Here is a 54830-nt window from a genome sequence, read left to right on the forward strand (position 1 = left end):
CGCCTGGTACACCGAGTCGATTGCGGTCAGGCCCATGGACACCGTGGGGAACTCCCAGAAGTCCGGCATGAGCCGCGGGTGCGGGTAGGACGACAGGCCGCCGCCCGGGTGCGAGTGCTCCTGCCGGAACCCGTCCAGCCTGCTCTCCGGCAGGCGCCCCTCCAGGAAGGCGCGGGCGTAGATGCCGGGCGCCGCGTGCCCCTGGAAGAACACCTGGTCGCCGGACTCGCCGTGGTCCTTGCCGCGGAAGAAGTGGTTGAAGCCCACCTCGTACAGCGATGCCGCGGACGCGTAGGTGGCGATGTGCCCGCCCACGCCCAGTTCGGGACGGTTCGCGCGCGACACCATGATCGCGGCGTTCCAGCGGATGTAGGCGCGGATGCGCCGCTCCACGTGCTCGTCGCCGGGGAACCACGGTTCGTGCTCCGGCGGGATGGTGTTGATGAAATCGGTGCTGCGCAGGCCGGGCACGCCGACCTGCAGTTCTCGCGCCCGCTCCAGGAGTCGGAGCATGACGTACCGCGCCCTGCCGCGGCCCTCGGTCTTGATGACCGTGTCCAGCGACTCCAGCCACTCCCGGGTCTCGTCCGGGTTGATGTCGGGCAGCTGGCTCGGCAGGCCGTCGCTGATGATCGAGAAGCGTTGACGTCCGGAAGCCACGGGGTCCCCTCTGTCCTTGCCGTCTTTGCTGGTGAGACCCGTGGCCGCCGCGCGGGAGGCCACCGGTCCCCGGCAGACTGTTCGGTCGCTCGTCTGGTGATCCCATCGTCGCCGTTCAGGACGGCTAACGCATCTCTACCTGCGGGTAACCATGCCCCGTGCGCAGTCGTCTTTTTCCGGTCCCGACGGGATTGCCCCGGAGGGGGTGCGGGGAACGTATGAACCTGAGGAGAAGGACCGCAACATGCCCGGCACGGTCCGTCCCGGGGGCGGACGAACGAGCTTGGGAGAACGCCATGAAGGCACGCATCGGAGACCGGCTGCACGTCCACGGCAGGAACGTGGGGAACCCCGACCAGCTCGGCGAGATCGTCGAGGTGCGGGGCGAGGACGGCGGCCCGCCGTACGTGGTCAGGTTCCCCGACGGCCGCGAGAGCCTCGTCTTCCCGGGGCCGGACGCGGTGGTCGAGACCCGGGAGCGGATCACGCACTGACGCCGCCGCCCTCCCGGTGGGAACCGCCGGTGGGAACCGCCCGGTGAGATCGGTGCGGGCGCGGGCGCGTCCAGGGCCACGGATCGGGTAGACACGGTGCCATGGAGAGCACCGTGGTCCGGGTGGCCACCGGTACGAGCGAGGCCGTGCACGACATCACGGCCGAATGCGAGCGGTTCGCCGCGTCGGCGGGCGGCGACGGGCTGCTGCACGTCTTCATCCCGCACGCCACCGCCGGCGTGGCGATCCTCGAACTCGGGTCCGGCAGCGACGACGACCTGCTCGCCGCGCTGCGCGACCTGCTGCCGGCGGACGACCGCTGGCGGCACGCGCACGGGTCCCGGGGGCACGGGCGGTCGCACGTGATGCCCGCCCTCGTCCCGCCGTACGCCACCCTGCCCGTCGTGGACGGGCGGCTCGCCCTCGGGACGTGGCAGTCGGTCGCCCTCGTCGACCTCAACGTGGACAACCCCGACCGGCAGGTGCGGCTGTCCTTCCTCCGGGGATGAGGGCGGTCACCGGGTGGCGAGGGTGACGCTGCGTGGAGCTCCGGTCACGCCGATCTGCGCAAGTGGTCCAATGAGGGCGGCAAAAAGGCCGGAAGACACTTGCGCTAGGGCCCCTCACTTGTGTGGACTGTCCCGCAAACACCGCACAGGTGCGGGCGGGCCACCCGTCCCGGGGGGCTGGGAACAGAGCACGGCACCGTGCGGACTGACGACAATGGGAGGACTTTCGTGAGCGCGACCGCGGGTCAGGCGCAGTCTGAGCGCAGCCTGGCCGAACGGCTCGGCCTCAAGGCCGGCCAGGTGGTGCAGGAGATCGGCTACGACGACGACGTCGACGAGGAGCTTCGGCACTCCGTCGAGGAACTCACGGGGAACGAGCTGGTCGACGAGGACTACGAGGACGTGGTCGACATCGTGCTGCTGTGGTGGCGCGAGGAGGACGGCGACCTGTTCGAGGGCCTCACCGACGCGATGATCCCGCTCACCGGCGGCGGCAACATCTGGCTGCTGACGCCGAAGGCGGGCCGGGACGGGCACGTGGAGCCCAGCGACATCGGCGAGGCCGCGCAGACGGCCGGGCTCTCGCAGACCAGCAGCGTCAGCGCCGCCAAGGAGTGGTCAGGCACGCGGCTGGTCGCGCCCAAGGTCCGCAAGTAGCCGGGGGCGGTAGAGACTTGGCCGGTAACGCGGGCGGTGTCGACGCGGACGCCGTCGAGGTGGGCGACGAGGCGCCGGACTTCGAGCTGAAGGACCAGCACGGCACTCCGGTGCGCCTGTCGGACTTCCGCGGTGAGCGGAAGGTCGTCCTCGTGTTCTACCCGCTGGCGTTCAGCGGCGTGTGCACGGGGGAGCTGTCCCGGCTGCGGGACGAGTTCCGGGACGTGGCCGGTGACGCGGGCGACGTGCAGGTGCTCGCGGTCTCGGTCGACTCGATGTTCGCGCTGCGGGCCTGGTCCGATCAGGAGAAGTTCTGGTTCCCGCTGCTGGCCGACTTCTGGCCGCACGGCGGGACGGCGCGGCGCTACGGCGTCTTCGACGAGGCGAAGGGGCTCGCGCTGCGCGGCACGTTCGTCATCGACACCGAGGGCGTGGTCCGGTGGAAGGTCGTGAACGCGATCCCGGACGCACGCGACATCGACGAGTACCGCGAGGCGCTCGCCGGGCTCTGAGCGAAACGGACCGGTTCCGGCGCGCCCGCGAGGGATGGCCGGAACCGGCCCCCGCACCCCTGGAGGTGTGATGCCCTGCTTCCGCTGCGGGGCGCGGCAGACCGATCCCGCGCGTGGCGCGAGCCCGTGGAGGCGCGGGGTCCGGGCGGACCACCAGGTGCTGATCTGCCCCGGCTGCCAGGCCGCCCGCGACTGGGCGGACGACCTGGACCGCTGCTCGGCCTGCGGATCGGCCGCCCTGGTGTGCCGGCTCGGCGAGGTCGAGTGCCGCGACTGCGGGCACACCCGCGCCGCCGTCCGGGAGGAGCCGGGTCCCGGCGACCTGGTGCACTCCGGCGCCGAACGTCCGGCGGGGGCGGACCGTCCGTCCGACGGCGGCCTGTCGGAGGAGGTCGCGGCGGCCCTGTCGCGCGTGCTGAGGCGCGGCCCCGCCCGCTGAGCGGCGGTGGCCCTGGCCGTGTCCGGCCAGGGGTCGTCACCCGGCGTGATCGCGTGTCCGGGATTTCCCGGCTTGACGTGGCGATTTGTCCGCTGCCACGCTGCGCGAATGCCGATCGTGCTGTTGCGCCTGGTGAACCGGATCACCGGGCGGTCCTGGCGGATGCCCGCGCTCGTGCTCGCCGGGGCCTTCCTGGTGGGCTGGCTGCTGATCGCCGTGTTCGAGGAGCCCGGCGCCGAGCTCAAGAACCCGGTCGACTACGTCTGGTACTTCGTCGTCAGCGGCACCACCACCGGCTACGGGGACCTGTCCCCGACCACGCTCGGCGGCCGGATCGGCGGCGTGATCATCATCGTGGCGGGGCTCACCGCGGGCCTGGTGATGTTCGCCGAGCTGACGCTGTGGATGGGGAAGGGCAGGACGATGAAGGCCAACGGCCAGGCGCAGTTGCACAAGCGGGACCACGTCGTGGTCGTCGGCTACGAGCGCGAGGCGCTGCGGGCCATCATCGGGCAGCTGCGCGCCGACCCCGACTTCCGGAAGACGCCCGTCGTCGCGCTGTTCTGGCCGGGGGAGCTGTCCGGCGAGAACCCCGACCCCGACCTCTACGACGTGGTCGCCAACGACGACACCGCCTACGAGCGGGCGTGCCTGGAGCGTGCCCGGACGGTCCTCGTCGTGGGGCGCTCCGACGACGAGACGGTCCGCGTGATGCTCGGCGTGTCCGCCTACCTGCGGCGCGGCGGGGAGCCGTCCGTCCACCTGCTGGCGGGGCTGCGCGACGGCGGCCGCCGCGCCGAGATCACCGAGGCGCTGACCCTGGTCAGCGCCGACATCGAGCCGGTCGACATCGACGACCCGGCGGTGGTGGCGGTCGCGATCCGCAATCCGGGCGTCGCCGCGATCTACCACAACCTCGCGAGCACGCTCGACACCGACGGCACCCTCTACCGGGTGGACGTCCCCGAGGGCGCCGGCGAGTGGTCCCGCATCGACGTGGCCGTCCACCTGCTCCGGCGGGGCAGCACGCTGCTCGCGGTCGGCGACTCGCACCGCCCGAACGCCAACTTCCGGCTCACGTCCGCCCCGGACGAGAAGGTCCGGGGCGGCCAGTCGCTGGCGGTGGTGGCCCCAGACCGTCCGACGATCCCGTGGGACGAGCTCTGAGCAGTTGCCGGGAGGGCGCCGGCGCGCCCGCTGGACGCCCTCCCGGCGGCCGCCTGCGCGCGGCCCGGGGCACAGGTCCGAAACCCCGGGGCCTCCCCGCGCGCACGCGGAGCCTCTCGTTGACCTGCGGCGTGTTGTTGTTATGAGGCCGCCCATAACAACGACACGCCGCAGGTGAACGTGTTCAGGCGGCTTGGCGGTGGTCTGCCTCCAGCATGTGGTAGAGGAGGAGTAGCTGGGTGATCGCCAACGGGTCGCTGGTGCCGGCTTCGCCCAGCCTGCCCAGCGCGTCGGGGTCGGGGAGGGACGCGCCGGCGCGCGGGCCGAGCCGCTCCCAGATGGCCTTCTTGACGACCTGCGACTCCTCGGGCGAGACGTACCCGTGGACGTGCAGGGCGTCGACGGGCCGGCCGTCGGTGTCGCGGTGCAGCCGCAGGTGCAGGGCGGTCTCGGTCTGGTTCGCCGAGAGGTCGCCGGCGCCGCCGTCCAGGACGTCCGCCAGCTCGGGGTGGTCGATCGTCGGGCGCAGCAGCAGCTCGGCCGACAGCGGCGTCCCGGGCGGGTCGAGCCGCCCGGCGACCGGGGCGAACCGGACGACGATGTCGGCGTGCTTGCGCTGCGGCCGGATGTAGGCGGCGCTCTCCGGCTCGCGGCGGGCCAGCTCCGCCATGACCTGCTCGGGGGTGTAGCCGCGCTTCTCGCAGTCGCGGCGGACCTTCCACGAGTGCCGCAGCGGCTCGGGCGGGTCGAGGTAGACGGTGATGTCGAAGCAGGCCCGCGCCATCCGGGTGTGCAGCGGCAGCAGGCCCTCGACGATCACGAAGTCGCGGGGCTCGACCAGTTCCGGCCGCACCAGCTCGCCGGTCGAGTGGTCGTAGACGGGCTTGAGGATCGGCTCGCCCATCGACAGCAGCTGCAGGTGCTGCTCCATGATGTCGACGTAGTTGCCGTCGGGGTGCAGCGCCGTGAACGGCTTGCCGGCCCGTTCGGCGCGGTCGTAGCGGTGGTAGTCGTCCACGCAGACCGCGGTCATCCGGTCGGCCCCAAGGCACTGCGCAAGCCCCCGTGTCAGCGTGGTCTTGCCCGCGGCGCTGTCGCCCGCGATCGCGAGCATGACGGGGCGGCGGCCCGCGCCGCGCGCGCGGAGCATATGCACGATCCGATGGGGCACCTTGCTCCTCCGTCCTGCGGAATTCTGTTTTCGTGCAGGAGAATACGGGGAGGCGCGGGCGGGATCGTCCCCCAATCGGGGGAGAGCGGGAGTGAAACGCCGGAGGGTCCCTCCGCACCGGGGCTACTGGGGAGTAGCTTCCGGTTGTTATCGTGCCGGAATGAGTGTCCCCGTACGCGTCGTCCTGGTCGACGACCACGAGATGATCCTCGCCGGGCTGCAGGCGATGCTGGCCGGTTTCGCCGGGCGGGTGCGCGTCGTCGGGCAGGCGGGGACGGGGGACGAGGCGGCCCGGCTGGTGACGGCGCTGCGCCCGGACGTCGTCCTGCTGGACGTGCGGCTCGGCCCCGAGAGCGGCCTCGACCTGTGCCGGCTGATCACCGGTCGCGTCCCGGAGGCGCGGGTGGTGTTCCTGTCGGTCTACGACGACGAGCAGTACGTCTTCGAGGCGCTGCGGGCCGGGGCCGGCGGCTACCTCCTCAAGCGGGTGGACGGCCCCGAGCTCGTCCGGCGGCTGGAGGAGGTCGCGCGGGGCGAGACGGTCGTCGACCCGACGCTCGCCGGGCGGATGGCGGTCACCGCGGCCCGGCTGACCCGCGGCGAGTTCTGGCCCGGCGCCAACCGGGGCCTCACCCAGCGCGAGAGCGAGGTGCTGTCGCTGCTGGTCGGCGGTCTGTCGAACAAGGCGATCGCGGCGCGCCTGGTGCTGAGCGAGGAGACCGTGAAGAGCCACCTGCGCGCCCTCTACCGCAAGCTGGAGGTGACCGACCGGTCGGCGGCGATCGCGGTCGCGCTGCGCGAGGGGCTGTTCCGGTGACGTCCCCGCTGGAGCTGCTCGCGGACCGGGGGAGCGACCTGCTCGTCCGGATCGCGGCCGTCGCCTGCTCCGACCGGGAGCTGCCGCGGATGGCGCAGGAGCTGGCCTGCCTGGTCGTCCGGTCCGCGCGGGCGCTGACGTTCTGCGACGTGTACGTCCTGGACGAGGAGGAGCGGGCCCTCGAATGGTCCGGCCCGCCCGTCCCGCTCGGGGAGGGCGACGCCGGCTGGGTCGCCGCCCACGGCCGGACCCGCCCGCACGCCGACGGGCGCGGCGCCGCCGTCCCCGTGCACGGCGACGGCGGCGTGATCGCGGTCGTGGACGTCCGGTCCGCCGGCCCGGCGCCGCCCGAGGACCTCGCGCTCGTCACCGCGCTCGCCGGGCTGTTCGCGCCGGTGCTGTCGTCGTGCCGCCGGCTGCGCACCGCGCGGGAGCGCGAGCACGCGGCCGAGCGGTTCGCCGAGCGGGCCGTCGAGGCGCAGGAGGCGGAGCGGTCCCGGCTCAGCCGGGAGATCCACGACGGCATCGCGCAGCGGCTCGCCAGCCTCGGCTTCCACCTGTCGGCCGCCGAGCGGGCGCTGCCCGAGCACCATCCGGAGGCCCTCGCGCAGATCATGATGGCGCGGCGGCTGTGCGAGCTGTCGGCGGCCGAGACGCGCGCGGCGATCGGGGGGCTGCGCCCGCCCGTCCTGGACGACCTGGGCCTGTCGGCGGCCCTCGCCACCCTCGCGCGCGAGGCCGGGGACGGGCCGGGGCCGTCCGGCGTGATCGACGTGACCGTCACCATCGAGGGCGAGCTGGAGGACGAGCTCCCCGACCACGTGCAGACCGCGCTGTACCGGATCGCGCAGGAGGCGGTCGGCAACAGCCTGCGGCACGCGTCCGCGTCGTGCGTCGACCTGCTGCTGGAGCACTCCCCGGACCGGGTCAGGCTGCGGGTCGCCGACGACGGGACCGGGTTCTCCGTCCGCGACGTCCTCGCGCAGGGCGGCACCGGGGCGCGCCCCGACTGCTACGGCCTGCGCGGCATGCGGGAGCGCGCCGAACTGCTCGGCGGCCGGGTCGCGGTGAAGAGCAGGCCGGGCGCCGGGACGATCGTCGAGGCCGTCGTCCCGGTCCCCGGGCGCCGCCGGGTCACGCCGGGTCGAGCACCCGGAACGCCATCCCCGCCCTGACCAGGCGCGCGATCAGCGCGTCGCCCATCGCCGTCGCGGTCGTGACCTGCCCGGACGTCTCGGGCAGGTCGTCGTGGGCGAGGCACAGCGCCGACTCGGCGAGCATCTTGGCCGTCTCGGTGTAGCCGGGGTCGCCGCCCGCGACCTCCGTGACGACGCGCTTCCCGCCGCCCTCGCCCGCGAACTTCACGCTGAACCAGTTGCGGTCGCGCCGCGCCTGCGACGGGCCGTCGCCGGGGCTGCTGATCCGCAGCAGGAGCCGCCGGGTCGGCGGCAGCGCGGCGAGCGCGGTCAGGGCGCCGAAGCCCGCCGCCAGCGCGGCTGCGGACGGAAGGCGCTTGACCGCGACGAAGTGGCCGTAGGAGAAGTCGGGGCCGTAGCGGTCGAGGGCCGCCGCCGACCGGGTGACGATCTGCGGGTCGATGGTGGGCAGCGGCAGCGTCCAGCCGTCCCCGACGCGGGCCTTCGGCGCGGGGGACCGCGAGATGCGGACCTTGCGTCCGGCGGGGCGGTCCTCCATCCGGCGGCGCTCGCGCTCGGCGCGCAGCATGCCGGCGGCGTCCCCGACGATGCCGACCGCCGAGTGCAGGGTGCCGCCGGACGCGGCCCCGCGCACCCGCACGAACCCCTCGACGTGCAGCGGGACGCCCTCGGGCAGCTGCTTGACCGTGAAGTAGGCGCCGAGGTCGTGGGGGATCGAGTCGAACCCGCAGGCGTGGACGATCCGTGCCCCGCTGCGCACGGCCTCCCGGTGGTGCTTCACGTACATGCGGTCGACGAACGTGGGCTCGCCGGTGATGTCGACGTAGTCGGTACCGGCGCGCGCGCACGCCGCGACCAAGGGCTCGCCGTACTTGACGTAGGGGCCGACCGTGGTGATGACGACGCGCGCCGACTCGGCGATGGCGTCGATCGAGGCGGCGTCGGTGGTGTCGGCGTGCAGCAGCGGCAGCTCGGCGCACGCGGGGTCGATCTTCACCAGCCGGTCGCGGACGGCCGCGAGCTTGGCCTCGTTGCGTCCGGCGAGCGCCCAGCGCGTCCCCGGGTCGGCGTGCTCCGCCAGGTACTCGGCGGTCAGGGCGCCCGTGAAGCCGGTGGCGCCGAACAGGACGATGTCGTATGGCCGGTCGGCGGTCATGATGCCCCTCTCACGGTTCCGAACCTGATTCTGTCGCGTTCGCGGCCCGGTATGCGCGGCGGATCGCCGATGTGAGGGACCGCACTCCTCTAGGGTTGCTCCGGTGACGGGAATGGTGGCGTGGTGACCGTGCTGGCCGTGGCGATGGACGTCGTCGCCGCCGGCTTCCTCGCGCTCTTCGCGGTGCTGCTGACACGCGGCAGGCGGGGCGCGCGCGCCGACGAGGGCGGACGGGCCGACGAGGGCGGACGGGCCGACGAGGGCGGGCGCGGCGACGAGGGCGGGCGCTCCGTCGCCATGGTGCTGATCGCGGTCAGCCTGGGCCTGCTGTCGGTGTCGCTGTGGAGCCTGCCCTAGCGGGCTCCCATCCCGGCGCGTCCAGCAGGTGCCGGACGAACAGCAGCGTCGTCGCGGTGGGCGCCGCCCCCGCGACCGCGTGCCAGGGGCGGTCGAGCGGCATCCCCGGCGCGTCGACCACCACCAGGCGCCCGGCGTCCAGCTCGGCGCCGACGGCGTCCCGCGACACCAGCGCCACCCCGAGCCCGGCCGCCGCGCCCGCGATGACCGCGCCGTTCGAACCGAGCACGAGCCGGGGCGGCGCCGCCTCGCGTTCGGCCAGGTAGGCGTCGGCGGTCGCCCGCGTCCCCGAGCCCGGCTCGCGCATCACCCACGGCGTGCGGGCGAGGGCGAAACCGGCGGCGAGGCCGGGCGCGCCCACCACGACCAGCTCGTTCGGCCGCCTGGCCAGCACGGTCGCCGCGACCTCGGCGGGCGGGCGCCCGGCCAGCACCAGGTCGGCCTCGTGCGCGGCGAGGCTGCTCCACACCTGGCGGCGCGGCCCCACCTCCAGCGCCAGCTCCACGTCCGGCCAGCGCGCCCGGAACGTGGCGAGCAGCTCGGGCAGGATCTGGTCGGCGGCCGTCGTCACCGCCGCCAGGCGCAGCGGCCCCCGCCCCGGGTCGGCCGCGCCGCGCGCCGCCGCCCGCCCCTCCTCCAGCAGCCCGAGGACCTGCCGCGCGTACCCCGCGTAGACGGCCCCGGCGGGCGTCAGCCGGATGCCCCGGCCCACCTTCTGGACGAGCGGCACGCCGAGGTCGCGGGTCAGCGCGGCCACCGCCGCCGACACCGCCGACTCGGTCACGTACAGCCGCCGCGCCGCCGCCCGCACCGACCCGGCGTCGGCGAGCGCCACGAACGTCCGCAGCCGCGCCTCCGTCACCCGCCCACCTCCCGCCTCACGCGCCGACCTCCTTCGTCACGTGCCGACCTCCTGCCTCCCGGGTCGGCGTCCTGCCTCATGCGCCGACCTCCTCGTTCAAGTGAATGCTTGATGGTCACCGTAGAACACTTGATGGACATCGCAAGTATCGGGCGGTCAGGCTTCGAGGCGTCACGGTTCCACATGGGCCGGGACGCGGCGCTCCGCCCCAATCCCCTGGGACATGCCGTCCTCCACCGGGGCGGAGCACCGCGTCCCGGCCGACCGGCAGCAAGCGGAGGAGAGCGGCGTATGAGCTCGGGCAGATGGTCGGCGGGCGTGATCCCCTACGCGGAGATGGGCTACTGGCGCCCGGACTACGAGCCGAAGGACAGCGACATCCTCGCCGCCTTCCGGATCACGCCGCAGCCGGGCGTGCCGCCGGAGGAGGCGGGCGCGGCCGTCGCCGGCGAGTCGTCCACCGCGACGTGGACGGTCGTCTGGACGGACCGGCTCACGTCCTACGAGAACTACCAGGGCAAGTGCTACAAGGTGGAGCCGGTTCCCGGGCAGGAGAACCAGTTCATCGCCTACATCGCCTACGACCTCGACCTGTTCGAGGAGGGGTCGATCGCGAACCTGACGTCGTCCATCATCGGGAACGTCTTCGGGTTCAAGGCGCTGAAGGCGCTCCGCCTGGAGGACATGCGGATCCCCACCCACTACGTGAAGACGTTCCAGGGGCCGGCGCACGGCATCGTCATGGAGCGCGAGTACCTGGGCAAGTTCGGGCGTCCGCTCCTGGGCGCCACCGTCAAGCCCAAGCTCGGCCTGTCGGCGCGCAACTACGGACGCGTCGTCTACGAGGCCCTCCGCGGCGGCCTCGACTTCACCAAGGACGACGAGAACATCAACTCGCAGCCGTTCATGCGGTGGCGCGACCGCTTCCTCTACTGCATGGAGGGCGTCAATCGGGCGCAGGCCGCCACGGGCGAGGTGAAGGGCCACTACCTCAACGTCACCGCCGCGACGATGGAGGACATGTACGAGCGCGCCGAGTTCGCCAGGGACCTGGGCAGCGTCATCGTGATGATCGACCTCACCATCGGCTACACGGCGATCCAGTCGATGGCGAAGTGGGCGCGCAGGAACGGCGTCATCCTGCACCTGCACCGCGCCGGGCACTCCACCTACACGCGGCAGAAGACGCACGGCGTGAACTTCCGCGTCATCGCCAAGTGGATGCGGCTCGCCGGCGTCGACCACATCCACGCGGGGACGGTCGTCGGCAAGCTGGAGGGCGACCCGAACAGCGTCCGCGGCTACTACGACACCCTGCGCCTGGACAAGGTGGAGGCCGACCCCGTGAAGGGCCTCTACTTCGACCAGGAGTGGGCGTCGATGCCGGGCTGCATGCCCGTCGCGTCCGGCGGCATCCACGCGGGGCAGATGCACCAGCTCCTGCACTACCTGGGCGAGGACTCGATCCTCCAGTTCGGCGGCGGGACGATCGGCCACCCGATGGGGATCGCCGCCGGCGCCACCGCCAACCGCGTCGCGCTCGAGGCGATGATCAAGGCCCGGAACGAGGGCCGCGACTACCTCGCCGAGGGCCCCGACATCCTGCGCGCCGCCGCCAAGCAGAGCCGCGAACTCGACATCGCCCTGTCCACGTGGGGCGACATCACCTTCACATACGAATCCACCGACACCCCTGACGTCGTCGAGACCCCGGTGAGCGTCTGATGCGAATCACTCAAGGAACCTTCTCCTACCTGCCCGACCTCACGGACGCGGACATCGCGGCCCAGGTCGCCTACGCCCTCGACCAGGGCTGGCCGTGCTCGGTCGAGTTCACCGACGACCCGCATCCGCGCAACTCCTACTGGGAGATGTGGGGGCTGCCGATGTTCGACCTCGCCGACCCGGCCGGCGTCCTGTACGAGGTCAACGAGTGCCGCAAGGCGTACCCGGACCACTACATCCGGCTGAACGCCTACGACGCCCGCTACGGGCGGCAGACCACGGCGCTGTCGTTCATCGTGCAGCGTCCCGCCGAGGAGCCCGGCTTCCGGCTGGACCGGACGGAGACGTCCGACCGGCGCGTCCGGTACACGCTCCACCCGTACGCCCTCGACAGGCCCGAGGGCGACCGCTACGGGGCGGCACGTTGACCGAACGCCCCGGTTTCGGGATGCGCCAGAACGGCTCCCCGGTGGACACGTCCCAAGCTCCCGCCACCGGGGAGCCGCTCCCTCCCGACGCGCGCGTCGACCTCGCGAAGGAGCGCGCCGACTCCCAGGTCGACGCCGTCCTGGACGCCCTCGACGCCGAACTCGTCGGCCTGGCCCCGGTCAAGACCCGCATCCGGGAGATCGCCGCCCTCCTCCTCGTGGACCGCGTCCGCTCCCGGTTCGGCATCGACTCCGGGCGCCCCAACCTGCACATGTGCTTCACCGGCAGCCCCGGGACGGGCAAGACGTCCGTCGCCGTCCGGCTCGCCGAGCTGCTGCACCGCCTCGGCTACATCCGCAAGGGCCACCTGGTCTCCGTCACCCGCGACGACCTCGTCGGCCAGTACGTGGGCCACACCGCGCCCAAGACGAAAGAGGTCCTGAAACGGGCGATGGGCGGCGTGCTGTTCATCGACGAGGCGTATTACCTGTACCGGGCGGAGAACGAGCGCGACTACGGGCAGGAGGCCATCGAGATCCTGCTCCAGGTAATGGAGAACCAGCGGGACGACCTCGTCGTCGTCCTCGCCGGATACAAGGACCGCATGGACTCCTTCTTCGCGTCCAATCCGGGCATGAGCTCCCGCATCGCGCACCACATCGACTTCCCCGACTACGAGCCGGACGAACTGGAGGCCATCGGCCACCTGATGATGGAACGCGAGGGCTACGGCCTCGCCCCCGCCGCCGAACCGGTGTTCCGCGACTACCTGTCCCTGCGCCGCGCCCAGCCCCGCTTCGCGAACGCCAGATCCGTCCGGAACGCCATCGAACGCGCCCGCCTCCGGCACGCCAACCGGCTCCTCGCCGCCGGCGGCGACGTGGGCCGCGACGACCTCACCACCCTCCACCCGGAAGACTTCCTGGCCAGCCGTGTATTCGCGTGACCGGTGTCACACCGGAAACGGGGATGTGCCTCCGCATGTCCTAATGTTGGGCGTAGGACATGTGGAGTGGGGGAGAAGTTGCTTAACCCTGAGGATCTGTACGAGCTTGACGCCGACCTGCCGGAGATGACGGGTCCGGTGCTGCTGCACAGCCTCGACGGCTTCGTGGACGCCGGATCCACCGGGCAGCTCGTGCGCGAGCACCTCCTGGAGTCCCTTGAGCACCGCGTCATCGCCCGCTTCGACGTCGACTCGCTGATCGACTACCGGGCCCGCCGGCCGCCGATGACGTTCGACCGCGACCACTGGGCCTCCTACGAGGCGCCCGAACTGGTCGTCCGGCTGCTGCGCGACGAGGGCGGCAGCCCGTTCCTGATGCTGTCCGGGCCGGAGCCCGACCGGCTGTGGGAGGGCTTCACCTCCTCCGTCGTCCACCTGGTCAAGAAGCTCGGGGTCGGCGTCGTCGTCGGGTTCCACGGCATCCCGATGGGCGTCCCGCACACCCGTCCCGTCGGCACCACCGCGCACGCCACCCGGCCCGAGCTGATCAACCGGAACTCCTGGTTCGACAAGGTGCAGGTGCCGGGCAGCGCCGCCGGGCTGCTGGAGCTGCGGCTCGGCGAGGCCGGGCACGACGCCGTCGGGTTCGCCGTGCACGTCCCGCACTACCTCGCCCAGTCCGCCTACCCGGCCGCCGCCGTCGCCGCGCTGGAGGCGATCGTCTCCGCGACCGGGCTGGTGCTGCCCGTCGACCGGCTCCGCGACGCGGCCGCCGCCACCGACGCCGACATCGCCGACCAGGTGGACGGCAACGACGAGGTCGAGAAGGTCGTCCGGGCCCTGGAGCAGCAGTACGACGCGTTCGCCGGCGCCGCCGAGCGCGACAGCCTGCTCGCCGAATCGCAGGACATGCCCACCGCGGACGAGCTCGGCGCCCAGTTCGAGCGGTTCCTCGCCGAGCAGGACGGGCCCGACCCCGCCGGCTGACATATCCCGTCCGCCGCTGGGTAGGCGAGCGCCCGAGAGGGGAGGTTCGCTCATGGCCCAGAAGGTGAACGAGGTGATGACGCCGGTGCCCGTGGCGGTGCCCCCGGACACGTCCCTGGTCGAGGTCGGGGACCTCATGCGGCAGCACGGCATCGGCGACGTCCTCGTCGTCCACGAGGGGCGGCTGCGCGGCCTGGTCACCGACCGCGACATCGTGATCCGCGCCGTCGCCGCGCACCGCGACATGTCCGGCACCACCGTCGCCGACATCTGCAGCACCAACATGATCACGGTCGCGCCCGGCGAGGACGCCGACGAGGCGGTGCGGCTGATGCGCGAGAACGCCGTCCGCCGGATCCCGGTCGTGGACGGCGACCGCCCGATCGGCATGGTGTCCATCGGCGACCTGGCCGTCCAGCGCGACGAGCGCTCGGCCCTCGCCGACATCAGCGCCGAGCCGCCCAACACATGATCACGCTGAAGCTGCCGGACGCCGAACTCGCCGGCGACCTGGCGATACCGGACGGCGCCACCGGCGTCGTCCTGTTCGCGCACGGCAGCGGCAGCTCCCGCCTCAGCCCCCGCAACCGCGCCGTCGCCGAGGGCCTGAACGCCGCCGGGATCGGCACGCTCCTCATCGACCTGCTCACCCAGCACGAGGACGAGGTCGACCGCGTCACCGCCGCCCTGCGCTTCGACATCGAACTCCTCACGCTCCGCCTGATCGGCGCGATCGACCGCCTCACCGAGGGCCTGGAGTCGGCCCCGCACACCGCCGGCCTCCCCATCGGCCTGTTCGGCGCCAGCACCGGCGCAGCCGCCGCCCTCGCCGCCGCGGCTGCCCGCCCGCGCATCGGCGCGGTCGTCTCCCGCGGCGGCCGCCCCGACCTCGCAGGCCCGTCCCTGCCCCGGGTACAGGCCCCCGTCCTCCTGATCGTCGGCGGCAACGACCTGGAAGTCCTGGCACTGAACGAGAAAGCGGCCGAGCACCTCGACCGCTCCGAGATCCACATCGTCTCCGGTGCGACCCACCTGTTCGAGGAGCCGGGCGCCCTGGAAGAGGTGACCATGCAAGCAGCCGACTGGTTCAACCGGAACCTGTGATGCACGACGTCATCGTGGTCGGAGCCGGCCCCGCCGGAACGTCCGCCGCCTGCCACCTGGCCCGCGCCGGCCTGGACGTCCTCGTCCTGGAGAAGACGTCCTTCCCGCGCGAGAAGATCTGCGGCGACGGCCTGACACCCCGCGCGGTCGACGAACTCCGCGCCCTGGACATCGACCTTTCCGACTGGTTCCGCACAGACGGCGTCCGCCTGATCGGCGCGGGCCGCACCCTGGAGCTTCCCTGGCCCTCAGGGTTCGGCCTGACCCGTACCCGCACAGACCTGGACGAACTCCTGGCCCGCCAGGCAGTAGCCGCCGGCGCAACCCTCCTGGAGAACACCAAGGTCACCGCGCCTTTGCTAGACCGTGGCCGCGTAACGGGCGTTGAGACGAGCACGGGCACCCACCGCTCCCGCCTGGTCATAGCGGCCGACGGAGCCTCGTCCCGCCTCTCCATCGCCCTGGGCCTGCACCCTCGCCGCGACCGTCCGATAGGCATCGCGGGCCGCCGCTACTACCGCAGCCCCCGCCACAAGGACACCTACCTCGAAATCTGGCTGGACCTGGCCCCCGCCGCCTACGGCTGGGTGTTCGGCATGGGCGACGGCACCTGCAACGTAGGCGTGGCCCTCCTACGCAGCGACCACCCCGACTACCACCACCTGTTCACCGACTGGCTGAAAACCCTCCCCACCGCCTGGGGCTTCACGGAAGACAACGCGGTAGGCCCCCTACGCGGCGCAGCCCTCCCCATGGGCTACAGCCGCCGCCCCCACTACCTCCCCGGCATGTTGCTCGTCGGCGACTCGGGCGGCATGGTCAACCCCTTCAGCGGCGAAGGCATCGCCTACTCCCTGGAAGCAGGCCGCCTGGCCGCCGAAGTGATCACCACCGCCTACCACGGCCCCTTCCCGGAGCGGACCCTCCGCTCGTACCCCGCCGCCATCCGCAGGGCCAACGGCGCCCCCTTCACCCTCGCCCGCACCGCCACCCGAGCCATGGCGAACCCGCAGATCATGCGCCTGGCAACCCGCACAGCCCTCTCATCCCCACCCCTAACGCGCCTAGCCCTAACCCTCACAGGCGGCCTACCAGCCTCGCCCGTCCCAACGACCACCGACCGCCTGGCCGCAGCTGTAACCCGCCTGACCCCCACCTCCTGACCCCCGCCCCGAATACCGTTTCGCGAACGCCCCCACCAACCGGGTACGCTTTCCCGGCAACACGGGCGCGTAGCTCAGGGGTAGAGCACTCGCCTTACAAGCGAGGAGTCGGCGGTTCGAAACCGTCCGCGCCCACCCACGTCAGGGCCATGATCCGTAGTCGCGGATCATGGCCTTCGATGTTGTGAGTGACTAACTGAGTGACTAGGGATCCTGACCCGTTGGGACGCCGGCGTCGCCGAAAAATGCCGTCCATGGCGGTCGCGTCCTTCTCCATGATGGGCCGAATCTGCAGCCGGTAGACGGTCGCCGGTGACGGCCGTGCTGCGGTGGCCGACCAGGCGCGAGATGTCCTCGATGGGGATGCCGTGGTAAGAGAGCACCGACACGAAGCTGTGCCGCATCTGCCGCGATGCCCACTCGGTACCGACCAGGCCAGCCCTGTCGAGCACCCTGCGGAAGTCGCGCCGCACGTGGCCGCCGAGAGCGGGCGGCCGGAGCGGGTGCAGAAGACCAGGCCGGACTCGGGCGGCGCGTCGCCGGCGTCTACCTCCATCGCGGCCTGGTGCTCCTGGAGCCGCTGGAGGGCCTTGACGCATATCTGCGGGAGCTTCAGGGTTCGGCGGGACTTCTTGGTCCTGGTCTCGCCCTTTCTACGGACGGATTGCCAGACGTAGATCGCATAGGCCTCGTGTTCCCAACCGGCTTCCTGGACGGGACCGCGCGGCATCGTCGTCAAAGGCGAAGACGTGATCCCAGGTGAGCGCTCGCAATTCCTCCGTCCTGGCTCCGGTCGCCAGGGACGGGCGGCTGCGGGGTTGATGGTGGCCAGGGCCTCGGCCAGGCCCTACACGGCCTGCATGGCGGCGCTGACGGCGCCGTCTTCGCCGAGCCATTCGTCCATGTTGATGGTGGCGAGCAGGGCGCCGAGGCTGAGGAAGCCGTCGTGCAGCAGCGCGGTGAGGATCGCCATATTGGTGCGGCGCAGGTCCAGGGACTGCTCGGCGAACTCGTCCAGCCGCTCCTCGGTGACATGGTCGGAGGTGGTGGCGAGCATTTTCATCATCTCGGCGACGATGGGCGCGTACTCGCCCACCTTCTCGATCACCGTGGTGAGCGCGTCGCCGCGTTCCACTAGGCCGTCCAGCGCGGACTCGCGCTCCAGCAGGTCGAGCATGCGGTTCAGAGGCAGAACTCGGCGAGCACGTCCGCTAGGCCGTCCGGGCCGATAAGCACGTCGCGGGCCTTGGCGCCCTCAGCGGGGCTCACGACCTGCAGGCGCTGCATCCGGTCCACCAGCCCGGTGGGCTAGGCGAAGCCGATGCGCAGCTTGCGTTGCAGCATCGAGGTGGACCCAAACTGCATACTCGCCGCCAGTTCGATCGCCTGGTCCAGCAGCTCGGCGTCGTCGCCGGCTGCGGCGCCCTCGGTGGCGAATTTCCAGCCGACGGCGGCGGCCGGGCGCGCGTGGCGGACTTCACCAGGGCGGCCATGTGCCCGGTACGGTGGGCGCTGATCCCGGTGGCCACGGCTAACTCGCGCCAGCCGAGGGGGCCGCCGCCGGCGGGGCTGTCGGCTCGTCCGGGCACTCTGCCGCGGCCTCGGTCGGCTCGGCGGTCGGCACCTCGGGCGCCTCAGACGGCTCGGGGCCGGCAGTGTAGGCGTCCCGTACGCGGTCTCATCGGCCGTGGCCGGCTCGGCCGGGAGCGGGTCGGCGAGGGTCCTTGCCCTGGCGCTTGCAAATGGCTACGACCCGATTGATCTCCTTATCGGAGATGTAGGCGTTCTGCAGCCGGACTGGGGGGGGAGGCGCCTTCGGCAGGAACAGCGCGTCGCCCAGGCCGAGCAGCTTCTCGGCGCCGGTCCGGTCCAGGATCACGCGGCTCTCGGTGCCCGAGCTGGTGGCGAACGCCGGCCGGGACGGCACGCAAGCGCAACGAAGACAGCGGCTACGTCGGCCGCCGACCTGGCGGTCGCTGACGGCCTCGGCGGCCACGCCGCCAGCAATGTAGCCAGTACCATCGTGATCAAAGCCCTCAAGCCATACGACCGCGAGGTTTCCCCTGAGGATCTAGCTGTGACACTCGGCCAAGCGATCAACGAGGCCAGCGATGCTCTACGCACCCGAGACGCAGAGGACCCATGTGTGCCCGACATGGGAACGACCCTGGCAGCCCTTCTGTGGTCGGGAAAGCGTGTCGTGTCCGCCAACATCGGCGACTCCCGCATCTACCATCTGCGCGACAACCAGTTCACGGCCTTCAGCGAGGACCACGTTTATGAACGCCTGGTCTTCGACGCCGCAGCCGTCCCGGACCACCCGCCAAGCTCGGTCGTTTCCTTGACGGACGGGCAAACGGCCGATCGCCCGACCTGACCGTCCGCGAACTCAAGGTCGGCGACCGACTCCCCCTCTGCTCAGACGGCCTCAGCAACGTCGTCGACCTAGACGACATCCAGCGAACCTTGGCGTCCACCAACGAACTAAAGGAAACGGTCGACCGTCTACTCCAGGTGATCCTTGTCGACGGCGCCCCCGACAACGTTACGGCCATAGTCGCTGACGCACGACCAACCGGCTTGGGCGGATGACGAAGAAGTGACCGACCCTCGCGGTTTACACGCCACTCTGTCAGTAAGGTCGGCGTCATCGACGACCAGGGTCAGCTGTCCTAATCCGGCACCGCGACGATGGCCACTGGGAGAACGCTGCGGCATCCTGGAACAAGACGAAAACATTGCCCCTGTCCTTCGGTAAGTTCCGTGGGAAACCGGCCATCCTAGATGGTTTAGACCTACTGGCCCGATCGGCGCCTACAAGATCATGTCCCGCGCCCACCGTCACCCTTTTCCTTCGTCGCAAAGCTGATTAGGGATCGCTCTGGGCCTGCTGTGCTAACTGCAGAGGACCGCAAGCATGAACGTGCACCGGCGCAACTGTCAATCAGGGCAGCAACGGGCCGAGTTCCGCAATCACCCTTTACGGCTAGTCCTTCATTCGCGCAGCATGCAGACCCTCCTTATAGCCGGAATTACAATATGGATGGGATAGTTGAGCATTTTCTTCCGTCCCGCTGCCGCCGTCCTCGCGACGCTCAACATGGTCGATCGTCATCGATCGAAGATTGACTCGTGCACCGCAGATTCCGCAGCGCGGGGCCGATCCAAGTACGTTCCTCAGAACGGTGGCATTCTTTGTATTAGCCGAAAAGTTTCGGCGATGGCTGCGATCCTCCTCGGTCATGCCTTTTAGATAAGGGCGCTCCGCAGTCAGTTGGAGGAATATGTCATTCCTGGGCCTTCCTTCAAGAAGGGCTTGGAAGATCGCGCGATATAGGGACATGATGGTTGGCACGGAGCGCATAAAACTGCCGAATCGCTGAACAATCTGATTCAAAAAATACTGATGTTCAACTAGAAATTCTTCAAAGTCCATACGAACTCTTGTGAACTTGTCAAAGGCGCGCGACTCCTCAAGTTCCCTCGTAAAGGCGATTGCAGCAAGAAAGGCCGAAGCCTGAAATCTCCCAGTCGCCGAATAAAAGTAGACTGCTGGATGCAACCCGAGGGACCCTGGATGCTTACCGACAACTCGGCTTGTAGCCCTCTTTACACGGCGCATAAAGGTAATCGTACTCTGTCCGTCGATGTCGTCCTCAAGTGGCCTCCGAGCAGCATTCTTTGTAGAGCTCCTCTTGCTAAGTGACGCTTGCCGCCACATATCAGGAGAGAGTTCGTTGACAAAGTTCACGAGTTCGAACAGCATCTGGATACTGTCGGCAGAGTAGCCTCGGCCAGCTGCCGGCAAGTCAGACGTTCGGATTTGCGTGTCGAGATCTGGCGTGAAGATCAGGTCGTAGACCTCTTTTGCGATCGATTCGATCTCACTCTTTGTCGCATCGTCAAAAGTTGACCAGTACTTGTGACCAGTCCCTGCCCTGATGAATGCGCGCGCTGCGACCGCGTTCGGCTTTCGCCTGGCCTTGATCATATCTAGTTCGATGTTATTAATGAGCGCCGCTTGCTGATTTATTTTGAAGAATGATGTTTCCGCCTTCTCGGCGCCACCGAGCACCCATTGTACTGTCAACGCAAATGCGGTCATGTTGCGCGCTAGATTAAGGCGCTCCTTTGAAGTCCGGTCAGGATTCCGAAGTGCCATGGTTAGATCGGCATAAGATCCTACGCGCTCAGCTATTAGCGCGCGTGTTGCCGAGGCGGCTTTGAGTTGCTCCGAGGGAATGCTGTCTTCGAAGAAGCGCCTAGACACAACGCCGTCGCCGTAATCGTCATGAAGCCACGCTATTAGAGCGCTAACGCGGTGTGCTCCATCGATGACAAACAAGTTCCCAGTAGTAGGTGATCGCCAGAGAATGACGGCCGGGATCAGGTCACCTTCTAGAAAGCTGCTGACAAGCTCAGCGATTTTCTCTGGAGTCCAATTGGCGGTTTCGCGCTGAAAGTCTGGCTTTCGAAGAACGTTATACCAAAGGCTATCTGGACCGAGATCCGTTACCCTCATTGTATTGCCCAAATTTGAGGGGTTGGTGGCTGTCTCTGAAGATGCGGTCTCAAAATCCTCACGAGGTATGAGTGCGTCCAAATTTACGCTAGTGGCGGCCATCTACTCTCCATTCTTTCTGAAGTTGTGGCCCAGTAAACCGATCGTCTAGTGCTGACGGTGGCCTATTAGTTTCTTTATCTTAGCAGTCCATGATGGCTCCGTCATGAGTTCTCGCCTTTAACTCAGCCTCCGCAGCATTGATCATGGGTCTCTCCGTCATCCCGGTTACGGTGCCGCGTCAGCGGCGTGCCCTTGGGCACGTGGCGATAGTCCCCACTGGAGACCTGGGTGTTCGAGGGTGGTATCAGGCGTCAGGCGTTAAGAGGACGACCGCCCGTGCAGACGGCCCAGCTCCTGACGGTCACGTGGTGCATGAGGACTGTCGGCCACCATGCAAAATCGCGCGAGGTGAGTGTCTAACTGAGTGACAGTCGCGGCGGACACGCGTGGACACTGAAGGACCTCGGAATACGTTCGTGCAGGTCAAGGGCTGCGCAGTCGCGTGTTGATCTTGGCTTACAGGCGAGGAGTCGGCGGTTCGAAACCGTCCGCGCCCACCCACGTCAACGGCGTCGTTTGCAAGCCGGAACGGGGCCGTTGAGCAATCCACGACCCTCCCTGCCGACGACACGAAAGCGCCACACGGTCGTCCTCACCAAGCCTGACGGGGCCTCGACCCTAGTGTCCCCCTCGCCCAGCCGCCGAGCCACCATCGTCCGAAGCATCCTGTCCGCCCGGCTCCGGCTAGCGAGAATGCAGCAAGTGACCCGCGGCCGTGTAGCGGCCCCCCGGAGAGCCAAAGCGGGCAAGCCGATCATGTACACCCGTCCGTCAGCGACAGGGACGGGGGGAGCCATCCGAGATCATGGGAGGCATGAGTACGTGGGCGTACATACGGGGCTGGCTTGAGTTCCACGGGCAGAGAGCCGGGGCCGAACGCATCATCCGGGAGGGGGACGCGGACGGGTGGACCTTCCCAGAGGGCGGCTGGCTCGACGCAGCCTGCTACGCTCGCGCCGTCCGCTCCCAGCACTCTGACGATGTTCTGGAGCAACTACGAAAGATCGCCGCCCTCCCCGCCATGGACGAGGACAACGACCGTGTGTGCGGACTGTTCCTGGTCTCCCACGAGGAAGGGCGCCAGGACGAATGGCAGATCAGAGACGGAGAGGTTCGTGTAAGCCAGGCACCAAGCCGCTATGACTACCTCTGGCAATAGCGGTGGGGGCACACCTCCCGTGGCGGCACCTTCTGGAAGCGGGACCGGCGACGGCATTCGGTCCCCACCGCCTGCGTCGCCGATCCCGCGCTAAACGCATGCGCGCCGCCCGCACCTATGCCCGACGCGACTTCGCCCCCGCCGAATTCCCGGCACCGCTGGGCGCGGTCGAAGCCAAATGCGAGACCCGCTGCGGACACCCCCACCAAGCACTCCGCCCCATCAACCACGCCGAACACACGCTTTCCCAGACCACCGGGCAGACCGCCCCCGACTGGTTCAAGTTGGTTCTCGCCCATCAGCATCGCCTCATTCAAGGGCGGCACCCAACTCAAGGCCCCGAAATGAACGCCTCCTGGGGGGCACTCCGGCTCCCGGAAGAACAGGGCGTGTCTGTGACGGTCGCCGAAGGTTGAGGTAGGGCCTGAGCTTCCCGTCCGCCGTCCCGATCGGAGATCTACCAGACCAGGGCCAGGGCGGAGCGCGGGACGACGGCAGGCGGAAAGCTCAGGCCGCGGGGAGCGGTGTGCCTGCCACGCGGGAGGGCATCCCCGTGCCACTTGGGAGTTGGGGAGCTGTGAGGCGTGGCAGCTCAGGGCCTTGATCAGCCTGCACGATCAATCCGCGCGGCCGTGCCATTAGCGTGCCATTAAGTCCTTGAACAGAGAGGGCGCGCCGTCCCGGACGAGCGGCCGAGGCCCAGGTCAACGCTGCTCAGCAGATGATCGCGGCTCCTGACAAGCGAGGGGCCGGCGGTTCGAAACCGTCCGCGCCCACCTGTGAAAAGGCCATGATCCGCGGCCGCGGATCCTGGCCTTTCGTGCTGTGGTGCTAAGGAAATCGACAGCCCGCGACGTCCACTCGCCCGGGTTCGGGTCTGTCTTCGCCAGGACAGCCGGAAGACCGCAGGACGTGGGCCCGAGCACGGGGAGAGGCTCGGCGGCGTTGAGCGGCTTTGAGCGCCGGGCCTGGGTTGTTGGGTCATGCCCGGTGTGGGAGGTCCCACAGGTGGAGAGCGGTCTGATCCTTGAAGACCGTGCACCAGGCGTCTTTTCCTGCCGGCAGGGGAGGCCCCGAGACAGGGAAGGGGTAGACGACTGATCCTCGCAGGGCCATGGTGCGGGGGTCGATGAGCCAGTGGCGGGGGTCCTCGGCGTGGTGCTCGGTGCCGGCCACGGCGGTGTCGTCGTAGGGGAACGCCGCTTCGAAGTCCCAGCGGGCACGGTCGTCTCCCGGTGGAGGGGGTACGGCGTCTTGGGCGTTGAGTCGCCGTAGTTCCGTGCCGTCTTCGGCTTGGTGGAGGTAGAGGGCCCACTGGCCCGTGTCCGTCGTCAGGAAGTGCTCCCCGGACGGACTCACCGCGAGGAGGACCTCCTCGATGAATCGCTGGACGGTGAGCTGTGTACCGTCCCAGCGTCCCCACAGCACGGGCGATGTCTCCTCGCCCTCGGCGATGGACAGTCCCATGTACGCCGGGTCGGGGTGGGGGAAGTGGTAGGAGCCCGATCCCACGGTCATCGTCGCGGCCCGGTCCAGCAGCGAGCCGTCGGCGGCGTCGAGGATCAGCCATTCCTCCTGGGTGTCGTGCCCGGTGTGGCTGCGGACGTGAGCCCACAGGACCTTGCCGTCGCAGGAGAAGGCCGCCGAGCCGCTGTCGGCGTGGCCGTGGTGGTGGTCGTCGGCGTACTCGGAGAACGAGGCATGGGCCGTCGTGCACACGGCGGCGGACCAGCAGCCGTGGCGGATCTCCCACAGCACGGTGCCGGTCGTATCCACGGCCTGCAAGGCGTGTACGCCGGCGAACACGGCGACATCACCGGCGGGTGAGACCGCCACTGAGCCGTACCGGCGGGGCCACGGCGCGGGGAAGCGGGTCTCCGTCCCCGCCTCGTCCAGGTCGCGGACGGCCAGTTCGGTGTCCCCGCGCTGCACCAGCAGCCGGCGTCCCGGCCAGTGCAGGACCCGTGGGCCGTCCGCCGAGGCGGGGTCGAGCGGAGCGGCGGCGGTGGCCAGGAGACGGGCGCTGAACCGGGTGGCTCCTCACGGGTGGCATCGGGCGTCACAGCCGCATGCTTTCACACCTGCCGGACGGTGCCTCCGGCCGGAACCCGCCCGCTGCCCGGCCTTTCACTGAGGACGGCGGCCACAAGTAGGTGACGGCGGCCCTCGGTTCGGGCGTCCTCGAACTGGGTCACCAAGGGCTGGTCGAGCGCCACGGTCGTCCTGCTCGGTGGGGTCGGTCGTGCCGTTTGATCCGAACCCAAGGGCCGAGCCCCAGGTCCGCCCCTTGCGGCTGGTAACCGCACTGGAACCCCGGGCGGACGGGCATGTGCCGCGCTAGGAACTCCGTCCGTCCGGAGGGGCTAGGGGGCGGGGTCGGTGTCGTCGTCCTGGGCCGCCAGCTCGGCCAGCTGCGACTCGGCGTAGGCGTGGACCTCGGCGATCTTTCCCGCGAGCAGGCCCGCGCGGGTCATCGCCTCCTGGTAGGCCGCTTTGGTGATCTCCAGGGCGGCCACCTCAGCGGCCTTGATCGGCCTCATCGGCGCAGCCTTCGGAGCAGTCGCCGGATTCGGTACACCAGGCCTGGGCCTAGGACGTAACCCGCCATGGCTCCGAAGAACAAGCACACCGTTCCGAAGATCAGTAGTAGTCGCGCCATCGCCGCGAACTCGCCGCCCATCACGGACGGGTCCCGAGGTGAGCCCCGAGCGCGTAGGCGTTCGTCTCGGCGGTCTGTCCGGGGTAGTTGGCCGCGGCGATCGATTCCCCGGTGGGAGCCCAGGTGAACATCCAGGTCCCGGCGATGAAGTCGGCGCCGATCTCGGTGAACTTGCCGGGTGACTCGGTGTTGATCACGTAGAGGACGGGCGTGCCGCTGCGTGCGACGATGCCGCATGACATCCCGCCGTGCTTGCGGACGGCCTCATCGAGAGCGGTCAGGAACGGGCGCCGTCCACTCGTGGCCGTCAGGTAGTCAATGGCCATTCTCGTGTTGCCTCCCTTCGAGGGGTGTGTCTGGACTGTCGATGAAGATGGGGCGGGCGCGGAGCCTGCTACGGGTGTATGCGGGACCAGATCCACTTGCCGCCGGCTGGGTCGGCGGTGACGCCGCATTTGGCGGACATGGCCTGGACGATGTGCAGGCCCCAGCCGCCGTTGTCGTCGAACGCCTCCTCGGACAGGTCGAGGTCGTCGAGGGTGAGTTCCTTCAGCGGCTTGGCCGCAGGGAGTTCGTGGTCGGCGTCCCAGACGGCGATGATGATCCCGAAGGCGTCCCGGCTGAGCTGGAGACGGATCTCCTCGTCCGGCGTCTGGCGGGCTGCGTTGGTGACGAGCTCCGAGACGATGAGAAGCACACTGTCGAGAATGTGTGAGTAGCCCCATTTGCGGATTTGTGTGTCCGTGAAGGTGCGCGCTTGCCCCACTGCGGAAGGTGTGCCCATAAGGGGCATAACCGGCTCTGTGGTCGCCGTCATCGTCATCGTCATCGTCCTGTCCTTGCCCGAGATTCCGATTTCCTGTGACAAGGATCACCGCGGATGCCTAATCTTTAGGTGTACCCGCGGAAGTTGAAAAACAAGGAGACGTGATGCCCGCCGTCCGCGAGCCCCTGGACCCTCGTATCTCGATGTGGCACTTCCTGGCATTTTTCATGCGTTACATGCGTGAGAAGGCCGGGCTGTCGCTGGCTCAGTGTGGGGAGATCATGGCCATCGCACGCTCGACTGTTTCCAACTTGGAGGCGGGCAGGCGGCGCCCGCAGGACGATCAGATGCGGCTGCTCGATAAGCACTACGGGACGGGTCTACTTTTTCAGCTAATCCTGTGGTTTGCCCGAATGGCGCACGACCCAGACTGGGCGCGCCAGTGCATGGAGTATGAGAAGACGTCCGTCGCGATCAAGACCTTCCACGGGAAGGCCATCCCACGGCCGTTCCAGACAGAGGCGTACATCCGGGCCATGCTCGAAACGGAGACGGCCGACATCGAGACTGAGATCACCACGCGGGTGGAGAGGCAGCGTTTGATCCTAGAACGGTCGGACGCACCTACGCTCTGGATGCTCGTTGACGAAGGCGTGCTGGCATGTCCTATCGGGGGCCCGGAGGTCATGAAGCGCCAACTGGAGCACCTGCTCAAGATGGCGAGCCAGGCTAACGTCATCATGCGGATCGTTCCCACCGCGGCTGGCGCTCACCACGGCTTCGATGGGCCGTTCCAGGTCATCTGCTTGCCCGACCGAGATGTGGCCTACGCCGGCGCCCAGAACGGTGGCCGCTTGATCGAGAGCCCTCTTGAGGCTAGGGACTTTTCGACTAAGTTCGAACGTATCGGCGCGAAGGCCCTTCCCGAGGAAGCCTCGCGCGCTCTCATCGAGCAGTACTTGGAGCAGTACTCATGATCGTTCGTTGGCGGAAGAGCAGTCACAGCGGGGGCATCAGTGACCAGCAGTGCGTTGAGCTGGGGCGACTTGCGCTGGGGGCCGGGGTTGGGGTGCGGGACAGCAAGGATCCGGATGGGGGATACCTCATCTTGTCTGTTGCGGAGTTCGCCGGTCTGATCGAGCAGGTCAAGCGGCACGGGGCCCGTTGACCGGAGCGTCCGGCTTCACTCTCGGTCCTGCGCCCGCCCGTCGCCGGGACCGGCTCATGTCCGGGGGGGCGCGCACTTCGCGTCACCCGTCCGACAGGGTCCCTCCGCCGGCCAGGGCGAAGGGCCCGTTCGGCTGGCACTTGCCTAGGTAGAGCAGTGCGGTGACGGTCTTTGGCCGCCTTGTGGTCCCGGTCGTGCTGGGTGCGGCGGACTCGAGGCTGGCAGGCTGGGATTGCTGCCGTTTCACCTCGCGTAGGCGCCCCCCGAGGCTCCGAAGGTGTCGGTCGCTGGGCGGCCGCGCTTGGTCAGGCATAGCGCCACGTCCACTGGCCCGTCAACGATTTGGCACCGCAGGGCCTGCGCCGTTGCCTCAGGAGCCAAATAGGTCTGGATACGGGCACGGCTCCAATGTCGATGCGGGTCTGTCCGCCCACATCCACCACTGGTGCCCATCTGCACATCCCCACAGCGCGCGGCACGTGCGCTTCCCGTCGTTGTCCCGGACGGTCGGTGGACACGACGACCACGGTGCGCGGTCAAGCAGCCGGCCGGAGCATGTGGCAGGGCGGCGGTCATCGGACGGACACGCGGGCCGTGCGTCGTGCCATGCGGGAGAGCGGCCCGATCGCGTCCCGGATGGTGTTGCCGAGGTTTCGGGCTGGTGATGTTCGGCAGGTGGTCACTGCTCCTACCGGGCGAGCAGTCGGCGGTCCCGACCCTCGTCCTGTGGTGGTAGAAGCCGTGGCCTGGCGCTAGGTGTGCTCGCCGTAGGCGGCGGCTATTTGTTCGGATTCCGGCCAGCGGGTGTAGGTGGGGGACTGCGGCCAGCCTTCCGGGGAGTCCTGCCATTCCTCCTGGCGGCCGTAGGGGAGTACGTCGATCAGCGCGAAAGAGTGGCTGAGTTGTTCGGTGCCTCGGCCGTTGGTGTGCCAGGTGCGGTAGACCGTGTCGCCGTCGCGTAGGAAGACGTTGACGGCGAAGCCGCCGCCGGGCGGGGCGCCCACGTCGGTGCCGAACGTGCTGTTCGCGGTGGAGTACCAGGTCATCTTGTTGCCGACGCGGCGCTTGTAGGCGAGGGCCTCGTCTATCGGGCCTTGGGTGACTATGACGAATCGGGCGTCGTAGGCGTCCAAGAACTCCAGTCGCGTGAACTGGGACGTGAAGCCGGTGCAGCCCGAGCACTGCCAGGTCTCGCCGGGAAACCACATGTGGTTGTAGACGATCAGTTGGCTCTTGCCCTCGAAGATGTCGGCCAGCTTGACCGGTCCTTGCTCGCCTTCCAGGGTGTAGTCGGGCATCTCGACCATGGGGAGGCGGCGGCGCTCGGCGGCGATCGCGTCGAGTTCCCGCGTTGCGGCCTTCTCTCGGACGCGTAGTTCGTCTAGGTGTCGTTGCCAGGTCTCGGTGTCGACGACGGGTGGTCGTGCCTTGGCGGTCATGGGGTCCTCCTCCTGTGGTCCCGGCTGGTGGTTCTTGGAGGTAGACCGTGGCCGTTCGCCGAACTCATCGCTGCGACGAGAACCGCGCCGGGCTTCTACTCGGGCGGCGGCTCGCACCCGCCCTAGTCGCCGGGGAGCTCTGCGAACTCGCCTAGCGACTACGGCCACGTTCCCCACTTGGGAGTTGACTCGCTGGTTGCCTGGAACTGGCGTGCTCTGGTCATGCATTTCGGGCAGATCGGTTCGTCGGTCGATCTGGCCACGGCTTCTGGTGTCGCCTGGCGGAGCGTGCCAAGCACGGTCATCCCGGTGGCAGGCCGGTCTCGGGGTCTATGAGGATCGTCTGGACGTTCTGAGGGTCGAACTCGAACTTCTGCTTGCACGACACGCAGGTGCCCGTGGTCGACGCATCCATTTGGCCTCCAGTCCGAGTCGGAGACGCCAAGAAGTGTCAGCTTAGAGCGTGTGTCGTGACCGGCTAGGACCCCCTGTTTCCAAGGACGGAGACAGGGGGTCATGCCCCCGTGGCCTGGTCAGCGGAGGTAGCGGGCCGGCTGGTAGCGGGTGAAGGACGGGGTCGTGGGATGCAGCCCCGGCTCGGGGTCCGGGTCGAACACCGTCTGGTAGTCGGGGGCGAACTTGGCGGCGGCGCTGTTCAGGACGTCCGGCCGGGTGCTGGGCCAGTGGCGAGCGTTCATGCGGGTGAGGAGCGTCTGCAAGGCCGTGATCTCCTCGGACGCCGTGAACGTGCAGTGGTTGCCGCGGTCGACGTACAACTGCTTCAGGTTCGCCGGGTTGCCCGCTCGCCGCACCTGGGTGGCGTACCAACGCTGGTTCTCAGGCGGGACGTTGCCATCTCCCGTCGAGTGCAGGGTCACCACCGGCCAGGGCGTCCGGCCCGTGGGGGTGCCGTAGCGATCCAGGTAGCGGACGGCCCCCGGGTCCGCCTTGATGCGCGGGCCCGCGTTGAGGCGGGCGAGGTCTGCGCGAAGGCTCAGGCCGGCTTCGCCGTAGGCGCGCTTCACCAGAGCCTTCTGGCTGGAGTGGGCGAAGAGCCTCCTATAGTCGACGCCCGTGTTCCAGGACGGGTTGCCGCCCGCGCGCCCCTCCATGTCGGTGCGATTGAGACCCCAGAACGCGCCCCGGTCGTAGGCGTTGTAGAAGAACTGCTGCTGGACCTGGCCTGCGACCGTCCCAGGCACAGGGGCCCGCGAGACGTATCGGGCGGGGATGTCGGCGAGAGCGCTCGCGAGGGTCAAACGGGCGCGCCCACTTGAAGTGCCCAGCGCGGCACCAAGGGCTTGGCGGGCGTTCGACGTGTTCGCCTGCGGGTCCTTGATGCGCACCAGGTCGAGGTCCGGAGCGAGCAGCGTCTTGATCGCGTAGTTCGCGTCCAAGGCGCTGTTGAAGTGGCCCGTTGTCCCCCCGAGCACCCCGCAGAGGGACGCGACACCGGCAAAGCGCGTGGGGTTGCGCTCTGCCAGAAGAACCGAGACCAGGCCGCCGGCCGACGCGCCCGTGGAGATGGTGCGGCGCGGCTTGCCGATGTTGGCGGTGAACCAGTCGAGGAGATCCATCTGGTCCTTGAGACCCGCCTCCACCACGCCCCACCCCTGCGTCACACGGAACTGTGAGGCAGCCACCGCGTAACCGTTGTCGAGCAGCCACTGCTTCGTCGCAGGGTGGTTCGTCAGGGAGATGTCCGCGGGCGCAGGGAACTCCAGGCTGTAGGCGCCATGACTCCACAGGAGCAGCGTCCCGTTCCAGTTGCTCGGAACCTCGACGCGATACGGAACCCCGTCGATGTCGCCCTGGTGGACGTCCGCGCTGTCGGCGGCGCGAGCGGGCGGGGCAACCGTGACCATGGCGGCGACCAGCATCAGCGGGACGGTGCGGCGGAGCGGGCGGAGTCGGCTCATGGCCGCACCTTCCAGGAGGAACAGAGCGAGGCGCAATGATTTTGGAAATAGCTGAAATGTCGTAGATTCCGATCATGCTGCGGCTCTGGCTCGACTACGACGACCTCGCGCGCATCCGCATCACACCCGGTCTCTCGCCGATCGCCCAGACCGTCCTCAGCGCCCAGGCCCTCCGCGCGACGGGGCCCGAGCCGGTTCCCGGCGCCTGGCGGGCGCGGACGCGCGCGAAGCTCACCGGCCCCTCCCGGCTGCTGCTCGATCTCGTGCCGCCCGGACGCTGGCTGCCCGACTTCCTGACCCCGTACACGCAGGTCCCCGGGCTCGACTCGGAACTCGACACGGTCGCCTCGACGCCCGTCCGGCGGATCCGGGCAGAACTCGAGCGGTCGCACGGCGCGCGGCCGCCGGCCTCGTGGCTGCCGCGGCTCGTCTCGGGGGACGGGGAGGCGATGCGGGCGCTGGTCCGCGGGCTCCGCGACTTCCACCGGGTCGCGCTGGCGGACGTGTGGCCCGAGCTGAGCGCCCACCTCCGCGCCGAAGCCGCCGGTCACGCCCGGACGATGGCCGGCAGCGGAATCGGCGGCCTGCTGGAGAGCATGCATCCGGCCGTCCGCTGGACGCCCCCGGTCCTGGAGATCGAGACGCTGCGCGACGGCGACGTCCGGCTCCAGGGGCGCGGGCTCGCGATCATGCCCTCGCCGTTCGTCGTCGGGCCGCGCGTGCTGATCGGCGGCGACTCCCCGGCGACCGTCGTGCTGCCCACGTCCCGGACGTTCAGCGGGACGAGCGACGCCGACCTGCCGCGGGTGTTCGGCCGGACGCGCGCCGCCGTGCTCCGGTCGGTCGCCGACGGGGAGCTCACCACCGGTGCGCTGGCGGCCCGGCTCGGGGTCAGTGCGGCGTCCGCGTCGCAGCACGCCACCGCCCTGCGGGGCGCCGGGCTCATCACCAGCGAGCGCCGCGGCAAGACCGTGCACCATGCGCTGACCCCGCTCGGGGAGCGGTTCCTGCGCCGGTCGTCCGGCTGAACGCGAGAAGACCCCGTTCCCGGGTGCGGGAAAGGGGTCTTCATGGCGCCCGATCAGCAGAGGTGGCGCGGCTTCGAGGTGCGGCACTTGTTGTGGACGAAGCGGTTGGTCTTGCTACCGCTGTTGTTCACGAGGTCGTACGGGGCGTTGCCGAGCGCCGTGTTCCGCTTGATCAGGTTGTGGCTCGCCGGACGGGCGTGGCCGTGCTCCGGGGCCACGCCCGGGAACAGGACGATGCCGCCGGAGTAGGGCAGCTTGCCCCGGTTGTACTTGACGATGTTCTTCTTGACCGTGTTGTGCTGGCCGCCGAAGAACAGGATCCCGGTGCCGCCGAACGGCGGGACGGGGCCGTGCTGGGCGCAGGACCGGTTGTTCTTGTAGACCTTGTTCTTCCAGACGTTGTTGTGGCCCTGCCCGCCCTTCTGGCCGTCGTCGACCAGCGCGACACCGACGCAGTTGCCGGTGATCTCGTTGTCGTGGACGTTGACGTGGTGGGCGTGCCGGACGAGGACGCCCAGCGTGTTGGCGTAGGAGTGGTTCCAGGCGACCTCGGTGCCGCGGGCGTTCGCGGTGTCGCCGACGTACAGACCGGCGTCCTCGTCGTTCTCGAGGGTCCAGTTCCAGACGAACCGGCCGCGGGTGGAGCGGAATTCCGCGATGCCGTACTCACCGTTCTTCTTGGCGAGGACGGCCATCACCGTGAGGCGGTCGGTGTACATGCCGTGCACGCCGTTGCCCTTGAAATTCTGGACGGACAGGTTCCGGATCGTGACGCCCTTGACCGGGTGCTTGGCCCAGCCGATCACGCAGATGCCCATCCCCGGCGCCTTGGCCTTCGCGCAGTGGTCGTGGCGGCCCGGGCGCAGGATGGTCTCGTTGCCCTCGCCGCGGATCGTGAGGCGCTTGCGCACGAGGACGCCGCCCTCGTAGTAGCCCTTCTTGAGCCGGATGGTGTCGCCCGGCCGGGCGCGGTCGACGGCCGCCTGGATGGAGTGGCCGGGCGGCACGACATGGACGCGCCCCTCCTTCGGGCCGTGCGCCGCCGCCTGGCTCGCCGGTGCCAGGGCGGCGAGCCCCGCCAGCACGACGACCGTGCTCAGCGAGGCCGAGAAAGTCCGCCTCATCCCTTTTCCCCCGTTCTGTTTTTTGGGTCAGGACACGCCACGGCACGCACCGCGACGTCATTCCTCGATCATCTTGAAGGTGGCGGCGTAATCCGCGCATGCCAGAGAAGTAAACAGTCGGAGGAGTTTGCGGCAACCATCGTCCGGTTCTTCGCGCGAAAACCGTCGAAAGTGGCCGGATAAGGCGAAGCATTGGTGGGAGCGGTAATTTGCTCGCCCCCTTCGCCCGAGAGTGGAGGGGATGTCACGCAGCGTGACCACTGTGACGAAGGTCTCCGCAGGTCACATTGCGTGTTACATGCCGTTCACAAACGGGCAACAGGTGTGAAATGGCCGGTTGGCACGTTCTGTAAGGCCGAACCCGTGAGGCCAGGCAGAGACGAGAGGACCGACGTTGAGCTACAAGGCCGAGTACATCTGGATCGACGGCACCGAGCCGACCGCGCGCCTGCGGTCGAAGACGAGGATCCTCGCCGACGGGGCCGATCTGCCGGACTGGGGCTTCGACGGGTCGAGCACCAACCAGGCGCCCGGCGACCACTCGGACTGCGTGCTGAAGCCGGTGTTCTCCTGCCCCGACCCGATCCGGGGCGGCGACCACAGGCTCGTCCTCTGCGAGGTCTTCCTCGTGGACGGGACGCCCCACGAGACCAACGAGCGCGCGAAGCTGCGCCCGATCGCCGAGCAGTACGCAGACCAGGACTCCTGGTACGGGATCGAGCAGGAGTACACGTTCTTCAAGGACGGCCGCCCGCTCGGCTTCCCCGAGCGCGGCTACCCGGCCCCGCAGGGCTTCTACTACTGCGGCGTCGGCGCGGACGAGGTGTTCGGCCGCGACATCGTCGAGCGGCACATGGACGCCTGCCTGGACGCCGGCCTGAAGATCTCCGGGATCAACGCGGAGGTCATGCCGGGGCAGTGGGAGTTCCAGATCGGCCCGGCCGGCCCGATCGAGGTCGCCGACCACATGTGGGTCGCCCGCTGGCTGCTGTACCGCATCGCCGAGGACTTCGACGTCTCGGCGACCCTCGACCCGAAGCCGGTGGAGGGCGACTGGAACGGCGCGGGCGCGCACACCAACTTCTCCACCAAGGCCATGCGCGAGGGCTATGACGCGATCATCACGGCGTGCGAGGCGCTCGCCGAGAAGGCGGACGAGCACGTCGCGAACTACGGCGCCGACATCGAGCGGCGGCTCACCGGGATGCACGAGACGGCCGCGTGGAGCACGTACAGCTACGGCGTGTCGGACCGCGGCGCGTCGGTGCGCATCCCGTGGCAGGTCGAGGTGGACAAGAAGGGCTACATCGAGGACCGCCGCCCGAACGCCAACATCGACCCGTACGTGGTGACCCGGCTGATCACCGGCACCTGCTGCGCCGCGCTGGAGCGCGCCGGCCAGGTCTGACCCCCGGCCGGTCCCATCGGACGACACGGCGCCCCGCGCTCCCGCGAGGGGCGCCGTCGCCGTGCCGAGGGCGTGGCCAAGCAACTGCAAATTGTCGAGCTTGGGCGAGTTCCCCCCATCGGTGCCGGGTAAGCACCTCTACGTTCGCACCCGGGGGAGGGAACATGCCCGACTCGCCATCCGGGCGGTACCCCGGCGGCCTGCCCGGCAGGCACGCCGGCCGTCCTGCGCCACGGCCCTGGGAACGGTCGTTCCGGTGTCCCTCCACGGCCCGGCGCCGCCCGGTGGAGGCGCCGCCGAAGCGCTACGAGGACTTCGTCGCGCTGCACGAGGAGATCGCCGCCGAGTCCGGGCCGCCGCTGCGCCCGCTGTGGTGGACGGGGATCTCCGCGTCCCTGGTCGGCGGCGGCCTCGCGTTCGCCGCGGTGATGGCCCTGCGCACGTTGTTCGGCGTGGAGGTCCCGGTGTTCGCGGGCGGGCACGCCTCCGACGCCTCGGCCGCGACGAGCTACGCGCTGTGCGCGGCGGCGGCGACGATCCAGGCGACCGCGCTGATGCACCTGCTCCTGTCGACGGCGGCGCGCCCGGTGCGGGCGTTCGCCTGCATCGGCGCCATCGCGGTCTTCGTCCTGACGGTCCTGCCGCTGACGATGCACGGCCCGTTCGACGCGGCGCTCGCGACCTCGGGGATCAACCTGGCGGGCGGGACGGCCGTGGTCGTGCTGCTGTCGGCGGTGGTGGGGGCCTCCCGCCAGTTCCCGTGGGACGGGCCCTTCAGGCGTGCCCGACGGTGATCGTCAGCGGGTCCGGCGCGGCCGAGGACGTCACCCGCACGTGCCGCAGCCGCCGCCACACCTGCACGTCCACCGCCTCGTCGGCGGCGAGCAGCCGCAGCTCGCGGTGCATCCCGGAGAAGCCGAGGCACAGCGACACCTCCCACCTCCCGCGCGGCAGCGGCTCGTCGATGAACGCCCGCGTCACCGGGACGGCGGCGGTGTAGCAGAGCCGGCCGGGACGCTCCTCCAGCATGGCGATGACCTCGAACGTGCGGTCGGAGCGGTGCTGGGACAGCAGCAGCGTCCCCGAGATCGGCATGCTGACCTCCCGCAGGTCGAGGTGCCCGGCGACGAGGATCTCGGCGCGCGCGCCGTTCCAGCTCGTCGCGTCGGCGCGGGTGGTGCCGGCGGAGTGCGGGCGCCCGCCGACGTCGATCTTGAAGGTGCCGTCGGTGGCGAAGTAGGCGATGACGGTGACCGATCCGGGCAGGAACCGGCGCTGCGGCGCGGCGTCCATGCCCGGGACGTGCCCCAGCGGGACGACGGCGCGGGACGGCGGCGCGCCGACCGCGAGGTCGACGTCCCACAGCCCGCCGGGCAGGGGCCGCCCGCCCATGACGGACGCGACGTCCACCCGCGCCTCGAAGGCGACGGCGCCGTCGCGCGTCTCCGCGGCGACGGGCACGCGCAGCTGGGCGCCCTCGGTCCGCTCGTGCAGCAGCAGTTCGATCTCCGGAACGGCGGCGCCGGACGCCAACCGGCCGGCCAGCCGCAGCTCGGACCCCGTCCAGCCGACCTCCGTCAGTAGAGGATCCGGCATCGCCACCTCCGCCTGGTCCGTCAGCGTTCCTCCTCACCCGTCCCCCCGATGCCGCCGTCGAACCGGCGCGGGCGGGACAAGGCATGACAAGCAGGGACGTTAACGGACGGGCGCGGGGGCGGCCCGCACGGGGTCCGGGCCGCCTCCGGTCGCACACGGACTGTGATCGCCATTATGCGCCAGGTGGCCGCCCCGACGTGAGATTCTCTCAAGGCCACTTCCGGCCCGCGCTGTCAAGCCGAATTCACGCAGGCTTCACAGGGGCGTGATTTCCGCGCGGCGGCGACCAGTGTATGAATGGCCTGAACGGCGGCGGCCGCCTTTGGTCAATGCGTCCCCGCCGTAATCGGCGAATGCGGACGGACAATGACGAAATGATCCTTTCCCCGCGAGGTCTGCGCGACGCGACGTCCAACGCCCTGCGGCTGGCCCGGTCCGGCCGGATCGCCGATCTGCGCCCGATGCCGGCGGAGACGGTGGACGAGGGGCCGGGCCGGTCGGTGCGCCGCTACCGGCCGCCAGAGGGGCTGGTGCCGGCCGGGCCGCCGGTGCTGTTCGTCCCGCCGCCGGACGCGCCCGCGCGCTGCTACGACCTGCGCCGCGGCTGCAGCCTCGCCGAGCACGTCGTCCGCGCCGGGCGCCGCAGCTACCTGCTCGACCACGGCCCCGGCCTGGACGGCGACCCCGGCCCCGGCGTGCGCCGGTGGGTCGGGGACGTGCTGCCGGGCGCGATCCGGGCGGTCAGCCGGGACGCGGGCGGCCAGCCCGTCCAGCTCGTCGGCTGGTGCCTCGGCGGGGTCCTCGCGCTGCTGGCCGCCGCCGACGACCCGGGGCTGCCGATCGCGTCGGTCGCGGCGATCGGCGCGCCGGTCGACGGGGCGGCGGCGCGGCTCGCGGCGACGCCGGGGAACCGGGCCCTTCTCCCGGCCGGCCTGGACCGGTACCTCCTCCGCCCCTGGGCGGTGCTCGCCCACCTCGACGACGCCGATTTCCTCGCGCATATCGAGGCGATGGATCATTTCCGGCATATGACGATCGCCCATCCGGGGGACGCCGCCCGGCGTTTCTACCGGTCCATTCTGGACGGCGGCGGGCTGCTGCGCGGCGGGGTGGAGATCGGCGGCCGGACGGTGGACCTCGCCCGGATCGGCGTGCCGGTGCTGGCGATCGCGGGCCGCGGCGACCTTGTCGCGCCGGTCCGGGCCGTCCGGCCGCTGGTCCGCCTGCTGGGCGGGGCGCCGCAGGTGCGGTTCGAGATCGCCTCCGGCGGCCATCTCGGCGTGCTGACCGGGCGCGAGGCCAGGTCGACCACGTGGCGGCACCTCGACCGGTGGCTCGACGAGGGCATCGTCAGGCACGGGATCCGCGCGCAGCGCGCCGCCGCCTCCACGCTCTGACCCTCGGGCCCTCCGACCCTCGTGCCGGGCCGCCGCAGGTCTTCCGCACGCCAAAGGACGTTCCAATCTCCTTTGCGGACGCGCCAGCAACACGCCCGCAGGTGTGTCGTCTCGGTAATCGGCGTGTCGCCGACCGTAGTGTGGCGCACCGTTGTTGGCGCACGGGACGTCGGGGGGCCCAGCATGACGGCGGACACGGGCGAATACGGCACGGCCCGGGACGAGCGGGCCCCCGCGGAGATCATCGGGGGCGCCCCGTCCGGCCGTCCCGTGCCCCATCTCACCGTGGCCGTCGCGCGCGCGGGCGGGACCGGGATCCTCGGCCTCGGCGCCGACCGGGCGCCCGTGCTCGCCGCGCTCGCCGACGTGCGCCGCTGGTGGACGGGCCCGTTCGGCGTCCGCGTCCCGCTCGGATGCCGGGTGCGCGCCGCCGAGATCCCGCCCGCGGCCCGCACCGTCGTCGTGGACGCCGCCGCGCTGCGCTCCGACGACTGGCTCGGCATCGCCGGGTTCGCCCGCGGCCGCCGCCTGCTGATCGAGGCCGGGGATCCGGCGGAGGCAGCGGACGCCGTCCGGATCGGGCGCGGCCTCACCGAAGAGGTGGGGATCATCGCGCGGAGCGCCGGGCGGCCCGAGGACCCCACCGCGTTCGTCCTGCTCCAGATGCTGCTGGCCGAAGCGGACGCCCCCGTCTACGCGGCGGGCGGCATCGGCCCGCACACGGCCGCCGCCGCCGTCGCGGGCGGCGCGGCCGGGGTCGTCCTGGACGAGCAGCTCGCGTTCGTGCGGGAGGCGGAGCCGAGCGGGCCGGGCCCGGAGCGGCAGGGCCGGCCGGGCGTGGTGCTCGCGGGCCGGTACAAGACGGCCGGGGGAGTGGTCCAGGCCGTCCGCGAGCAGATCGCGCTGCACCTGCGCGCCGCCGTCCGCGCCGAGCCGCTGGCGCCGCGCACCGGCCCGGTCGCCGTGCAGGGGCCGATGGCGCAGGTCAGCGACGTGTCGGCGTTCGCGGGCGCGGTCGCGCAGGACGGCGGACTGCCGTTCCTGGCGCTCGGCCCGCTGGACGGCGGCCGGGTGCGGGCGCTGCTGCGGGAGACCGCCGACCGGCTCGGCGACCGGCCCTGGGGCGCCGGTGTCCCCGGCGGCGCGCCGCCGGAGCTGCGGGCGGAGCAGCTCGCCGCCGTCCGCGACGCCCGGCCCCCGTACGCGATCATCGCCGGCGGCGGCCCGGCGGAGGCCGCCGCGCTCGAAGACGCCGGGATCAGCGCGTACCTGCACGTCACGTCCCCGGAGCCGCTCGGGCGGTTCCTCGGCGAGGGCGCGCGGAAGTTCGTCTTCGCGGGGAGCGAGTGCGGCGGGCCCGCCGGGCCGTACCCGGGCTTCGCGCTCTGGGACGCGCAGGTCGAGCGGCTCACGGCGTTCGGCGGCGACCCCCGCGAGCTGTCGGTGATGTTCGCGGGCGGCGTCCACGACGCACGGTCGGCCGCGATGGTCGCCGCGCTGGCCGGGCCGCTGGCCGAGCGCGGCGCCGACGTCCGCGTGCTGATGGGCACGGCGTACCTGTTCACGCCGGAGGCGGTCGCGGCGGGCGCGATCGTGCCCGCCTACCAGGACGTGGCGCTCTCCTGCACGGGGACGGTCCTGCTGGAGACGGCCCCCGGGCAGGCGGTCCGGTGCGCCCGCACCCCGTACACCGAGACGTTCGAGCAGACCCGCCGCGAGCTGGAGCAGGCCGGGACGCCGGAGCCGGAGGTGCGGCGCCGGCTGGAGAAGCTGAACCTCGGCCGCCTGCACCTCGCGAGCCGGGGCCTGCGCCTCGGCACGCCGGTCGATCCGGTCCGGCAGCGGTCCGAGGGCCTGTACGCGATGGGGCAGGTGGCGGCGCTGCGGTCGGCCACGACCGGGATCGCCGCCCTGCACGAGCAGGTCACCTCCGGCGCGACCGCCTTCCTCGCGGCGCGGGCCGCGGAGCTGGGCATCGGGGCGGACGAGGACGTGCGCGACGCCGCGCGCCCGGTCGATGTCGCGATCATCGGCGTGGGCTGCGTCGCCCCGGACGCCTCCGACGCCGACGGCCACTGGGCGAACGTCGTCGGCGGCCGCTCCCGCGGCGGTCCCGTCCCGGGCGTCCCGTTCGACGCGGACGCGTACGGCATCCCGGCCGACGAGATCGGCGGCATCGCCCCGATCCAGCTCCTCTCGCTGGAGACCGCCTCCCGTGCCCTGCGGGACGCCGGCTACGGCGACCGCCCGTTCGACCGGTCCCGGACCTCGGTCTTCTTCGCCGCCGCGGGCGGCGGGGACCTCGGCACCGCCTACGCCCTCCGCGCGACGCTCCCGTCCTACCTGGGCGAACTCCCGCCCGGACTGGACGAGCAGCTCCCGCGCCCGGCCGGGGACTCCCTCGACGGCGCCGGCACCGCCGCGGTCGCCGGGCGCATCGCCGACCGGCTCGGCCTCGGCGGCACCGCCTGCGCGGTCGGCGGCACGCCGCTCGCCGCCCTCGACGCCGCCTGCAAGGACCTCGTGGCGGGTTCCAGCGCCATGGTGCTGTGCGGGGGCGCCTACCTGCGCGACCGCGTCCATGACCAGGTGGCGCCCGCGTCCGGGGAGGGCGTCGCGTGCGTGGTCCTGAAGCGCCTGGCGGACGCCGAGCGCGACGGCGACCGGATCTACGGGGTGGTCAAGTCGGTCGCCGGGGCCTGCGGCCGGCTCGCCCTGGAACGCGCCCACGAGCGTGCGGGCGTCGCGCCGTCGTCCATCGGACTGGCCGAGACGGACGGCCTCACCGGCCTCGTCACGACCGCGTGCGCGCTGCACACGGGCGTGCTCCCCGGGACGCCGGACTCCGGCGGCGCCCGCCCGTGGGCGGCCCGCCCGGGTGAGCGGTTCGCCGGGGTGAGCGGGTCCGGGGCCTGCGGCAGGCGCTTCCACGCCGTCCTCGCCGGCTACGAGGGCGCCCCGGAACCGGTGTCGGGGCTGGCCGAGTGGCCCGCCGAGCTGTTCCTGATCCGCGCGGACGACCGGGACGCCGCGCGCGCCGCGATCGACGGGCTGGCGCGCCTGCTGGACGGGCGGCCGCGGCTGCGCGACCTCGCCCGGACCGCCGCCTCGCTCGACGGCCCGGTCCAGGCGGCGTTCACGGCGTCCGGCCCGGACGATCTCCGCGAGAAGCTCGCGCTCGCCGCGCGGTTCCGCCCGGAACCGGGGATCTTCGTCGCGGAGGGCGAACCGGGCCAGGTCGCCTTCCTCTTCCCGGACGGCCTCCCGGACGAGGGCGGGCGGCCCGGCGTGCCCACCGAACTGTTCGTCGCCTTCCCCCGGCTCCAGCGCCTCCTGCGCCTGGCCGGCGGGCGGTGCGCGGGCGCCGGCGTCGCGGGGCTGGCCGTCCACCGGCTGCTCACCGCCGTCGGCGTCCACCCGGACCTCGCCGCCGGGCACGGCCACGGCGAGCTCGCCGCGCTCTGCGCCGCCGGGGCCGTCGACGACACCGACATGATCGAGATCGGCGCGGCCTGCGCCGGGGCGGTCCCGTCCCGCGCCGACCTGCTCGGCCACGACCTCCGCTCGCCCGCCTTCCCCGTCTGGGCGAGCACGACCGCCCGCCCCTACGAGACCGACCCGTCCGACCTGGCCGCGGCCCCGGCCGCGCCCGTCGACGCAGCCGAGCAGATCGAGGAGATGTACGGCGCGGGCGCCCGGACGTTCGTGGAGGCCGGCCCCGGACGCGTCCTGACCGACCTGGTCGGCGCGACCCTCGGCGACCGTCCGCACACCGCCGTCGCCTGCGCCGCTCCCGGCGAGAACGGCCTGGTGGCGCTGCTGGGCGCGCTCGCCGCGCTGGCCGCCGCCGGGGTCCCGGTCGACCCGGTGCCGCTCTTCGCCGGGCGCGGCGCGCGCCCGATCACCGCGCGGCCCGCCGCGCCCGGCTGGCTCGTCGACGGCCGGTCCGTCCGCACCGCCGGCGGCGGCTACCCGGCCGGGGCCCTCCGCCCGCCCGAACGCGTCGCGGACGTGCGGCGCCCGGCCGACGCGGCCGTGCTGGAGTACCTGCGCACGAGCCGGGAGATCATCGCGGCCCAGTGCGAGGTCGTCCTGCGGCATCTGACGGCCCCCGTGCCGGACGCCCGCGAGGAGCCGCCCGTGCCGGACGCCCGCGAGGAGCCGCCCGGCGAGCCGCCTGCGGAACCGCCGCGCCCCAGCGTCCCGCGCCCGGCCCGGCCCGGTGCCCACGTGCGGACCACGGCCCTGTCCGGCGGCCCCGCCCCGGCCGTCCGGGACGAGCCGCCCGCCGCCGCGACCGCCGTGGCGGAGGAGCGGCGCGGCGACCCCGCCCCGCCCCGGCGGGACGCGGGGACCGTGCCCCGGATGCGCAGGGCCGACCGGCAGGTGTGGCCGCACCCCGAGGCGCGGGCCGCCCGGCGGCTGGTGCGGCGGGTCCCGCGGGTCGTGGACCTCGATCCGCTGCCGCCGCCGCCGGAGTCGGGGACGGCCTTCGCCGGCCGGAGCTTCGTCCTCGTCGACGACGGGTGCGGCATCGCGCTGGAACTGGGCGACCTGCTCGAACGGCACGGCGCGCAGGTGCGGACGCCGATGGACGTCGACGGCCCCTGCGACGGGCTCGTCCATCTGGCGGCCCTGCGGCCGGGGGCGGCGGGCGTGCTGCCCCGCGCGTTCGCGGGCATCGGCCGGGCGGTGACCGGCGGCCTGCGGTGGCTGGTCCTCGCGAGCGGCGCCGGGGGCAGGTTCGGGCACGGCTTCCACGGCGGCGGCATCGGCGACCCGGCCCCGGGCGCGGGCCTGCGCGGCCTGGCCCGGACCATCGCGAACGAGTACCCGGAGGCGCTCGTCCGGGCCCTCGACCTCGACACCAAGGACACCCCGCGGGCGATCGCCCGGCGGATCATGGCCGAGCTGCTGGCCGCCGAGTCGCCGGTCGTGGTCGGGCACGAGGGCGGCCTGCGGCACGGCCTGGAGCTGGTGCCCGCCGAGCCGCTCGGCGACGGCGCCCCGGACCTCGGGCGCGACGCCGTCGTCCTGCTGACCGGCGGCGAGCACGAGGTCACCGCGCGGACGGCCCTGGAACTGGCCCGGACGACCGGCTGCCACATCGAGCTCATGGCCCGCGCACCCGAACAGGATCTGCGGCTGGAGTCCCTGGAGGAGCACGCGGCGTCCGTCCGCTGCCACGCGGGCGACGCGCGGGACCCGCAGGCCGTCCGGAGCGTCGCCGAGAACGTCCACCTGACGCACCGGCGGCTCGACGGTGTGATCCACGCCGCCGCGCTCGGCGAGACGCCCCGCGACCTCGACGGGGCGTACCGGGCGAAGCTGGACGGCGCCGCCGCGCTCGCCCAGGCGGTCCGCCCCGACCTCGGGTTCTTCGCCGTCCTGTGCGGGCTCGCCGGGGTGCGCGGGGACCGCGGCCGCGCCGGCGAGGCGGCGGCCGAGGACGCGTGCGGCACGCTCGCCCATCTGTGGCGCAGACGCCTGCGAGGCCGGGTGCTCGTCGCCGGCCTCGGCCCATGGCCGGACGGCGGCACCGGCCCCGGCGGCGAGGCCCTGATCGACCCGGACGCCGCCGCGGCGGCGCTGCTGCGGGAGATCGCCCGCGGCGACGAGACGCACGTCGTGCTGAGCGGGGACGTCCGGTGAACGAGGACCGCGAGCCGATCGCGATCGTCGGCGCGGGGGCGGTGTTCCCCGGCGCCGGGTCGGCGGCCGAGCTGTGGCGCAACGTCCTCGCCGGGTTCGACGCGATCGGCGACGTACCGCCCGGACGCTGGGACCCCGCGCTCTACTACGACCCGGACGCCTACGCGCGCGCCCCGGAGAGCGACCGGTTCTACTGCCGGCGCGGCGGGTTCGTCGACGACCTCGCCACCTTCGACCCGGCCCGGTTCGGGATCCTGCCCGCGGCGGTGCCCGGCATGGAGCCCGACCAGCTGCTCGCGCTGCGCACGGCCGGGGACGCGATCGCGGACGCGGGCGGCGACGAGCGGCTGCCCGACCGGTCCAGGATCGGCGTCGTCATCGGGCGCGGCGGCTACATCACGCCCGGCGTGGCCCGCTACGACCAGCGGGTCCGGACGTCCCACCAGGTCGCCGGGATCCTCGCCGAGCTGATGCCCGACCTCGGCCGGGAGCGGCTGGCGGAGATCCGCCGGGCGTTCTGCGAGCGGCTCGGCCCGGACGGCGCGGACGCCCCGATCGGGCTGGTGCCGAGCCTCGCCGCGTCCCGCATCGCCGGCACGTTCGACCTGCACGGCCCCGCCTACACCCTCGACGCGGCGTGCGCGTCGTCGCTGCTGGCGGTCGAGCACGCCGTGCGGGCGCTGCGCGGCGGGCTGGCGGACGCGATGCTCGCCGGGGCCGTCCACCACGCGCACCACGCCACGCTCTGGAGCGTGTTCAGCCAGCTGCGCGCGCTGAGCCCGAGCGAGACGATCCGCCCGTTCGACCGGGCCGCCGACGGGACGCTCCTCGCCGAGGGCACCGGGATGGTGCTGCTGAAGCGGCTGTCGGACGCCGAGCGCGCCGGCGACCGGATCCACGCGGTCATCCTCGGCGCCGGGTCGTCCAGCGACGGGCGGGCCGCGAGCATCATGAGCCCGCTGGTGGACGGCCAGGTCCTCGCCGTCGAGCGCGCCTGGCGGGACGCGGGCCTGGACCCCGCCGCGCCCGGCGCGGTCGGCCTCGTCGAGGCGCACGGCACCGGCACCCCGGCGGGGGACGAGGCGGAGCTCGCGACGCTGCGCCGCGTCCTCGGCGCGGACGGCCCGCCGGTCGGGCTCGGCACCGTCAAGTCGATGATCGGGCACGCGATGCCCGCCGCCGGGATGGCCGGGCTGATCAAGGCCGCGTTCGCGCTGCGCGACGGGGTGCTGCCGCCGACGCTGCACGTGGACGACCCGCACCCGGCGCTGGCGGACGGCAGGCTGCGGCTCGTCCGGGAGGCCGCCGAATGGGAGCGGACCGGCGGCCCGCGGCGGGCCGTGGTGAACGCGTTCGGGTTCGGCGGGACGAACGCGCACCTGGTGCTGCAGGAGCCGCCGTCGTCCACCGTGCGGCGGGGGCGGCGGCGGAGGCTCTGCACCCCGCAGGACGGCGAAGCCGTGCTGCGGCTCGCCGCCCGCACGGCCGAAGAGCTGGCCGACGCGCTGGCCGCCCCCGACGACACGCTCCTCGCCCAGGTCTCCGAGGACGTCCCCGACCTGCCGTGCCGCCTCGCCATCGTCGGCCCGACGCCGCGCAGGCTCGACCTGGCGCGGGCCGTCGTCCAGCGCGGGACCGCGTGGCGCGGCCGGAGCGACGTGTGGTTCTCGCCGCGGCCGCTGCTCGCGGAGGGCGGCCGGCTGGCGTTCCTGTTCCCCGGGTTCGAGCCCGCCTTCGACCCGCGCGTGGCCGACGTCGCCGCGCACTTCGGCATGCCCGACCCCGGCCTCACCGGCCGCACCGACCTGCTCGGCCACGCCGCCGACGCGCTCGCCGCCGGGCGCCTGCTCGCCGCCGCGCTCGCCGAACTGGGCGTCGAGCCCGACGTCGTGGCCGGGCACAGCCTCGGCGAGTGGACGGCCATGACCGTCGCCGGCCTGTGCGACGCGGGCGACCTCGTCCGCGACCTCGACGGCGCCGCGCCGGACGCGCCCGACGCCGTGTACGCGGTGCTCGGCTGCGGCGCCGCCCAGGCGCGGGAGGCCGTCGCGGCGGGGTCGGGCGTCTTCGTCAGCCATGACAACTGCCCGCACCAGTCGGTGATCTGCGGCCCGGCGGAGGCCGTCCGGGAGATCGTCGGGCGGCTGGCGTCCGAGGGCGTCCTCGGCACCGAGCTGCCGTTCCGGGCGGGGTTCCACACCCCGCTGGCCGAGGCGTTCGAGAAGCAGGTGCGGCACTCGCTGGAGGCGATGGAGATCCGCGAGCCGCGGGTCCCGCTGTGGTCGGCCTCGACGGCGGCGCCGTTCCCGCGCGGGCCGGAGGCGGTCCGCGACCTCGCCGTCCGGCACCTGCTCGAACCCGTCCGGTTCGGCGAGCTGGTCGAGGAGCTGTACGGCGCGGCGCACGTGCGGGCGTTCGTCCAGGTCGGGCCCGGCGGCCTGACCGGGTTCGTCGCCGACCGGCTCGGCGACCGCGAGCACCTCGCGATGGCCGTCAACGTGCCGAAGCGGGACGGGACGGCGCAGCTGCGCCGGGTCGCCGCCGCGCTGTGGGCCGAGGGCTACGGCGCGTCCACGCCGCCCCCGGCCGCCGCCGGCATGCGGCTCGACCTCGGCACGCCGCTGGTCAGGCTGGACGGCGCGGTCGAGCCGATCCACCGCGCGCCGGGAGTGCCGTCGCTGCCGGCCGACGACCCGATCCTGGCGGAGCTGGAGGCGCTGCTGAACGACGCGGCGACCGGCGCGCAGTCCGTCCTGGAGGCGCTCGGCGGCGGGGCGGCGCCGGTCGTGGCGGGGGAGCCGGCCCCGGAGACCGCCGAGCTGAGCGTCTCCCGCGTCTTCTCCGTCGAGGCGATGCCGCAACTGGCCGACCACTGCCTCGTCCCGCAGGCCCCCGGCTGGCCCGACCTGTCGGACAGGTTCCCGATCGTCCCGCTGGCCGTGCTGGTCGAGGTGATGGCCGGCACCGCGCGCGAGCTGCTGCCCGACGCGGTCGTCATCGGGTTCGAGGACGTCCGCGCCGTCCGGTGGGTCGTGGCCAGCCCGCCCACGACGGTCGACATCCGCGCCTACCTCGTCGACGACGGCGACCGGTCCCGCAGGGTCAAGGTCGTCATCCCGGGATACGCGGACGCGACCGTCCTGCTCGCCGAGCACTACCCCCTGCCGCCCGCCCCGGACCGCACGCCCCTCACCATCGAGGGCCCGCCCATAGTCACCGCCGAGCGGCTGTACGAGGAACGCTGGATGTTCCACGGCCCGCTCTTCCGCGGCATCACCGAGATCACGGCGCTGGCGGAGGACGGTGTGCGCGCCGTCCTGACCGCCTTGCCCACGCCAGGGGCGCTCATGGACAGCGCCGGGCAGCTCTGCGCGCACTGGATCCAGGTGTACGGTGACACCAACCAGACCGTATTCCCGGTCGGGATCGAACGCGTCCTGTTGTACGGGCCGTTGCCGACCACTGGTGAACGGCTGGAGACGACGATCTGGAACCAGTCCCTCACCGACACGACCATGCGCTGCTCGGCGGAGATGATCCGTGAGAACGGAACGGTGTGGGCGCGCATCGACGGATGGACCACCCACCGCTTCTACACCGACGAAGCCCTGTGGCGGATGAAGTTCACTCCCGAGGTGTCGGGAACGGGAGAGCCCCAGCCGGGCGGCTGGACGGCGGCGCGCAAGCGCTGGGACGGCTCCGCGTCCCGTGACCTGCTGATGCGCCAGTACCTCTGCGCCGATGAGCGCGCCGACTACGAGGCGCTCCCGCCGGTCATGCAGGGGCCGTGGCTGCTCGGACGGATCGCGGCCAAGGACGCCGTGAGGGACCACCTGTGGCGCAACGGCCACGGGCCCCTGTTCCCCGCGGAGCTCACCGTCCGGGAAGGGCCGACCGTGACCGGGCCCTTCGACGAGCCGCTGAGCGTCTCGATCGCGTCCGACGGAGAACTGGGCGTGGCCCTGGTACGGCCCGGCCGCGAACCGGCGGGCATCGGGCTCGCCGCCAACGAGAACAACGCACGGGTGCGCGCCGCCAAGCAGGCGGTGCTCCAGTCGATGGACACCCGATCAATGAACACGGGGGCGGACCGCCCCGACCTGGTCGTGACCGTCGCCGACGCCGAGCGGCTCCTCATCGCCGCCGGCGGCACGGTCACCACCGTGCGGACCCGCGAACTCGACGGGCACATCGTCGCCTGGACGACCGCGTCCGGCGGAACCGACATGGAGGAAAGCCGAGCATGACCCAGCGCCGCGCGAGCGCCCGTCGCGTCCAGGTCCCGTCGATCCTCGGCGACCCGGGAATCCAGCGGGTGCGGACCCCGGAACGCCGCTTCCTGCTCGCGGCCCCGCCGCTCACCGGGCACATCGCCCCGATGGCCGCGGTCGCCGCCGAGCTCGCCCGCCGCGGCCACAAGATCGCCTGGACGGGGCACCGCGCGTCCCTGGAGCCGCTGCTGCGGCCCGGCTCCCGCGTCTTCGGCGCCGGGGACGACTTCGGCGCGGTCCGCGACCGCTGGCTGGAGCTGCGCGGCCTCGACGCGCTGCGCTTCCTGTGGGAGGACTTCCTCGTCCCGTTCGGCCACGCGATGATGCCGGGCGTCGAGCAGGCCGTCGACCGCTTCCACCCCGACGTCGTGCTGGCGGACCAGGCCGTCCTCGCCGCGCCCGTCGCCGCGCGGCACCGCGAGATCCCCTGGGCGACGTCCGCCGCCTCGCCCGCCGAGTTCACCCGCCCGCTCGCCGGGCTGCCGGAGGTCGAGGAGGAGATCCGCGGCCACATCGGGGACTTCCAGCTCGACCACGGCATCGAGGACCTGCTCGACCTGCGGTTCTCCGACCACCTCACGCTGGTCTTCTCCACCTCCGCGCTGGTCGGCGACACCTCGTTCTTCCCGGACCACTTCGCCTTCGTCGGCCCGGCCGCGACCCGCTCGGCCCCGTGCGCGTTCCCTTGGGAGTGGCTGGACGGGCGCCCCGCCGTCCTCGTCACCCTCGGCAGGATCACCGGGCCGTCCGCCGACCGGTTCCTCGCGGCCGCCGCCGAGGCCGTCCGCGGCATGGACGTCCAGGCGGTCTTCGCTGCGCCGCCGGGCACGGTGCCCGAGCCGCCGCCGAACGTCCTCGTCCGCGAGCGGATCCCCCGGCACAAGCTGCTGGAGCACGCCTCCGCGCTCCTCTGCCACGGCGGGCACGGCACGGTCTGCGAATCCCTCTCGCGCGGCCTGCCACTGGTGGTGGCGCCGGTCAGGGACGACCAGCCGGTCATCGCCCGCCGCGTGGAGGCCGCCGGCGCGGGAATCTCCGTCGACTTCGATGACGTCCGCCCGGAGGAGATCCGCGCGGCCCTCTCCGCCGTGCTGGCCGACGGCCCGCACCGCGCCGCCGCCGAGGCCGCGCGCGCCGCGTTCGCCGCCGCCGGAGGCGCCGTGGAGGCCGCCGACCGCCTGGAGAAGCTCGCCTGACCACCTGTGGCCAGAGTCAACCGAATCAGATTCGGTTAGCGTGGCGGCATGGCGGATGTCTTCGACGACCTGACCGCGGAATTCGACCAACTGGACGCGATGCTGGCGTCGCTGACCCCGGAGCAGTGGGCGCATCCGTCCGACGCCGAGGGGTGGAGCGTCGCCGACGTCGTCCTGCACCTGACGCAGACCAACGAGGTGATCACCGAGCCGTCGATCGCGGAGGGCACGCCGTTCCTCTCCGCGGACGGCGGCTCCCCGGCCCGCACCGTGGACGGCGTGGTCGCGGACATGGTCGCCGCCGAGCGCGGCGTGCCGCCGTCCGACCTGCTGGCGCGCTGGCGCGCGACCGCCTTCGCCGTCCCCGGCGCCCTCCGCGCCCACCCGCCGGGCACGCGCCTCTCCTGGGTGCGGACGCCGCTGTCCCCGCGCACGCTCGCCACGACCCGGATCGCCGAGCACTGGGCCCACGCCCAGGACATCGCGGTTCCGCTGGGCATCGCCTACCCCGACACGGCGCGGCTCCGGCACATCGCCTGGCTGGCGCACCGCACGCTGCCCTACGCGTTCTCCGTCGCGGGCCTTCCGGACGCGCCCGTCCACTGCGACCTCACCGCCCCCGACGGGACGCACTGGACGTTCGGCGACCCGTCGGCCCCGTCCCGCATCACCGGCCCGGCCGCCGACTTCTGCCGCGTCGGCGCCCGCCGCCTCACCCCCGCCCAGACCGCCCTGACCACCGCGGGCCCGCACGCCGCCGACGCCCTCCGCGTCGTCCGCACCTACGCCGCCTAGCCCCGTCCCTTGTGTTTTTTACAAGGACAACTGTAAAAATAGGTGGGGCGCTGGAGAATCCGCGCCCGGGTCACGGTGGAAGGAGAGGGACATGGCGATCGCCGAGCGGACGGCCGAGACCACGTGGGAGGGGAGCCTCGCCAAGGGGGCCGGGACGCTGAGCGGGTCGACCGGCGCCTTCACCGGGCTTCCGGTGAGCTGGGACGCCCGGACCGTCCGGCCGGACGGGGTGACGAGCCCCGAGGAACTGGCCGCGGCCGCCCACTCGTCCTGCTTCGTCATGGCGCTCGCGCTGCGGCTCGGCGAGCACAAGGCCAAGGCGGAGCGGCTCACCGTCGCGGCGACCGTGACGCTCGACGAGGTGGACGGCGTGCCGACCATCGTGTCCTCGGCGCTGCGCGTCCAGGGGAAGGTGCCCGAACTCGACGCCGCCGGCTTCCAGACGGCGGTGGACGAGGCGGCCGAGCTGTGCCCGGTGTCCCGGCTCTTCGCGGGCGCGAAGATCAGCGTCGAGGCCGAACTCGTCAAGGACTGAGCCCGGCCGGTCAGGACGTGAGCGTCGTGTGCAGGCGGCGGGCGTTCCGCAGGGTGGCGTCGAACGAGGCCTCGGCGATGGCCTTCGTCATGAAGTGGCACACCCAGGTGACGAGGAAGGTGCCGACGATCAGCGCCGGCGCCCACGTCCAGGTCAGGTGGACGACGATCCGCTCGATGGTGGCGTGCGGGTCGACGACGGGCTCCCAGCTGTTCAGGCGGGCCCAGCGTCCGAGGAAGATGCCGATGGCGCAGAGGGCGTGCGCGGCCACGGTGACGCGGCCGTTCCAGGCGCCGAGGCCGAGCCGGGTGAGGTGGCGGGTGGCGGCGGCCAGCGACAGGTAGTACGCGAGGAAGCCCGACGCGATGAGCAGCCCGTAGAGGGGGAGGATCGCGGTCACCACCGGCCCGCCGCGGTCGGCGTGGACGATGTCGCCGCGCAGGTGGACGAGATCGGTCACGACGTAAGGAGCATTTGGCAGGAAAAGGACGAAGAGCGCCAGGCCCGTCCACCAGAAAGGCGACCGGGAAACGCGGTTCCCGCGGAAGAGGAGGAAGGCGAGCCCGACCGGAATCCAGGCCAGGAAGGTGTTCCAGCCCATCCACCAGGCGTCGCGGTGGAGGACGACGACAAGGTTCGGTGCCACCTGCTCCAGAATCCCCATGGCTCCCATGGTGCCCGAGGCGCCGCCTAATCGGTGGAGATGAAAGAGCCGAGCACGCCGTCGGCGTTGCCGAGCCGGGAGGCCGCCTCGCGGAGGCGGGCGGGCCAGTCGGCGTCGGTGCGGACGGCGCCCACGACCTTCTCGAGGGTTCCGGTGGAGCCCCAGAGTGCGAGGTTGCGGGCGTCGGCGTCGCGTTGGTCGCGTTTCCACCAGGCGTCGACGTTGCCGAGCTGATCGGCGAGTGACTTCCCGGGAATGGCGCGCCCGTAGTGGGCCTCCCATCTGTCGCTGAACGGGTGGCGGCCTCCGCCGGGGTCCGCTTTATGGGCGCGTTCGAGTTCCTCCAGAACCAGGCACCACCGATATGGGGCCGCGAAATAGACGGTTTCGCCGCTGTCGCAGGCGCCGCCGTGCGCCGCCGCCAGGTGCTCGGCGAGTTCGCCCGGAGCGGCGCGGGACGCGACGGCCGCGTCCACGGCGTGGGAGATCGCGCAGTCGCGGAGCCGGCGGGGCAGGCCGTCCAGGACGGACGGGTCCGGGTACGGGGTGCCCCAGCCGGTCAGGTGCGCGGTGGCGGCCAGCTCCGCCCACAGCACCAGCTCGGGGCGGTCGGCCAGGGCGCGCTGGGCCATGCGCATGTCGCGGAGGGTGCAGGGGGAGTCGCGGCAGTCCGTCCCGCAGGTGCCGCTGCGGGGCGTCACGAGGGCGGCGGGGGAGGCGAGCGGCGCGGCCTGCTCCGCCCGGGAGCCGTCCGGGATGCGCACCAGGTGCGGGAAGTCCATGCCGTCGGTGAACACCGCGCCCTCGCCCGGCGTGAGCGTGACCAGGAACTGCGACTGCGCCTCGGTGATGTTCATGGTGGCGCCGACCGCGTCCCGGTCGTCCCGCGCGGGCAGCCGGTGGACGATCTTGACGGCGGTGTTCTTGATGACGTCCGGGACGAGCTTGGACGGGATCTGCTCGGCCACGATCAGCCCCTCCCCGTACGCGCGGATCTCCGCGAGCAGGCTCGCGAACGTCTCCACCGCGTGCGACGCGGGCCCCGCCTGCTCGCTGCGGCGCAGCAGCCGGTGCGCCTCCTCGAACACGCTCAGATGCCGCAGGCCGGCGGCCGCGCCCTGCCGCATCCGCAGGTGCTCCACCAGCCGGACCAGCACGGTCCCCATCAGGAACGCCTTGTCGCGGTCGTCGCCGACGTCCTCGATCTCCAGGACGACGTTGCGCGCGAGCAGCGCGTCGAAGTCGATCGGGTGGCCGCCCTCGAAGAACCGCCCGGTCGTGCCGAGCCGGAGGCTGGACAGCCGCACCCGGATGAACCCGCGCACGTTGTCGGTGATCTCCTGCCCGTAGCCGATGTCGTCGACGACCTCCTCGGCGACCGCCTGCAGATCGGCGAGGGACGGGTACCGCGGCGACGTCCCCGGCACGGTTCCATCGTGGGGGGACGACCCCCCACGCCCCCCGGCGACCGCGTTCATGGGCTCGCCGAGCGCCAGGTCCCAGCCGAGCCGCTCGTAGCAGCGGGTCAGCGCCGCCGACAGCACCTGCGGGAACGGCTCGTCCGCCTCGAACGCGGCGAGGAACAGCGCCCGGACGAGGTCGGCGTGCGTCTGCAGCGGGAACGGCCGCCCGTCCGGGCCCATGGCCGGTTCGAGCGGATTGATCCCGGCCGCGATCGCCTCCGCGTCGCCCGGCCGGACCGCGATGACCTCCGCATCGGGCAGCCGGGAGGCCATCAGCCGGTACTCGGCCTTCGCCGGCTCCACGACCAGCCACGGCAGGCCCGCCGCGGAGGCGGCGGTCAGCAGCGACCGGATCGTCTGCGACTTGCCGGCGCCGGTCGCGCCGCACACGAACGTGTGCCGGTTCAGGCTCGCGAGCGGGAGCGACAGGGCCCCGACCTCGCGGCGGTTGCGGTCCAGGACCCGGCCGAGCGGGACCCCGGCGTCCGCCGACTCGGGCGTCACGTCGAACTCCGGCCGCATCACGAACCGGACCCCGGCGACCTCCCGGACGGGCGGCCGCGCCAGCGCCGCCACCAGCGGCGTGCTCGCCTCGAACGGCCCCTTCGCGCCCGGGACCAGCGCGTACGGCAACCGGGACAGGTCGGCCGACGCGCACACCAGCGCCGCAACCCGCGCCGCGGCCTCCGGCGTCTCGGCCCCGGCCATCAGATGCACCCGCCACAGCCCGTCCGTCGCCGACCGCCGCAGCTCCCGGTGGCGCCGCTCCATCCGGACGGCCGCCACCGACTCCTCCGGCGACATCTCCGCCATCGCCCGGGCGCGCTGCTGCCGGTCGGCGAGGTCGTCGGCGAGGCGCCCGGCCTCGGACGGGTCCACGGGCTCGGCGACCAGCAGCCACGCGAACGGCCGCATCCACACCGAGAGCAGACCGTCCTCCAGGGACGGCCGGGCGGGCTCTTCCTGGGGCGGGTCGTCGGCGAGCAGGCCGTCGGCGATGCCGCCGATGCCGACCCAGTGCGGCATCGCGTCCTCGGCGACGCCGCCGGGGAGCATCACCCCGCGCCCGCCCGCCGGAAGGCTCAGCGTCGCCGCGCGCCCGTCCCGGTCGGCGACGAGCCCGGACCCGCCGACGAACACCTCCGTGGGCCCGAACGCCGCCGCGCGCCGCCAGCCGACCAGCACCGGCTCCCCGCCCGCGTGGTACGCCGACACCAGCGCCGCGAGCCGCTGGTCGCGCCACTCGTCCCGGCCGTCCGCCCGGTCGGGGCGCGGCACCTCCAGCAGCCTGCACACCGGCAGGCCGCGCAGCAGCTCCCACATGTCAGACCCGAGTGCCATGGTGAGTCAGGCTATTGAGCAAGAGCACCGGAGGGAAGGCCGATTTGGGGTGGAGGGCCTGACAAGTTCCGTGTCAATCTGCTTGGGTGGTCTGCGGCATCGCCGCGCGGGTCCGGGGGGCCGCCGCGGCGGCAGGCGTGACGAGCGGAGTCGGCACCGGAGCAGAGCGGGGGTTCAGCGTCGTGACGGGCGAACCGGTCGACCACGGGGGGCTGCTGTCGCGCCGCGAGCGGCTGTTCAGCCCCGAGCCCCGCATCGGATGGGTCTTCCGGGACCGCTGGTGGTTCCTGACCCCGTTCCCGGAGGCGCCGCCGCGGCAGCAGGCGTTACCCGAGTACCTGGCGCGCCGCGTCACCGAGACCGAGCTCGCCGTTCGCCACCGACTGTCGGAGACCCTGCCCGTCAGCGCGGTCGTCGCCGTGGTCCTGGTGCTGGTCGCCGCCTGCTCGACCGTCGTGTCGGCCCGGCTGGCGGCCGGGTCGCTGCTGCTCGCGGTCATCGCCATGGCGCCCGGCGGGGCGCTCACCTGGTGGGCCGTCCGGCAGCGGCAGGCCGCCCGGCAGGCCTACGAGCTGGCGCAGAAGCAGGTCGCCGGCGGCTACCAGGAGCAGTCGCGGCAATGGCACGCCCGCAAGCAGGCCCACGACGCCGCCGAACGGGCGCGGCTCGACGGGCTGCCCGAGTGGGGGCCGGCCCCGCTGCCCGGCCGCCGGCTCGACGTGTTCGGCGGGACGCTGTGGGCCTGGGAGGCGCTGCTCACCACCTACGGGACGTCCGCCCTCGCCGTCCAGCCGCTGCTGGTGCTCGACCTCTCGCGGGAGGTCGTCAGCCGTGAACTGGTCGAGCTGGCCCGCGCCGCCTGGATCGGGGTGGACGCGCAACTGCTGCCCAGCCGCCAGGCGTCGTCCAATCTGCTGACCGACATGTCGCCGCAGGACCTCGTCGACGCGATCGTCGAGTCCATGCACGGCGGCACCCCCGACGCCGCCCGCGCCGAGCGGAGCATGGACGACCGCATCCTGACGAAGGTGTGCCGGGCCCTCGGCGACGACATCACCCTCGCGCGGATCGCCGCGGCCCTCCGCGTCCTGATGGGCGAGCCCGACGACGGCGACGCCCTGACCCGCGACGAGCGGCGGCACATCGCGAACGAGCTGTTCACCGTGGAGTACCGGCGGCAGGCCCACGCGAACCTGTCGCGGATCGAGTCGTACGTGCACCCCCTGGAGAACCTCGGCACGGAGCCGTCCACCGAGGGAACGGGGTACCTGACCTGCATCGCGCTGGACAGCCAGGCCCGCAACGTGCGTTCGGAGCTGCTCACCGACCTGATCGTCCAGTGGGTCACGCACCGCATCACCGCGTCCTGGGAGTCGACGCCCGCCCTGGTGATTGCCGGCGCCGACGAGCTGGCCCGCCGCCATCTGGAGCGGCTGTCGGACGCCTGCGAGCGGCGCGGCGTCCCGCTGACGCTGCTGTTCCGGCGGCTGCGCGAGACGTCCGCCGAGCTGATCGGCGGCGGCGCCGTCGCGTTCATGCGGCTCGGCAACCACGAGGACGCCGCGCGGGCCGCCGGCTTCATCGGACGCGACCACCGGTTCGTGCTGTCGCAGATCACGAAGAACGTCGGCGGGAACGAGTCGCACACCTCCACCGACACCCGCGGCGAGGGCGACTCGGAGACCCGCAGCACCAGCCGCACGACGAGCACGTCCCGCAACTGGGGGACGAGCAACTCGTCCGGCGTGAGCTACTCCGGGGGCGAGATGTTCGGGCTGTTCCCCGACCGGTCGACCTCCAACCAGCGCGGCCGGAACCGGGGCGGCTCCACCGGCGAGAGCCGCACCGAGGGCACCGCGACCTCCACCTCCCGGAACTGGTCGGCCGCCTACGCCTACGCCGAGGGCACCAACTGGAGCGACGCCGACACGACCCAGCGCGTGTACGAGTACGTCGTCGAACCCGTGACCTTGCAGCACCTTCCCGACCATGCGCTGCTGCTCGTCCGGTCGGAGCCGGGCGGGGGCCGCACCATCACGCCCGTCGAATGCGACCCGGCGATCATCACGCTGGACCGCGTCACCACCGGCCCCCTCCCGGACCCGCCCGCCCCGCGGCAGGCCATCCCCGGCCCCGGCGCACTGACCCGGCAGCCCCCGCAGTGGGCCGCCCCGCCGCCGCAGTGGGCCGCGCCCCCGGCACCGCCGCCCCCGCGGTCGCCCCTCTCGTCCGCCCGGGGGCCGCCGCCCGGCCGCCGGCGCCCGCCTCGCCCCGGCCCGCCGCCCGCCCCCCCGCCCGGCGCGCCGCCCGGCCC

General features: G+C 72.0%; 48 protein-coding genes, 1 tRNA gene and 1 pseudogene (1 of these 50 running past the window's edge). 32 read left to right on the plus strand and 18 right to left on the minus strand.

The features are described 5' to 3' along the window. Nucleotides 1-660, minus strand: partial view of a pyruvate dehydrogenase (acetyl-transferring), homodimeric type gene (gene aceE / locus ABFX46_RS31035; protein ID WP_131943268.1) — the 5' end (the start) only. 2121 nt of this gene lie to the left of the window's left edge; only the first 660 of its 2781 coding nucleotides appear in the window; it begins with the start codon at nucleotides 658-660; its stop codon lies beyond the left edge, outside the window. A gap of 296 nt (nucleotides 661-956) precedes the next feature. Here aceE and ABFX46_RS31040 point away from each other — a divergent pair, with 296 nt between their 5' ends. From ABFX46_RS31040 to ABFX46_RS31065, 6 genes are all read left to right on the plus strand, one after another. Beyond that, nucleotides 957-1154, plus strand: a complete 198-nt coding sequence (locus ABFX46_RS31040; protein WP_346047476.1) for a DUF1918 domain-containing protein — start codon at nucleotides 957-959, stop codon at nucleotides 1152-1154. A 101-nt stretch (nucleotides 1155-1255) separates the two neighbouring features. Further along, on the plus strand, nucleotides 1256-1663 hold the full coding sequence (locus tag ABFX46_RS31045; RefSeq protein ID WP_346047477.1) for a secondary thiamine-phosphate synthase enzyme YjbQ: 408 nt from the start codon (nucleotides 1256-1258) through the stop codon (nucleotides 1661-1663). Between the two features lie 228 nt (nucleotides 1664-1891). After that, nucleotides 1892-2320, plus strand: coding sequence for a DUF3052 domain-containing protein (locus ABFX46_RS31050; protein WP_131943265.1), 429 nt, complete (start codon nucleotides 1892-1894; stop codon nucleotides 2318-2320). 17 nt (nucleotides 2321-2337) lie between these two features. Then, the gene (locus ABFX46_RS31055; RefSeq protein WP_346047478.1) at nucleotides 2338-2832 is read left to right on the plus strand and encodes a peroxiredoxin; all 495 of its coding nucleotides are present in this window, start codon (nucleotides 2338-2340) and stop codon (nucleotides 2830-2832) included. Nucleotides 2833-2902: 70 nt separating this feature from the next. After that, complete coding sequence (locus ABFX46_RS31060; RefSeq protein ID WP_346047479.1) at nucleotides 2903-3271, plus strand: hypothetical protein; 369 nt, start codon at nucleotides 2903-2905, stop codon at nucleotides 3269-3271. A gap of 108 nt (nucleotides 3272-3379) precedes the next feature. Further along, nucleotides 3380-4438, plus strand: coding sequence for an ion channel (locus ABFX46_RS31065; RefSeq protein WP_346047480.1), 1059 nt, complete (start codon nucleotides 3380-3382; stop codon nucleotides 4436-4438). Nucleotides 4439-4622: 184 nt separating this feature from the next. Here ABFX46_RS31065 and ABFX46_RS31070 read toward each other — a convergent pair whose 3' ends face one another. Continuing rightward, nucleotides 4623-5588: a phosphoribulokinase gene (locus tag ABFX46_RS31070; protein ID WP_346047481.1), complete on the minus strand. Its 966-nt coding sequence runs from the start codon at nucleotides 5586-5588 to the stop codon at nucleotides 4623-4625. Between the two features lie 181 nt (nucleotides 5589-5769). On the opposite strand from ABFX46_RS31070, the gene ABFX46_RS31075 reads away from it, so the two are divergent. Further along, entirely contained in the window at nucleotides 5770-6426 is a 657-nt protein-coding gene (locus ABFX46_RS31075) for a response regulator (protein WP_131943261.1), read from the plus strand. Beyond that, nucleotides 6423-7601, plus strand: coding sequence for a GAF domain-containing sensor histidine kinase (locus ABFX46_RS31080; RefSeq protein ID WP_346047482.1), 1179 nt, complete (start codon nucleotides 6423-6425; stop codon nucleotides 7599-7601). The genes ABFX46_RS31075 and ABFX46_RS31080 overlap by 4 nt, the downstream gene beginning before the upstream one ends. Here the strand turns inward: ABFX46_RS31080 and ABFX46_RS31085 are convergent. Then, nucleotides 7561-8739 carry a saccharopine dehydrogenase family protein gene (locus tag ABFX46_RS31085; RefSeq protein WP_346047483.1) on the minus strand — a complete coding sequence of 393 codons (1179 nt, stop codon included), beginning with the start codon at nucleotides 8737-8739 and terminating at the stop codon, nucleotides 7561-7563. The two genes, ABFX46_RS31080 and ABFX46_RS31085, sit on opposite strands and share 41 nt — an antisense overlap. Before the next feature lie 123 nt (nucleotides 8740-8862). On the opposite strand from ABFX46_RS31085, the gene ABFX46_RS31090 reads away from it, so the two are divergent. Further along, nucleotides 8863-9096 carry a hypothetical protein gene (locus ABFX46_RS31090; RefSeq protein ID WP_346047484.1) on the plus strand — a complete coding sequence of 78 codons (234 nt, stop codon included), beginning with the start codon at nucleotides 8863-8865 and terminating at the stop codon, nucleotides 9094-9096. Here ABFX46_RS31090 and ABFX46_RS31095 read toward each other — a convergent pair. After that, nucleotides 9053-9958 (minus strand): LysR substrate-binding domain-containing protein, encoded by a 906-nt coding sequence (locus tag ABFX46_RS31095; RefSeq protein ID WP_346047485.1) that lies wholly within the window; start codon nucleotides 9956-9958, stop codon nucleotides 9053-9055. The two genes, ABFX46_RS31090 and ABFX46_RS31095, sit on opposite strands and share 44 nt — an antisense overlap. A gap of 291 nt (nucleotides 9959-10249) precedes the next feature. On the opposite strand from ABFX46_RS31095, the gene ABFX46_RS31100 reads away from it, so the two are divergent. From ABFX46_RS31100 to ABFX46_RS31135, 8 genes are all read left to right on the plus strand, one after another. Continuing rightward, nucleotides 10250-11683: a form I ribulose bisphosphate carboxylase large subunit gene (locus ABFX46_RS31100; protein ID WP_346047486.1), complete on the plus strand. Its 1434-nt coding sequence runs from the start codon at nucleotides 10250-10252 to the stop codon at nucleotides 11681-11683. Continuing rightward, a complete protein-coding gene (locus tag ABFX46_RS31105; protein ID WP_346047487.1) occupies nucleotides 11683-12111 on the plus strand; it encodes a ribulose bisphosphate carboxylase small subunit in 429 nt (142 codons plus the stop codon). The genes ABFX46_RS31100 and ABFX46_RS31105 overlap by 1 nt, the downstream gene beginning before the upstream one ends. Next, complete coding sequence (cbbX, locus tag ABFX46_RS31110; RefSeq protein ID WP_346047488.1) at nucleotides 12108-13058, plus strand: CbbX protein; 951 nt, start codon at nucleotides 12108-12110, stop codon at nucleotides 13056-13058. Before ABFX46_RS31105 ends, cbbX begins: the two co-directional genes overlap by 4 nt. Before the next feature lie 78 nt (nucleotides 13059-13136). Beyond that, a complete protein-coding gene (locus ABFX46_RS31115) occupies nucleotides 13137-14045 on the plus strand; it encodes a PAC2 family protein (protein ID WP_346047489.1) in 909 nt (302 codons plus the stop codon). A gap of 52 nt (nucleotides 14046-14097) precedes the next feature. Continuing rightward, nucleotides 14098-14517 carry a CBS domain-containing protein gene (locus ABFX46_RS31120; RefSeq protein ID WP_346047490.1) on the plus strand — a complete coding sequence of 140 codons (420 nt, stop codon included), beginning with the start codon at nucleotides 14098-14100 and terminating at the stop codon, nucleotides 14515-14517. Beyond that, entirely contained in the window at nucleotides 14514-15149 is a 636-nt protein-coding gene (locus tag ABFX46_RS31125; RefSeq protein WP_346047491.1) for a dienelactone hydrolase family protein, read from the plus strand. The genes ABFX46_RS31120 and ABFX46_RS31125 overlap by 4 nt, the downstream gene beginning before the upstream one ends. Then, the gene (locus tag ABFX46_RS31130; protein WP_346047492.1) at nucleotides 15149-16312 is read left to right on the plus strand and encodes a geranylgeranyl reductase family protein; all 1164 of its coding nucleotides are present in this window, start codon (nucleotides 15149-15151) and stop codon (nucleotides 16310-16312) included. Before ABFX46_RS31125 ends, ABFX46_RS31130 begins: the two co-directional genes overlap by 1 nt. 63 nt (nucleotides 16313-16375) lie before the next feature. Continuing rightward, nucleotides 16376-16447: transfer RNA gene (locus ABFX46_RS31135), tRNA-Val, on the plus strand. 712 nt (nucleotides 16448-17159) lie between these two features. On the opposite strand, the gene ABFX46_RS31145 is transcribed toward ABFX46_RS31135, so the two are convergent. From ABFX46_RS31145 to ABFX46_RS31155, 3 genes are all read right to left on the minus strand, one after another. Beyond that, a complete protein-coding gene (locus ABFX46_RS31145) occupies nucleotides 17160-17489 on the minus strand; it encodes a hypothetical protein (RefSeq protein WP_346047494.1) in 330 nt (109 codons plus the stop codon). Nucleotides 17490-17620: 131 nt separating this feature from the next. Beyond that, nucleotides 17621-17968, minus strand: a complete 348-nt coding sequence (locus ABFX46_RS43610; RefSeq protein ID WP_428831328.1) for a DNA translocase FtsK — start codon at nucleotides 17966-17968, stop codon at nucleotides 17621-17623. Between the two features lie 22 nt (nucleotides 17969-17990). Next, nucleotides 17991-18308 carry a hypothetical protein gene (locus tag ABFX46_RS31155; RefSeq protein ID WP_428831329.1) on the minus strand — a complete coding sequence of 106 codons (318 nt, stop codon included), beginning with the start codon at nucleotides 18306-18308 and terminating at the stop codon, nucleotides 17991-17993. On the opposite strand from ABFX46_RS31155, the gene ABFX46_RS31160 reads away from it, so the two are divergent. Then, nucleotides 18279-18689, plus strand: coding sequence for a PP2C family protein-serine/threonine phosphatase (locus ABFX46_RS31160; protein WP_346047520.1), 411 nt, complete (start codon nucleotides 18279-18281; stop codon nucleotides 18687-18689). The two genes, ABFX46_RS31155 and ABFX46_RS31160, sit on opposite strands and share 30 nt — an antisense overlap. A 609-nt stretch (nucleotides 18690-19298) precedes the next feature. Here ABFX46_RS31160 and ABFX46_RS31165 read toward each other — a convergent pair. Then, nucleotides 19299-20936, minus strand: coding sequence for an HNH endonuclease (locus ABFX46_RS31165; RefSeq protein ID WP_346047495.1), 1638 nt, complete (start codon nucleotides 20934-20936; stop codon nucleotides 19299-19301). Nucleotides 20937-21750: 814 nt separating this feature from the next. Here ABFX46_RS31165 and ABFX46_RS31170 point away from each other — a divergent pair. Beyond that, complete coding sequence (locus ABFX46_RS31170) at nucleotides 21751-22095, plus strand: hypothetical protein (RefSeq protein ID WP_346047496.1); 345 nt, start codon at nucleotides 21751-21753, stop codon at nucleotides 22093-22095. A 98-nt stretch (nucleotides 22096-22193) separates the two neighbouring features. Further along, nucleotides 22194-22511, plus strand: a complete 318-nt coding sequence (locus ABFX46_RS31175; RefSeq protein ID WP_346047497.1) for a hypothetical protein — start codon at nucleotides 22194-22196, stop codon at nucleotides 22509-22511. A 565-nt stretch (nucleotides 22512-23076) separates the two neighbouring features. Here ABFX46_RS31175 and ABFX46_RS31180 read toward each other — a convergent pair. The 4 genes from ABFX46_RS31180 to ABFX46_RS31195 form a co-directional block, all read right to left on the minus strand. After that, complete coding sequence (locus tag ABFX46_RS31180; protein WP_346047498.1) at nucleotides 23077-24027, minus strand: hypothetical protein; 951 nt, start codon at nucleotides 24025-24027, stop codon at nucleotides 23077-23079. A gap of 431 nt (nucleotides 24028-24458) precedes the next feature. Further along, a complete protein-coding gene (locus ABFX46_RS31185) occupies nucleotides 24459-24635 on the minus strand; it encodes a hypothetical protein (RefSeq protein WP_346047499.1) in 177 nt (58 codons plus the stop codon). 139 nt (nucleotides 24636-24774) lie between these two features. After that, complete coding sequence (locus tag ABFX46_RS31190; RefSeq protein ID WP_346047500.1) at nucleotides 24775-25080, minus strand: hypothetical protein; 306 nt, start codon at nucleotides 25078-25080, stop codon at nucleotides 24775-24777. A 68-nt stretch (nucleotides 25081-25148) separates the two neighbouring features. Beyond that, on the minus strand, nucleotides 25149-25583 hold the full coding sequence (locus tag ABFX46_RS31195; protein WP_346047501.1) for an ATP-binding protein: 435 nt from the start codon (nucleotides 25581-25583) through the stop codon (nucleotides 25149-25151). A 101-nt stretch (nucleotides 25584-25684) separates the two neighbouring features. Between ABFX46_RS31195 and ABFX46_RS31200 the strand changes: the two genes are divergently transcribed. Both ABFX46_RS31200 and ABFX46_RS31205 read left to right on the plus strand, forming a co-directional pair. Continuing rightward, nucleotides 25685-26497 carry a helix-turn-helix domain-containing protein gene (locus ABFX46_RS31200; RefSeq protein ID WP_346047502.1) on the plus strand — a complete coding sequence of 271 codons (813 nt, stop codon included), beginning with the start codon at nucleotides 25685-25687 and terminating at the stop codon, nucleotides 26495-26497. After that, a complete protein-coding gene (locus ABFX46_RS31205) occupies nucleotides 26494-26688 on the plus strand; it encodes a DUF397 domain-containing protein (protein ID WP_346047503.1) in 195 nt (64 codons plus the stop codon). The genes ABFX46_RS31200 and ABFX46_RS31205 overlap by 4 nt, the downstream gene beginning before the upstream one ends. A 752-nt stretch (nucleotides 26689-27440) precedes the next feature. Here the strand turns inward: ABFX46_RS31205 and ABFX46_RS31210 are convergent. Together ABFX46_RS31210 and ABFX46_RS31215 are read right to left on the minus strand one after the other, a co-directional pair. Then, the gene (locus ABFX46_RS31210; protein WP_346047504.1) at nucleotides 27441-28127 is read right to left on the minus strand and encodes a DUF899 domain-containing protein; all 687 of its coding nucleotides are present in this window, start codon (nucleotides 28125-28127) and stop codon (nucleotides 27441-27443) included. Nucleotides 28128-28660: 533 nt separating this feature from the next. Further along, nucleotides 28661-30046, minus strand: coding sequence for an alpha/beta hydrolase family protein (locus ABFX46_RS31215; RefSeq protein WP_346047505.1), 1386 nt, complete (start codon nucleotides 30044-30046; stop codon nucleotides 28661-28663). A 74-nt stretch (nucleotides 30047-30120) separates the two neighbouring features. On the opposite strand from ABFX46_RS31215, the gene ABFX46_RS31220 reads away from it, so the two are divergent. Then, nucleotides 30121-31074 (plus strand): ArsR/SmtB family transcription factor, encoded by a 954-nt coding sequence (locus ABFX46_RS31220; protein WP_346047506.1) that lies wholly within the window; start codon nucleotides 30121-30123, stop codon nucleotides 31072-31074. Between the two features lie 53 nt (nucleotides 31075-31127). Here the strand turns inward: ABFX46_RS31220 and ABFX46_RS31225 are convergent, their stop codons facing one another. After that, nucleotides 31128-32198, minus strand: a complete 1071-nt coding sequence (locus tag ABFX46_RS31225) for a right-handed parallel beta-helix repeat-containing protein (protein WP_346047507.1) — start codon at nucleotides 32196-32198, stop codon at nucleotides 31128-31130. A 394-nt stretch (nucleotides 32199-32592) separates the two neighbouring features. Here ABFX46_RS31225 and glnII point away from each other — a divergent pair, with 394 nt between their 5' ends. Then, the gene (gene glnII, locus ABFX46_RS31230) at nucleotides 32593-33606 is read left to right on the plus strand and encodes a glutamine synthetase (RefSeq protein WP_346047508.1); all 1014 of its coding nucleotides are present in this window, start codon (nucleotides 32593-32595) and stop codon (nucleotides 33604-33606) included. Between the two features lie 164 nt (nucleotides 33607-33770). Further along, entirely contained in the window at nucleotides 33771-34400 is a 630-nt protein-coding gene (locus ABFX46_RS31235) for a hypothetical protein (RefSeq protein ID WP_346047509.1), read from the plus strand. On the opposite strand, the gene ABFX46_RS31240 is transcribed toward ABFX46_RS31235, so the two are convergent. Beyond that, nucleotides 34381-35202, minus strand: a complete 822-nt coding sequence (locus ABFX46_RS31240; RefSeq protein WP_346047510.1) for a hypothetical protein — start codon at nucleotides 35200-35202, stop codon at nucleotides 34381-34383. The genes ABFX46_RS31235 and ABFX46_RS31240 overlap by 20 nt on opposite strands. 374 nt (nucleotides 35203-35576) lie before the next feature. On the opposite strand from ABFX46_RS31240, the gene ABFX46_RS31245 reads away from it, so the two are divergent. The 6 genes from ABFX46_RS31245 to ABFX46_RS31270 all read left to right on the plus strand — a co-directional run bounded on the left by ABFX46_RS31245 (nucleotide 35577) and on the right by ABFX46_RS31270 (nucleotide 49048). Beyond that, complete coding sequence (locus ABFX46_RS31245; RefSeq protein WP_346047511.1) at nucleotides 35577-36599, plus strand: alpha/beta fold hydrolase; 1023 nt, start codon at nucleotides 35577-35579, stop codon at nucleotides 36597-36599. Between the two features lie 183 nt (nucleotides 36600-36782). After that, on the plus strand, nucleotides 36783-42251 hold the full coding sequence (locus ABFX46_RS31250) for a beta-ketoacyl synthase N-terminal-like domain-containing protein (protein ID WP_346047512.1): 5469 nt from the start codon (nucleotides 36783-36785) through the stop codon (nucleotides 42249-42251). Continuing rightward, complete coding sequence (locus tag ABFX46_RS31255; RefSeq protein WP_346047513.1) at nucleotides 42248-46498, plus strand: beta-ketoacyl synthase N-terminal-like domain-containing protein; 4251 nt, start codon at nucleotides 42248-42250, stop codon at nucleotides 46496-46498. The genes ABFX46_RS31250 and ABFX46_RS31255 overlap by 4 nt, the downstream gene beginning before the upstream one ends. Then, nucleotides 46495-47718 carry a glycosyltransferase gene (locus ABFX46_RS31260; RefSeq protein ID WP_346047514.1) on the plus strand — a complete coding sequence of 408 codons (1224 nt, stop codon included), beginning with the start codon at nucleotides 46495-46497 and terminating at the stop codon, nucleotides 47716-47718. Before ABFX46_RS31255 ends, ABFX46_RS31260 begins: the two co-directional genes overlap by 4 nt. A 48-nt stretch (nucleotides 47719-47766) precedes the next feature. Next, entirely contained in the window at nucleotides 47767-48513 is a 747-nt protein-coding gene (locus tag ABFX46_RS31265; RefSeq protein WP_346047515.1) for a maleylpyruvate isomerase family mycothiol-dependent enzyme, read from the plus strand. A gap of 91 nt (nucleotides 48514-48604) precedes the next feature. Continuing rightward, nucleotides 48605-49048 carry an OsmC family peroxiredoxin gene (locus tag ABFX46_RS31270; RefSeq protein WP_346047516.1) on the plus strand — a complete coding sequence of 148 codons (444 nt, stop codon included), beginning with the start codon at nucleotides 48605-48607 and terminating at the stop codon, nucleotides 49046-49048. 10 nt (nucleotides 49049-49058) lie between these two features. Here the strand turns inward: ABFX46_RS31270 and ABFX46_RS31275 are convergent, their stop codons facing one another. Both ABFX46_RS31275 and ABFX46_RS31280 read right to left on the minus strand, forming a co-directional pair. After that, a complete protein-coding gene (locus tag ABFX46_RS31275) occupies nucleotides 49059-49712 on the minus strand; it encodes a DUF1361 domain-containing protein (protein ID WP_346047517.1) in 654 nt (217 codons plus the stop codon). A 26-nt stretch (nucleotides 49713-49738) separates the two neighbouring features. Next, the gene (locus tag ABFX46_RS31280; protein WP_346047518.1) at nucleotides 49739-52516 is read right to left on the minus strand and encodes an ATP-binding protein; all 2778 of its coding nucleotides are present in this window, start codon (nucleotides 52514-52516) and stop codon (nucleotides 49739-49741) included. Nucleotides 52517-52698: 182 nt separating this feature from the next. On the opposite strand from ABFX46_RS31280, the pseudogene ABFX46_RS31285 reads away from it, so the two are divergent. Further along, a pseudogene (locus ABFX46_RS31285) lies at nucleotides 52699-54830 on the plus strand (hypothetical protein); the annotation flags it as partial.

It is taken from the genome of Actinomadura chokoriensis, from assembly GCF_039529475.1.
In the GTDB taxonomy this organism is placed as follows: domain Bacteria; phylum Actinomycetota; class Actinomycetes; order Streptosporangiales; family Streptosporangiaceae; genus Spirillospora; species Spirillospora bangladeshensis.

Coding starts and splice junctions, on each gene's coding strand:
- ABFX46_RS31265 (WP_346047515.1), top strand. CDS start 47,767: ATGGCGGATGTCTTCGACGACCTGACCGCGGAATTCGACCAACTGGAC.
- ABFX46_RS31070 (WP_346047481.1), bottom strand. CDS start 5,588: ATGCTCCGCGCGCGCGGCGCGGGCCGCCGCCCCGTCATGCTCGCGATC.
- ABFX46_RS31165 (WP_346047495.1), bottom strand. CDS start 20,936: ATGGCCGCCACTAGCGTAAATTTGGACGCACTCATACCTCGTGAGGAT.
- ABFX46_RS31105 (WP_346047487.1), top strand. CDS start 11,683: ATGCGAATCACTCAAGGAACCTTCTCCTACCTGCCCGACCTCACGGAC.
- ABFX46_RS31060 (WP_346047479.1), top strand. CDS start 2,903: ATGCCCTGCTTCCGCTGCGGGGCGCGGCAGACCGATCCCGCGCGTGGC.
- ABFX46_RS31215 (WP_346047505.1), bottom strand. CDS start 30,046: ATGAGCCGACTCCGCCCGCTCCGCCGCACCGTCCCGCTGATGCTGGTC.
- ABFX46_RS31100 (WP_346047486.1), top strand. CDS start 10,250: ATGAGCTCGGGCAGATGGTCGGCGGGCGTGATCCCCTACGCGGAGATG.
- ABFX46_RS31250 (WP_346047512.1), top strand. CDS start 36,783: ATGACGGCGGACACGGGCGAATACGGCACGGCCCGGGACGAGCGGGCC.
- ABFX46_RS31145 (WP_346047494.1), bottom strand. CDS start 17,489: ATGCTCGACCTGCTGGAGCGCGAGTCCGCGCTGGACGGCCTAGTGGAA.
- ABFX46_RS31275 (WP_346047517.1), bottom strand. CDS start 49,712: ATGGGGATTCTGGAGCAGGTGGCACCGAACCTTGTCGTCGTCCTCCAC.
- ABFX46_RS31085 (WP_346047483.1), bottom strand. CDS start 8,739: ATGACCGCCGACCGGCCATACGACATCGTCCTGTTCGGCGCCACCGGC.
- ABFX46_RS31200 (WP_346047502.1), top strand. CDS start 25,685: ATGCCCGCCGTCCGCGAGCCCCTGGACCCTCGTATCTCGATGTGGCAC.
- ABFX46_RS31185 (WP_346047499.1), bottom strand. CDS start 24,635: ATGAGGCCGATCAAGGCCGCTGAGGTGGCCGCCCTGGAGATCACCAAA.
- ABFX46_RS31280 (WP_346047518.1), bottom strand. CDS start 52,516: ATGGCACTCGGGTCTGACATGTGGGAGCTGCTGCGCGGCCTGCCGGTG.
- ABFX46_RS31220 (WP_346047506.1), top strand. CDS start 30,121: ATGCTGCGGCTCTGGCTCGACTACGACGACCTCGCGCGCATCCGCATC.
- ABFX46_RS31040 (WP_346047476.1), top strand. CDS start 957: ATGAAGGCACGCATCGGAGACCGGCTGCACGTCCACGGCAGGAACGTG.
- ABFX46_RS31045 (WP_346047477.1), top strand. CDS start 1,256: ATGGAGAGCACCGTGGTCCGGGTGGCCACCGGTACGAGCGAGGCCGTG.
- ABFX46_RS31210 (WP_346047504.1), bottom strand. CDS start 28,127: ATGACCGCCAAGGCACGACCACCCGTCGTCGACACCGAGACCTGGCAA.
- ABFX46_RS31245 (WP_346047511.1), top strand. CDS start 35,577: ATGATCCTTTCCCCGCGAGGTCTGCGCGACGCGACGTCCAACGCCCTG.
- ABFX46_RS31065 (WP_346047480.1), top strand. CDS start 3,380: ATGCCGATCGTGCTGTTGCGCCTGGTGAACCGGATCACCGGGCGGTCC.
- ABFX46_RS31270 (WP_346047516.1), top strand. CDS start 48,605: ATGGCGATCGCCGAGCGGACGGCCGAGACCACGTGGGAGGGGAGCCTC.
- ABFX46_RS31190 (WP_346047500.1), bottom strand. CDS start 25,080: ATGGCCATTGACTACCTGACGGCCACGAGTGGACGGCGCCCGTTCCTG.
- ABFX46_RS31170 (WP_346047496.1), top strand. CDS start 21,751: ATGAGTACGTGGGCGTACATACGGGGCTGGCTTGAGTTCCACGGGCAG.
- ABFX46_RS31225 (WP_346047507.1), bottom strand. CDS start 32,198: ATGAGGCGGACTTTCTCGGCCTCGCTGAGCACGGTCGTCGTGCTGGCG.
- ABFX46_RS31130 (WP_346047492.1), top strand. CDS start 15,149: ATGCACGACGTCATCGTGGTCGGAGCCGGCCCCGCCGGAACGTCCGCC.
- ABFX46_RS31205 (WP_346047503.1), top strand. CDS start 26,494: ATGATCGTTCGTTGGCGGAAGAGCAGTCACAGCGGGGGCATCAGTGAC.
- ABFX46_RS31120 (WP_346047490.1), top strand. CDS start 14,098: ATGGCCCAGAAGGTGAACGAGGTGATGACGCCGGTGCCCGTGGCGGTG.
- ABFX46_RS31240 (WP_346047510.1), bottom strand. CDS start 35,202: ATGCCGGATCCTCTACTGACGGAGGTCGGCTGGACGGGGTCCGAGCTG.
- ABFX46_RS31125 (WP_346047491.1), top strand. CDS start 14,514: ATGATCACGCTGAAGCTGCCGGACGCCGAACTCGCCGGCGACCTGGCG.
- ABFX46_RS31235 (WP_346047509.1), top strand. CDS start 33,771: ATGCCCGACTCGCCATCCGGGCGGTACCCCGGCGGCCTGCCCGGCAGG.
- ABFX46_RS31195 (WP_346047501.1), bottom strand. CDS start 25,583: ATGACGATGACGATGACGGCGACCACAGAGCCGGTTATGCCCCTTATG.
- ABFX46_RS31260 (WP_346047514.1), top strand. CDS start 46,495: ATGACCCAGCGCCGCGCGAGCGCCCGTCGCGTCCAGGTCCCGTCGATC.
- ABFX46_RS31075 (WP_131943261.1), top strand. CDS start 5,770: ATGAGTGTCCCCGTACGCGTCGTCCTGGTCGACGACCACGAGATGATC.
- ABFX46_RS31175 (WP_346047497.1), top strand. CDS start 22,194: ATGCGCGCCGCCCGCACCTATGCCCGACGCGACTTCGCCCCCGCCGAA.